Origin of the sequence: Haloarcula salina (genome assembly GCF_010119195.1) — an archaeon.
GTDB classification, from domain to species: domain Archaea; phylum Halobacteriota; class Halobacteria; order Halobacteriales; family Haloarculaceae; genus Haloarcula; species Haloarcula salina.
This window is the reverse complement of record NZ_WRXL01000003.1, coordinates 448168-503431: the sequence shown is the minus strand read 5'-3', so window position 1 is coordinate 503431 and position 55264 is coordinate 448168. Positions and strand designations below refer to the sequence as shown.

The following is a 55264-nucleotide window of genomic DNA, read 5'->3' as shown; positions in this document are numbered from 1 at the left end:
CTTCTCGGCGGGCGCGTCGAACGTCGCCAACGCCGTCGCGCCCCTCGTGGGCAACGGCTCGCTGGAGATGTACCCGGCCATCCTGCTGGGCGGGAGCGCCATCGGCCTCGGCGCGTTCACCATCGCCCGGCGGACGATGGACACCGTCGGCAACGACCTCACCGACCTCCCGCTCGTGGCCGCCATCGTCGTCGCGACGGTGGCCTCGACCATCGTGACCTTCCTCTCGGCGCTGGGCATCCCCGCCAGTTTCGTCATCATCGCCACGATGAGCATCGTCGGCCTCGGCTGGGGGCGGGCCACTCGAACGACGCGCCTCTCGGACACCGTTCAGGGCGAGACGCCCGCGGCCTCCGTGGGAGCGCTGGCCGCCGACGCCGAGGCCGCCGACGCGCCGACGGTCGGCGGCACCAAGGGGACGCCGAAGTCGGGCGAGACCGAGCCCATCGGCGAGGAGTCGAGCGACGACATCCCCGCCGCTTCGGACCTGTTCGAGCCCGGGACGACCGCCCGCGTCATCTTCCTCCAGAACGTCGTGCCTTCCATCGCCACCGTGGCGGCCTACCTCGTCTTCAGGTTCGTGCCCGGCGTCTGACTAAAAATAGCGGCAGTTTTCGTTTCGATTCCGGGACAGATCCGGCCGCCGTCTCTCATTATTTTGCACGACCTAAACCCGAAGGGCAAAGTCTAACAAGTCGGGGTTCGAACCGAGCAGGTGATGCCCACGGTAGAGTACCTTAACTACGAAGTAGTGGACGATAACGGCTGGGACATGTACGACGACGACGTCTTCGCAGAGGCGTCCGACCTCGACCTCGAAGACGAGGACCACGGGTCCCTCGAAGTCAACGAAGGCGAATACATCCTCGAAGCGGCCGAGGCGCAGGGCTACGACTGGCCCTTCTCGTGCCGCGCCGGGGCCTGTGCGAACTGCGCTGCCATCGTCCTCGAGGGCGACATCGACATGGACATGCAGCAGATCCTCAGCGACGAGGAGGTCGACGACAAGAACGTCCGACTGACCTGCATCGGCAGCCCGGACGCCGACGAAGTCAAGATCGTCTACAACGCCAAGCACCTCGACTACCTGCAGAACCGCGTCATATAACGCGGCTCTGCGGTTTCTGTGCCGTCCTGTTTCGCGATAGCGCGAGCGCCGTCGCGCCCGAGTCACCGGAAGCGTTAGGGGCACCGCTGTGTTGAGTACAGCCGTGCTCGGGTCGATACCGGACCTGCTCCGCCTGGTCGCCGTCCCGGTGTTCGGGTGGGCGGCCTACCGCGACGTGAAGACGCGCCGGGTCCCCAATCGGACCTGGACCCCGCTGGCCGCGCTGGCGGTCCTGCTTTTGCTGTGGGACGCCTACGCGGTGTGGACCGGCCCGCTCGCCGTCGGCCAGCGCCTGTTCTTCGTCCGCGTCGCGATCAGCCTCGGCTTCGTCGTCCCGCTGTCGTACGCGTTCTGGTACATCGGCGGCTTCGGCGGGGCCGACGCGAAGGCGTTCATGCTCGTCGCGGTCCTCTTTCCCGTCTATCCGGTGTACTACCTGCCGACCGTCGCGCTCCCGCTGCAACAGACCGCCATCGGCGTCTTCTCGCTGACGATTCTCTCGAACACCGTCCTCGCCGGCGTCGCCTATCCGGCGGCCGTCGCCCTGGGCAACCTCGCACGCGGCCGGCTCTCGCCCGCGATGGTCATCGGTCGGCCGGTCTCCGTCGAGGAAGTCACCGAGGAGTACGGTCGCCTGCTCGAATCGCCCGACGGGTTCGACCGGCGCGGCCTCGACCTGGACGCCCTGCGGATGTACCTGCGCTGGCGCGACTGCACGCTCGACGACATCCGGTCGGACCCGACGCGACACCGGCTACCGACCTCGCTTCCGCGGGTCCCGAACGACCCAGGCGACGGGTCGCTTGCGACCGACGGCGGCGAGCCGGCGGCCGACGACCCGCTCGCGGGCGACGGCGATTCCGTCGACGACCCCTGGGGTGCGGAGCGATTCCTCTCGGACATCGATCACTCCGCCTACGGCACCTCACCCGACCAGCTCCGCGACGGGCTCGAAGTCCTGACCGAGCGCGAGGAAGTGTGGGTGTCGCCGGGCATTCCGTTCCTCGTCCCGATGTTCGTCGGCCTCGTCGTCTCGCTCACCTACGGCGACGTGCTGTTCTCGCTGCTGCAGGCGATCGGGCTGGCCTGACGCGGAGTCCGGGCGAACGTTTCTCTCAACCGAGACCTTTTATATGAAAATAGACTTAGATATCCCCGTATCAATCATGGCAGGGGTTCCGGGGGAACGCACTCGTGTTGGGCAAGGACCGCAGCGGCGCGTGCGGGGTGTCGCCCGCTAGATGAGCGAGAACGGGACACGGCGTGCGTCCGTCGCAGTCGGCTCCGAGGCCGTTCCACGTCCGCCCTGTCGACCGCCGCTCGAACTCGTCGAGGCCGACGGCGAGTGGCTTGTCAGGGAGTACCGTCGCGATCAGGCCGACGCGGCGACCTTCGCCGCGTACGACCGCCGCATCGACGCGATGCGGGCGGGCCAGGGCCGGATGGACGACGACCGCCACCCCTGTCTCCTGCGATGGGACGCTCCCGACATCGTCGGCGACATCTACTGGAACGAACTGTTCGAGCGCCTCGCGGTCGAGCGGAGCCCGATGCTCGACGCGTGGGTGGTCGTCCCCGACGACGAGCCCGTCGTCTTCCACGCCGCGACCGAGCTCGAACGAGCGTACGAGGCCGGCAAGGCGGTCCTGCGCGAGTACGACTTCAAGCGCCTCGACGTCCGGGCCGAGGACGGGTCGACCGAGAAGACGGTCGAACACCGCTTTCTCCGCCACGGCATCGCGGAGTCGGGGGTCCGGTTCGACCGCGACCGGCTCCCGGCGAAAGCCGCGGATTCGACGACGGGAGCGGCCGACGAGACGGAGACGGACCCGCTCGACATCGGGCCGGCGACGCCGTCGAGCACGCTGATGGCCGCGATTCCGGACCTCACGCGGCTCGACGAACTCGACACCACCGGCTACGTCCACCGCTACCGCGGGACGTGGACCGACGGCGAGGACGCCCGCATCGCGCTGCTCGACCCGGACCGCAGCGGCGAGCGCGTCGCGGCCAAGCGGTTCGTGACGACCGTCGAGGACTGGCACGCGCTCGCCGACGAACCGGCCGTCGCGACCGTCTACGACGTGGGGGTCAGCCCGAGCCCGTGGGTGGCGTACCACGCGGGCGAAGGGTCAGCCGAGCGACTCGCCGAGAGCCTCTCGCTGGACTCCCGGTTGCGCCTCGTCGAGGACGCCGCGTCGGCCGTGGCCGCGGCGGCGCGACGCGACGTGTACGCCACGGCAATCACGCCCTCATCGATCCGGATCCGCTCGCGGGACGAGCCCGCCCGCGCGGCGCTCGCCGGGTGGGGTATCGAACGGGCCGTGCGGACCGCGTTCGACGACCGGCGGGTCACGCCCTACACCGCGCCGGAGCAACTCGACGGGGCCGTCGCGACGACGACGCCGGTCTATCAGCTCGGAGCCGTCGCGTACCGGCTGCTCTGCGGGCGCGAGCCGTTCCGCGGAGAGCGCGACCTGGCGGACGCGATTCGGAACGGCACGCCCAGACAGCCGAGCGCCGGCACGGACCTCACCAGGAGCGTCGACACGGTCCTCCGGCGCGCGCTGTCGACGGACCCGCAGCGCCGGTACGCGAGCGCCGGGGCGTTCGCCGACGCCCTCGCCGACGCGTTGCGATAGCGGGGCGCGGTGAGCAGAAGACCTATTTTTCGGACACGCCTCCGCCAGAGTATGACCGACGTGGACCTCGCGTTCGACGAGCAGGAGTACATCCCGGCCATCGCTCAGGACGCCGACACCGGCGACGTGCTCATGCTCGCCTACGTCACCGAGGAGGCGCTCGAACGGACCCGCGAGACGGGGGAGGCCCACTACTACTCGCGGAGCCGCGACGAACTCTGGCACAAGGGGGCCACGAGCGGGCACACGCAGGCCGTCGAGGAGGTCCGTGTCGACTGCGACGGCGACGCCCTCCTGTACGTCGTCGACCAGACGGGCGGGGCCTGCCACACCGGCTACGAGTCCTGCTTCCACCGCACGATCGACGGGGAGACCGTCGGCGAACGGGTGTTCGACCCGGACGACGTGTACTGATGGCCTCCGACACGGACAGCCGGCCGGGCGACGGCGCGCCCGACGCCGTCGAGACCCTGGAACGCGCCGCGGACGACTACGAGCGGGCGAAAGAACGCGTCGCGGAAGTCGGCGAGGACTCGCTGCGGGAGTGCCAGGAGGTCTATCGTGAGCTGACGGACCTGCTGGAGCGCTACGACGGCCGCGCGACCGGCGGCGGCGACTTCGAGGCGTTCATGGAATTTCAGGGCCGCGTCGGCACGCTGACCGACGACCTCCCCGAGGGCCTGCCCGAGCGAGATACCTTCGAGGCCGTCGACGACTTCCTCCAGCAGCGCCGCCTCACCGAGAGCGACTTCGAAGAGGCCCGCGAGATGCTGGCCCCGGTCGGCGACCTCGTCGGCCGGCTGGACGAGCGCGACGACGCCCGCGAGCGCTACAGAACCGCTCGCCGCGACGCCCGGCACAGGCGCGACGACCTCGACGACCGCATCGCGGAGCTCGAACGCCTCCTGCGGCTCGGCGAGGCCGACCTCGACGCGCCGGTCGAGCGCCTCCGCGATCCCATCGAGCGCTACGACGAAGCCGTCACCGAGGCGTTCAGGGACTTCCGGAGCGAGGCGCCGGCCAGGGAGGTGCTGGCGGTGATCGAGCGCGCCGGCGCCTACCCGCTGGTCGACTTCCGCTCGCCGCCGGACGACCTCCTCGAATACGTTCAGAATCACGACGCCGGAACGGAGCCGATCCCGAAACTGCTCGAGTACGCCGACTACTCGCCCTCGAAGCTGGACCACTACGTCGACGACGTGTCGGCGCTCCAGAGCGCCGTCGCCACAAGGCGGACGTACCTCCGCGGGCTGGACGCGGAACCGCTCCGGTTCGACTGGCCGCCGCCGACGGCCGAGGAACTGCCGTGGCGTTGTCGGGAGTGCCGAGCCGTCGTCGCCCGCTTCGCCGACGAGTCGGTCGTCGCCGCGCTCCGCGACGTGCGCGCGCTGGCGAGCCGTGACGACTACGAGCGCCTGCGCGAGAGCGCCGTCGCCCGGTCTGACCTCACCGAATCGGAGCGCGAGCGGCTCGCGAGCGGGGCCGTCGAAGAAGAACTGGCGGCCGCCCGGAAGCGGCTCGCGGCCGTCGAGGACGCGCTGGAGACTTACTCCTCGGTGTAGGCCTCGACGTCCCGCGTCGCCCGGTCGACCATCGTCTCGGCGAGTTCCCCGGCGCGCTCCAGCGTGCGCGCCTCGGCGTAGACGCGGACGACCGGCTCGGTGCCGGAGGGCCGGGCCAGCACCCAGCCGTCGCCGTAGTCGAGGCGGTAGCCGTCCGTCGTGTCGAGGTCGGCCGTCGCCTCGCGAGCGTGGGATTCGATGCCGTCGAGCATCGCTTCGCGCTCGCCCTCGGTCTCGTAGCGGAGGTTCCGCCTGACGTTGTGGTAGTCGTCGTAGGCCGCCGCGATGTCGCTCGCGGGTCGTTCGGCGACGAGTTCGAGGAACTTCGCGGCGGTGAACGCGCCGTCGCGGGCGATGCGGTAGTCCGGAAAGAGGATGCCGCCGTTGCCCTCGCCCGCGATGGCGACGTGGGCGCCCTCGTCCTGGAGATTCCGGATGCGGCTGACGATGTACGTCGAGCCGATGGGGGTCAGCGACAGCGACGCGCCGGCGTCCTCGACCACGTCGACGAGGCGCTGTGAGGCGTTGACAGCCGAGACCACGCTGTCGTCGGCCTCGAGTTTCGCGGCCGCGAGCGCAGCCAGCGCGGCGTCGCCCTCGACGTGGCTCCCGGTCTCGTCGACGAACATCGCCCGGTCGGCGTCGCCGTCGTGAGCGAACCCGAGGTCGGCGTCGGTCGAGCGTACGAGCGAGCGCAGGTCCGCGAGGTTCTCGGCGACGGGTTCGGGGTCCCGGCCGGGGAAGCGGCCGTCGGGCTGGGCGTTGACGGTGTGGACCTCGCAGCCGAGTTCGCGGAACAGTTCGGGGCTGGTCAGCGAGCCGGCCCCGTGGCCGGGATCGACGACCACGGTGAGGCCGGCGTCGGCGATGCGGTCGCGGTCGACCGCCGCGAGCAGTTGCTCGCGGTAGCGTCGCCGCGTGCTCTCGACCTCCGTGTCGGTCCCGACCGTCTCCCAGTCCGCGTACGCCGGGTCGTCCGCCCGCAACGCCGTCTCGATGCGGTCGAGCGTCGAGCGCGTCAGCTCGACGCCCCCGTGACCGATGAGTTTCACGCCGTTGTACGCCGGCGGATTGTGACTGGCGGTGATCATGACGCCCGGGACGCTCTCGCGCTCGCAGTAGGCCTGGAGCCCCGGCGTCGGCACGACGCCGAGGCGGTCGACGTCGAACCCGACGCCGGTCAGCCCCGCGGTCGCGGCGTTGGTGAACGTCCGCCCGGTGGTCCGGGTGTCTCGGGCGATAGCGACACGGTCGTGGTCCTCGCGCCAGACGGCCCCGGCGGCCTGTGCAACTCGCAGGACGTACCGAGGTGTCAGCTCGTGACCCGCGACACCGCGGACGCCGCTCGACCCGAACACTTGCATTCGAGCGAGTGTGTGAGGGCGAGGTGCTTAGGAATGTCGCCATCTGCTTCGTCAATCAGGGGCCGCCCGATTCCAACAGCCATTAGCCCCGTGCCCGTGCAGTACAGGTATGGCAAACGAGGAACTCATCGCGGCCCTCCGAGACGCGGAGGCCGTCAAATTCGGTGAATTCGAGCTCTCTCACGGCGGCACGTCGAGCTACTACGTCGACAAGTACGTCTTCGAGACGGACCCGACCTGCCTCCAGCGCATCGCCGAAGCGTTCGCCGAGCGCATCGCCGGATGGGACGAACAGCCCACGCTCGCCGGCGTCGCGCTCGGGGCCGTCCCGCTGGTCGCGGTCACCAGCGTCGAGACGGGTATCCCCTACGTCATCGCCCGCAAGCAGGCCAAGGAGTACGGCACGGGCAACCGCATCGAGGGCGACCTCGCCGCGGGCGAGGAGGTCGTCATCCTCGAAGACATCGCGACCACCGGCCAGAGCGCCGTCGACGCCGCCGAGGCGCTGCGCGAGGCCGGCGCGACCGTCGAGCGCGTCCTGGTCGTCGTCGACCGCGAGGAGGGCGCTCGCGAGAACCTCGCCGAGCACGGCCTCGAACTGGAGTCGCTGGTGACCGCCTCGGATCTGCTCGCCGACGCGCCCGAGGACGTGGACGCGTAGGGCGCTCGCCCGCGGTCCTGTGCGCGCCGGACACACCACCGATGTGTTCTTGGCGGTGGACCCGCTACGGGGTGACGCAATGGCCAACCTCGAACTCTACGAACTGGAGGGCTGTCCGTACTGCGCGAAGGTCAAGACCAAACTGGACGAACTCGGTCTGGACTACGAGTCCCACATGGTCCCGCGCTCGCACGACGAGCGGACCGAGGTGAAGGAGGTCTCCGGCCAGACCGGCGTGCCGGTGCTCGTCGACCCGGAACACGGTATCGACGGAATGGCCGAGTCCGACGACATCGTCGAGTACCTCGAAGAGACCTACGGGCAGTAACGGAGCCGCCGCTTTTCGGCTCGAAGCGTCGAACGAATCAGACAGCGCCGCTCAGGCCACTTCCTCGGGTTCCTCGCCGCGCTCCATGATGAGGTCGCGCAGGTCGATAGCGTCCTCGATGTTCTCCATCTCCTCCTTTTCGATGAGGGCGGTCCCCTCGACGGACTCCCGGCGGAGTTCGTCGACGACGTACACCGAGCGGGTGCGGGTCACCTCGCCGACAGACGACATGATGCGCGCTCGCTTCTCGGCGGTCTCGGTGAACGCGGAGTGGCCGGCGAGCACCTGCTCGCGGCTGCTCGCGTTCTCGTTGACGCTCTTGAACGGCGCGCGGTCGGTCGGGTGGACCTCGAAGCCGATCCGGGTGAACACGGTGACGATGGGCTCGTCCTCCGGGGCCACGTCGGGGTCGTCGGGCGTCGGCTCGTCGTCGCGGACCTCCTCCGCGCCGTCGAGGACGCTGACCGGCGAGGTCAGCGGCGCGTCGAACAGGTCTTCGAGCTCGGCGGCCACCTCGACGGAGGCGTCCATGCCGTCCTCGTACTTCGAGACCGTGCGCCGCGAGACGCCGAGTTCCTTGGCGAGACGGCCGAGCGACCAGTCGCGCTCCTCGCGGACGTCGGCGAGGATCTCGGAGTCGATGTTGACGTAGAGCCCGCCGGGGGCCGCGTAGATGAGCGGCGGGACCTCCTCGACGAACAGGTCCATCGCGGTGTCCGGCGACAGCACCGGGACGCCGTGACGGAAGTAGACGACGCCGGGCTTCAGTTCCTCGTCGCGCGTCCGGAGTCCGACCACGATCGGCGTGGCGTTCAGATACGTGCCGAGCCGCCGCATCTCGCCGCCGGTCTGGGCGTCGAAGGCGTCGATGTTCCCCAGTATCTTCAGGAGCAACACGTCCTTCCCGCGTCGGGCCGCGACGTCGAAGCTCTTCGGACGAATCGCACAGCGATCGCTGACGAGGAAGCCAGCGTCCTCGAGCATCGCCATGACGTTTCCGACCAGCGCCGACCGTGACATAGTCCTCTGTACCTCTATTGTGTTGGTAAGCCGTTCACCGGTTATATGCGTTGCGCCGCTCGTTGAACTGTCAGGCGCGGTTATACGGTGACTACGGTAACCGCGCGGGCGTTCGGCGAGCGGACGAAAGGGGTTTGACCGACTCGGGACTACGAGGAGCCGTGACGGTCGTTGGCCTCGACGATACCGACTCGCGCGAGCGGGGGATGTGTACGACCTACGTCGCCGCCCGGCTCGCCGAGTCGATACGGGACGCCGGCGGAGCGGTCGAGCGCCTGCTCCTCGTCCGCCTCAACCCGGCCGTCGAGCACAAGACCCGCGGCAACGCCGCGCTCGCGGTCCACACGGACCTCGACGCCGAGGCGGCGGTCGCACTGGTCGACGACGCGCTCGACGTGGCCGAGACCGGCGATCCGCGGACCAACCCCGGCGCGGTCGTCGCCGACTGCGACCCCGACGCGGTCCCGCCGCAGGTCGCGACGTTCGCCCGCGACGCCGTCCGCTCGATTCAGGATCCGATAGCGGCGACGACGCTCGCCGACGTGGTGGGCTTCGCCCGCCGGCAGCGCGGGAACGGTCGAGGGATGATCGGCGCGCTGGCGGCCGTCGGCGCGTGGGCGGCGTTCTCGGACTGGACGTGCGAGCACATCGCCTACCGCGAGCGCGAGCGGTGGGGGACCGAACGGGCGGTCGACGCCGAGAGCGTGCGAGCCGCCGCCGAGGAGCGCTACCCCGCGGTCTGGGACACGGTCGACAGCGCGTCCGGCTACCCGGTCTGCGTCCCGCGCACGCCGTGTCCGATCCTCTACGGCATCCGCGGCGACGACCCCGCGGCCTGTCGCGCCGTCTCCGACGCCATCGAGAGCGAACCGATAGCCCGGCGAGCCACGTTCGTCACCAATCAGGGGACCGACGTGCACCTACAGGACGTCGAAATCGGGACGGTCACGGACGACAGCGCCTACCGCGTCACCGGCGACGTGACCGAACCGCCGGAGACCCGGCGGGGCGGGCACGTGTTCTTCGCGCTCAGCGACGGCGCGGGGACCCTCGACTGCGCGGCGTTCGAACCGACGAAGGGCTTTCGCGACCGGGTCCGGGCGCTCAGAACCGGCGACCGGATCACCGTCTGCGGCGAGGTCAGCGACGGGACGCTCAAACTGGAGAAGTTCGCCGTCCGCGACCTGGTGACGACGGAACGCGTCACGCCGGACTGCCCCACGTGCGGCCGGTCGATGGAGTCGGCGGGCCGCGACCAGGGCTATCGCTGTCGGGACTGCGACACCAGCGCCGACGAGAAGGTCCCCCGACCGCTCGACCGCGGCCTCGAACGGGGCTGGTACGAGGTCCCGCCGGTCGCGCGGCGGCACATCTCGAAGCCGCTCGTCCGCGGCGGCTTCGACGCGCCCACCCACCCGTCGCGGTGAGGGCTCTGAACAGACCGGCCTTGAGGGCGAACCGCCGCCAGTGCCTTCGTGCGCGAATGGCGTCCCTGACCGAGGGCGGACCGTCGTCGGCACTGCCTTCCAGACGTGGCCCGATTCCGAGGTGTCAGCGCCCCGACCGGCGTCGGTAACGTCGGAGTACCAAGACTGAAAACGGCCGTTTAGGTGGCGGATAACAATCCTTCGGTCCGATATACACGGCTGGTATGAACGGCGAGAACCGCGAGACGAGGCGGCGGAACACGGTAGGCGACGAGGTCACAGAGGAGCTACTGACCGTCGAGCGCGAGCCGGCGGCCGGCGGTGGCGAGCGAGCCATACTCTACCCGTCGAACGAATCCGGCACCGAGGTCAGGTCGAAGTGGCTGGCCGTTCCGGCGGACGAACTGGTGTCACTCGAGGACGTTCAGTAGTCCTTTCCGGCAATAATCGACTGGTAACAATGAGTACTGATGCCGACAGCGGACGTATGGACTCGGACACTCGGTCAACGGACGACGTGACGACTACCCCCGACCCCGATGAGGGGGCCCTGCCTGCTGTCGTGCGCTCCCGCCCAGACGGTACCGACCGGTTCATCTGCTACGCGCCGGACGTCGACGCGACCGACGTCGAAAACCAGTGGCTTTCTGTCGACGCGGAGTTCCCCGTGTCGACCCTGTTGATGCGATAACGGCGTCGCGCGGCGCGACGCTCAGTACGTGTCGATGTTCGTCCCGACCGAGCAGACGTACTCGCCGGTCGCGACCTGGGGGAGGCGGCGAGCGCGCCAGAAGATCCCGTTGGAGTCGGCGGTGATCTCGGCTTTCGTCCGTCCGAACACGTCGGTCACCTCGAACAGCGTCTCCCCCCGCGAGACGCGGTCGCCGAGGTCGACCTGGAGGTCGACGAGGCCGCCGACGGGCGAGCCGTACTGCTCGAATCCCGTCGCTCGGGTCTGTGGTCGGGAGTCGTGCCGGCCGTCGAGGAAGTCGTAGTACGTGAGGACGTTGAACACGCCGTCGACGCCGCGCTGGATCGAGGACTCGTCCCAGCCGACGCAGCCGCCGAGCTCGGGGTCGATGGTCGGGACGCCCTCGTCGGGGGCCGCGCGGGCGAGCTGGCCGTCCGGCCCCTTCTGGTCCAGGATGTGACCGCAGCCGAACACCTTGGCGAGCTCCAGGCAGTCACTGTGGAGGCGGTGGCGGGAGCCACAGCGCACTCGCACCTCGTCGATCATTCGAGAGGTCGACCCCTGGTGGAGGTCGAGCACGAGGTCGGCGCTGATGGCGGCGTCGAAGGTGGCCGCGGCGATGCGCTCGCTCGACGTCCCCGAGTGGTCGCCGGGGTACGCCCGGTTCATCTTCGTGTCGTCGATCGGGTTGCGGTGTTCGGCGACCTGGAAGGCGTGGTAGTTGACGATGCCACAGACCAGAATCGTCCCGGACAGTTCGGCCGGGTCGAGTCGCGGGAGCACCCGCCGGACGACGCCGACGCCGTTCAGTTCGTCGCCGTCGCTCGCGGCCTGGATGTAGAGCGTCCGGCCGTCGTCGACGCCGTTGACGACGGCGACGGGGAGCCCGACGGCGGACCCGTCGCGGGTCTCACCGACCTCCAGCCGTCCCGTGTCGACCTCGCCGGGAGCGGCGCTCGCCGTACCGAGGGTAACCATTACCGACACGTTTGCGTTGGGAGCCTTTACTGGTTCGGATTCGCGCGGCGCCGGACCGACGGCGTCTTGGGGGCTCCCGCCGTATCGCCGGTCGTGTCAGAGTCCGAGCCACGGAGCGGAAAGGCGGCGATGGTCTCGGCCCTCGACGTCCCCCGGAACGCGGCGGTCGGGTTCGCGCTGTCGGCCCTGTTCACGGCGGCGGTGTTCGCCCTGTTCGTCCTGCCGGGGACGCGGCGACCGATGGCGCTGTACGTCGCGCTCGCGTTCGTCCTGATCGTCTCGCTCGGCGGGCTGGCGACGGCCCTCCTGACGGCCGTCTCGGCGGTCAAGCTCGCCAGGCGCTAGTTCCGCTCACCGTCGGTCGCCAGGTCCGCGAGCCGGTCGCCCCCGGTCCGCGTCCCCTTGGCGATGAGCACGTCGCCCGTTCGCAGCGGCGTCTCCGGTCCCGGCGAGACGACCCAGTCGCCGCCTTCCCGGCCGGTGCGCTCGCTCTCGCCGGCCGCCCGCCGGATGGCGATGATGCGCATCCCGGTCGCCGTCTTGACCGCCGCCTCGCCGATGGTCGTCCCCGCGAGGTCGCTGCCGGGGTGCACCGTCGTCCGGACGATGACCTCGTCGGACTCGCGGACGGCCTCGGCGACGACCGGGTGCGTCGAGAGCCCGCGCAGCACGCCCTCGCTCATCTCCAGGGCGGCGTCCGAGATGACCTCCGTCGAGCGGGCCAGGTGGACCAGCCCCCGCAGCGACACCGGGTCGTCGATGTCGGCCGCGGCCCGGAGCGTCCACGCCTCGAAGCGCGACTGGAGCGCGTCGACCTCGGCTTCGAGTTCGACGACTTCCTCTGCGACCTCCGCGCTGTCGAACAGCACCGCGCCGTAGGCCAGGTCGACCGCCAGTTCGCCCATGTCCTTCATCAGGACGATCGAGTCGACGGCCCGCTCGAGGTCGCGAATCCCGCCGGCCGGCGGCTCGGGCGGTTCGTACGCCTCGCCGGTGGCGTCGCGGTAGACCCCGGCGACGCCGTCCTCGGGGCCGCGAAAGAGGACCACGTCGTCGGCCTCGATGCGCGTCTCCCGGTCGGGGTTGAGCAGCCAGGCCCCCTGCCGCCGGATCGCCAGCGCCCGCACGCCGGTCTCTGTTTCGAGGTTCAGCCCGCCGAGCGTCTCGCCGGCCAGCCGCGACGACGGCTCGACGGTCGCCCGGACGAGCGTCTCGACGGCCTCGGGTAGCGCCGCCCGCATCGTGTCCGGGAGGCCGATGTCCTCGAGCACCACCTTCGCGATGTCGCCCGCAGCGTCGCTGATCTTCTCGGCGGCCCCGACCATCCCCAGGACCGGCGCGAGCGATTCGGCGTCTTCGGTCGACCGACAGGCCATCAGCAGGCTCATCCGGGCGCGGAGCTGGAGCACGTCCATCTTCTCTTCGAGTTCCAGCACCTCCGCGGCCACGTCGTCGCTCCCGAGCAGGACGGCCGAGTACGAGAGGTCGATGAGCAACTCGGCGGTGTCTTTCATCTCGGCCAGCAGCTCCTTGACGCTGACCGGCTCGTACTCGACCGTCCCCGTCGGATCCATACGCGCCGCTTCGATTGCGCCGAGGAAAAGCGTTCCTCACTGTGAGAGGCGGTAGCGGACCCCGCTCCGCCCGGATCTGCGCGCCAGAACCACAGCGACGGTGCCAGGTTGGGATAAAATTACTCTGTTATGGAGAAATTAGTGGCCAAATGTCCACTAAAACAGTCCTGACATTGTGGCACACACGCTTGGAAAGAAAATGCTTTTCCCGGCAGGTTGGGAACTGGTTGCGTATGTCCGACGACCTCAAGAAGGGACTCGAGGGTGTCCTCGTCGCCGAATCCGAACTTAGCGTCATCGACGGCGACAAGGGCGAACTCGTGTACCGGGGGTACACCATCGAGGACCTCGCGAAGGGTGCCAGCTACGAAGAGGTGCTGTACTTGCTCTGGCACGGCCAGTTGCCCGACAGCGACGAACTCTCCACGTTCAAGCAGGCGATGGTGGACGCCCGCGACGTGGACGAGGACGTGATCTCGACGGTTCGCCAGCTCGCCGAGGCCGACGAGGACCCGATGGCGGCGCTCCGCACGGCGGTGTCGATGCTGTCGGCGTTCGACCCGTCGCCCGAAGACGCCGAGCCGACCGACGAGGCGGTCAATCTGGAGACGGGACGGCGGATCACGGCCAAGATCCCGACCATCATCGCGGCGTTCACCCGCATCCGCGACGGCGAGGAGCCGGTCGAGCCCCGGGAGGACCTGGACCACGCGGCGAACTTCCTCTACATGCTCAACGGCGAGGAGCCCGACGACGTGCTGGCCGACGTGTTCGACCAGGCGCTCGTACTCCACGCAGACCACGGGCTCAACGCCTCGACGTTCTCGGCCATCGTGACGGCGTCGACGCTCTCCGACGTGCACAGCGCCGTCACCTCCGCCATCGGGACGCTGAAGGGACCGCTCCACGGCGGGGCCAACCAGGACGTGATGGAGATGCTGAAGGAGGTCGACGACGCGGAGATGGACCCCCTGGAGTGGGTCCAGACCGCCCTCGACGAGGGCCGTCGCGTCTCCGGGTTCGGCCACCGCGTCTACAACGTCAAGGACCCGCGCGCGAAGATCCTCGGCGAACGCTCGAAGGAGCTCGGCGAGGCCGCGGGCTCGCTCAAGTGGTACGAGATGTCGACCACCATCGAGGACTACCTCATGGAGGAGAAGGGGCTGGCCCCGAACGTCGACTTCTACTCCGCGTCGACGTACTACCAGATGGGCATCCCAATCGACATCTACACCCCCATCTTCGCGATGTCCCGGGTCGGCGGCTGGGTCGCCCACGTCTTCGAGTACATCGAGGACAATCGTCTGATCCGCCCGCGGGCCCGGTACGTCGGTGCGAAGCCCGAAGACACGACGTTCGTCCCGCTCGACGAGCGGTAAGCAACGGTCCCGAGTGCGAGTGCAGCGAGCACTCGGCCTTTTTCGCCCACGTTTTTCGAGGAGCCGTCCCCACAGCGAGCGACGCGAGCGAGGAACGGCGACGACGAAAAAGGTGGAGGGGGAGCGTCTGATCCGCCCGCGGGCCCGATACGTCGGTGCGAAGCCCGAAGACACGACGTTCGTCCCGCTCGACGTGCGGTAAGCAACGGTCCCGAGTGCGAGCGCAGCGAGCACTCGGGCTTTTTCGCCCGACAACGACTACTCGAACAGCGACTGGAACCGATTCACGCCGTCGTCGGTCCCGGCGATGACGAGCCTGTCGTTCGACTCGATCCGCACGTCCGGGCCGAGGTCGGTGAGGACAGTCCCATCGCGCTCGATGGCGATGACGGTACAGCCGGTCCGCGAGCGGATGTCCGCCTCGCCGAGGGTCGTGCCGCCGAGACCGTCCGCGGTGACGCGGATTATCTCGACCTGCTGGTCCATCGAGATGACGTCCTCGTCTTCGAGGATCGTGGAGGCGAGCATCCGACCGCTGACCGTCGACAGCGCGAGAACGTAGTCGGCCCCGGCGCGGTACATCTTCTTGACGTTCGCCGTCTCTTCGGCGCGCGCGATGATCTCGACGCCGGGGTTCAGATCGCGGATGACCAGCGTGGCGAACTCCGTGTCGGTGTCCTCGGAGAGTGCCAGGATCACCGTTCGGGCGTCCTCGATGCCGGCGGCGCGGAGGTCGTCCGGCTCCGTCGCGTCGCCGACCACGTCGACGCCGGGCTGGTCGGTCTTGTCGAGGACGGTATGAGGCACGCCAGCACTGCGCAGGTCCGCGGCGATGGTTTGACCGACCTCGCCGGACCCGATGATGACGGTTTCGCCCCGGCGAAAGCCGCGGACGCTCGACAGCGTCAGCTCTTTCAGTTGCTCCAGTTGGCGTTCGGTCCCCGAGACCAGCAGGACGGTGCTGCCGTCGAGTTCGGCGTCCGGGTCCGGCGGGCTGACGAACTGGCCGCGGAACCACGCGCCGATGACGTTGACGCCGGTCTCCTCGCGGATGCCGCTGTCGGCCAGCGTCGTCCCGACGAGGTCGCTCCCGCGGTGGACGGGAAGTTCGGCGATGTCGAAGTCCTGGCCGATTTCGATTGAGTCGCCGAGCGTCGTCGACACGCCGGTGGTGACCTTGCTCGCGAGGCTCTCGCCGAGCAGTCGGCGCGGCGAGAGGACGGCGTCGGCCCCGGCGAGGTCGTGGTAGCGCGCGCGGTCGGGCTCCTCGACGACGCTGACGGTCTGGACGGCCTCGTCGACTTCGCGAGCGGTGAGGATGATGCTCGTGTTCACCTGATCGGAGGCGTCGGCGACGAGCGCGCGGGCCGACGACAGGTGGGCCCGCTCTAGTCCCTCGACGGACTGCGGGTCGGCGTGGATGACGTGATACCCCTCCTCGTAGAGTTCGTTGGCTCGGGCGCGGTCCGACTCGACGACGACGTACGGCACGTCCCACGTCTCCAGTTCCGTGATGAGCGTCTCACCGCGGGGGGTGAACTGGCAGATGACGACGTGGTCGGCGATGTCCTCCTCGACAGACGTCGGGGCGTTCGTCGCCATCGCCTCCTCGAACAACGGAAAGAGGAGGACCGGGAGCGCGAGGAAGATGAGGACGACGCCGGTCACGTCCATCACGATGATGAGGAGCAACATCCCCGTGCTCTGCCAATCCCCGTCCGACCCGTATCCGGTCGTCGTGAACGTCTCGACGACGATCTGTAGCGACTTGAGGAACGACCGCGGCTCGTTCTCGAAGGCCGACATCCCGTAGTCGTATGCGAGAGCGTACCCGAGAATGATGCCAACGAGGGCGAGGACGTACAGAGAGGTCCGCCGCTGCCAGGTGTCCATCTACCCCAACCTTACGCACCGAACCCAAAACAGTTCTGACCGGCAGGCGGTCGCTCCGGCGTGGCGCGGCCGCCGGCTCGTCGCGCCCTCGGCCACGGGACGGTCCCCTCTCCGTCCGTCACTTTCACTTTCACTCTGCTACGACTGCCTTTAAGTCAATCGGGAACGACTCACCGATTGCAGTCACACGCTCCCCTTTCCGTGGTAGAGTACACCTCTGATAGTTACCACTCCGCGAGCGGTACGCCCGCGGCGACCGACGGCCGACAGTATAACACGACTCGGCGAATAGCCACAGCCATGCTCTCGTTCGAGGACGTCCTCGCCGCACAGGACCGGGTCTCCGAGACGGCCAGGCACACGCCGCTCGACTACTCGCACACCTTCTCCGCGATGACGGGCGCGGACCTCCACCTCAAGCACGAACTGTTCCAGCGGACCGGCTCGTTCAAGGTCCGCGGCGCGACGAACCGCATCGCGACGCTCTCGCCCGCGGAGCGCGAGGCGGGCGTCGTCACGGCGAGCGCCGGGAACCACGCCCAGGGCGTCGCGCTCGCCGCCACGCGCATCGGCGTCGACTCGAAGATCGTCATGCCCGAGCAGGCCCCCGTCTCGAAGGTGAAAGCGACGCGGAGCTACGGCGGCGAGGTCGTCCTCCACGGCCGCGACTACGACGCGGCCGCCGAGCGCGCCCACGAGATCGAGCGCGAGGAGGGCCGGACCTACGTCCACGCGTTCGACGACGAGCGGGTGATGGCCGGCCAGGGGACCATCGGCCTGGAGATCTACGAGGACCTCCCCAGCGTCGAGACCGTCGTCGTCCCCATCGGCGGCGGCGGCCTCATCAGCGGCATCGCGACCGCGCTGAAGGGCAAAGACGAGGACATCCGCGTCGTCGGCGTCCAGGCCGAGGGCGCGTCGAGCGTCGCCGAGTCACTGCAGAAGGGCCACCGGATCGAGCGCGACAGCGTCGAGACCATCGCCGACGGCATCGCGACACGGACCGTCGGCGAGAAGACCTTCGAGGTCATCCGCGAGCGCGTCGACGAGGTCGTCACCGTCTCGGACTCGGAGATCGCCGTCGCCCTGACGGCGCTGCTGGAGCGCTCGAAGACGCTCACCGAGGGCGCGGGGGCCGTCCCGCTGGCCGCCGTCACGGAGGAGAAGTTCGACTACGCCGAGGACGAGACCGTCGTCCCCGCGCTGTGTGGTGGGAACATCGACCTGAACATGCTGACCAACGTCATCATGCGCGGGCTGGCCGAGACCGGTCGCTACCTCCGGATCCGGACCGTGCTCAGAGACCACCCCGGCGCGCTCGAAGAGCTCGTGACGGTCCTCTCGCGCGAGCAGGTCAACATCTACGCCATCGAGCACGAGCGGACCAACCGCGACGTGGCGATGAACTCCGCCGAGGTCGAACTGGACCTGGAGACCCGCGGCCCGGACCACGTCGACCATCTCCTCTCGGCGCTCCGCGAGGCGGGCTACGAGGTCGACGTGCTGGTCTGAAGCCGGCGGCGCGCTGGGCGGCACCACCCCTGCATGTGAAAGGTGGTAGCTGTCCGATGGCAGCACACCCGATCACGAGAGGGGGAGGGTCCCGACGCCGGCGTTCCTCGTTCGCGCCGCTACAGTCCGTTCCGCGCCGGACGCGCTCGCAAGCACAACACGGGGGATGCCTGGCCTCGAACGGTGAATCATGTCACGAACGTCACAGCAGCCACAGACGCGTTCCGAACAGCCATCGTCGCGCCGCCGCGCCGTCGGGTGGTCGCAATGGTAGCCGCGCCCCTCGCCGCGCTCTCGGCGGCCGTCCCGCTCCAGGCCGGCGGTGGCGGCCTCCTGTACTACGCCATCGTCTTCTTCGTCCTCGCGCTGATCGCCGGGGTCGCCGGGTTCCGCGGGGTCGCCGGACTGAGCATCCGCGTGGCGAAGCTCCTCGTCCTGGTCTTTCTCGTCCTAGCCATCGTCACGCTCCTGCTCTGAATCCGGCGGTGTTTTGGCGGCGGCGGCCCCGCTCACGGGTATGGACCGACCCGCCAGGACAGCGAGCGACGACGCGCCAGCCGACCAGCACCGATGAAGCCCCGAACCAAATCGAGCCTGCTGTGGGGCGTCGTCGGCGGGCTGGCCTTTCTCGTGCTCGTCCAGGGCTACGAACTCCTCGCGGCGGAGCCGGTCTCGGTTCCGGCGAAGGTCGGCGTCGCGCTGGTCGTCGCCGCCGGGGCCGCGCTGGCCACCTACGCCACCCAGCCGCGCCTGTTCGGAAACGAAAGCCCTTAATCGGCCGCCCCCGGACTCACGTCTGCGAGCCAGGATGGCCGAACGGTAAGGCGCACGCCTGGAAAGCGTGTTCCCTTTCGGGATTCTGGGTTCAAATCCCAGTCCTGGCGTACTTTTGCCGCGAGCAACTTCGTGAGCGGCACATACTCGATGGCTGGGGTTTGAATCACGGCAGACCGAACACAGCGAGGTCTGGCATCGGGTTCAAATCCCAGTCCTGGCGTGGACGGCGCGAACGAAGTGAGGGCCGTCGAATGCGTGAACGGGGAGGCACGACCCGTGAACGCGTTTTACGACTGACGGTGAGTGAGGAGCGACGGCGGCGAGCGCGGTACGTCGCGGTTCAGTCGCCGGCGATCCACAGGACCGCGATGAGCGCCGTCGAGAGGGCGAGTAGCGCCGTGAGCCCCCAGAACACCGGCCGAAAGCCCGCCGTCTCCGAGAGGACTCCGACGACCGCCGGGGCGAGCGCACCGGCGATCATCAGCAGTGTGCGGACGACGCCGAGGCTGCCGCCGGCGACGGACGAGGGGATGACGGCCATCAGGTAGGCGCCCCGGACCGGGCGGTACCCGTGCATGCCGATGCCGAGCGTCGCGACCACCGCACCGATTGCCAGCGATCCGGCGTCGCCTGCGAGGACGATCAGCCCGGCCAACGCGGCAGAGGAGAGGCCGAGCGTGGCCGCGAGCACCGGGAGCGGACCGACCCGGTCGCTGACCTCGCCGGTGACGAGCTGGACGAGGCTGACGGCGAACAGGGCGCTGTAGAGCAGGCCCGCCGTGCCGGGCCCGAACCCGGCCTGCCGCGTGAGAAACAGCGGGAGGAAGGCGACGGTCCCGTTGAACACGAAGGAGAACAGCACCGCCACCGCGACGAACGCTGTGAAGCGCCACCGGCGAAACAGGGAGACGTACGACGACAGCGACACGTCGGCGTCCCCGTCCGTGCCGGCAGCGCCGGCGGCCGAGAGCCGCTCCGGGACCCGCGCGACGAAGGCGGCGGCCACGGCGACTGTCGCCAGGCCAGCGGCGAGGAACGTCGTCCGCCACCCGGAGCCGACGACGCCGGGTCTGGCCGCGAAGGCGAGCGCGACGGTGGGGGCCGCGACCCCCGCGAACGTACCGAACGTGTCGAACACCCCGAGGACGCGGCCGGTCTGAGCGGGGTAGGTCCGCGAGAGCAGTCGGACGCCGACCGTCTTCAGCGTCCCCGTCCCGGCCCCGATGGCCACCATCGCCCCGACGAGGACCACCAGCGGCCCGTCGACGGCGAGGACGAGCGCACCGAGCGCCGCGCCCGTCGCTCCGGCACCGATGACGACGACTGAGCTGAATCGGTCGGCGAGCCACCCGGACGGGAACTGCATCAGCGCGTAGACGAACAGGAGGGCGCTGAAGGCGGTCCCGAGCACCGCCGTCGACACGTCGTAGACGCCAGCCAACTGTTCGAACAGCGGCGGGAACGCGTACCGGACGAACTTCCCGAGGAACCAGAGCGCCGAGGTCAGCGCCAGCGCGTCGAACCGTCGGAGCCCCGAGAGCGACGGGAGTCGGACGGACGACTTCACGGGCGACACCCGCTGTCGGATCGGGGGTCGCTCGCCGCGGAGTTCTCGCGGCGTGCCGCCCTCCCGCGTCGACGCCCCTCTCGTCGGACCGGCACTCGGTCACGTCTCGCCGTCACACCGGGGCCGATACCGACCGGACGGTCATAACGGTTGTCTCTCTGGCGGCCGCGTCGATCCGGAGCGTCGAGTGGCCAGCCGGTGAGAGGGTCGCGGTCGCCGTCCCGATTGCGCGGTTCAGAGCCGGTCGCGGAGGTCCGCAACGACCGCCTCGGTGCCGGCGTCGCCGCCGAGGTCGGGCGTCCGCGGGGCCGACGCGTCCGCGAGTTGGTCCGCGACGGCGTTCCAGAGGGCCGCTGCGGCGTCGTCCTCGCCGAGGTCCTCGAACAGCATCGACCACGACAGGACCGCCGCGAGCGGGTTCGCCACGCCCTCGCCGACGATGTCGGGGGCGCTCCCGTGGACCGGTTCGAACATCGAGGGGTACGCCTCGCCCGGGTGGATGTTCCCCGACGGGGCGAGGCCCATGCTGCCAGTGACCTGCGCGCCGACGTCGGTCAGCACGTCGCCGAAGAGGTTCGACGCGACGAGCACGTCGAACTCGTCGGGCCGGCGGATCAGGTCCATCGCCGCCGCGTCGACCAGGATCCGCTCGACCGACACCTCGGGATACTCCTCGCCGACTTCGGCCACCACGTCGTCCCAGAACACCATGCTGTGGGCCTGGGCGTTCGACTTCGTGACGCTGGTGAGGGTGCCCGCGCGCTCCGTCGCCGCCTCGAAGGCCGCCCGGACGATGCGCTCGGTCCCGCGCCAGGTGAACAGCGCCGACTGGACCGCGGTCTCGTGGTCGAAGCCCGCGTGCTCGCGGCCGCCGATGTCGGCGTACTCGCCCTCGGTGTTCTCCCGGTAGACCACGAAGTCGATGTCCCCGCCCTCGTACCCGCGCAGCGGGCTCTCGATGCCGTCGAAGAGGACGTTCGGCCGCTTGCAGATGTACTGGTCGAACCCCTTGCGAATCGGCAACAGCAGTCCGTGGAGGGTCACGTGGTCGGGCACGTCGGGGTGGCCGACCGCGCCGAGGAACACGGCGTCGAACTCGGCCAATCGGTCGAGGCCGTCATCGGGCATCATCGCCCCGCGGTCGAGGTAGCGCTCCGTCCCCCAGTCGAACGCCGTCGTCTCGACGGAGAACCCGAACCGGTCGGCCACGGCCGCGACCGTCTCTTCCGACGCGCTGGTGACCGCCGGACCGATGCCGTCGCCTGGAATCACGGCGATAGAGTAGTCACTCACACCAGACTGGTTCTCTCGACCCACAGTTGAATATTGGTGCTAGAGCCGGGTCGGCCGGTGCTTCCGTGTCGGCGGTGAGCGAACCGGCGGTGAACGCGCCGACCGCGAATCTCGACGGGGACCCGCCGCCGAGGGGCGTCACCGACGCGAGAAGCGAGGCCCGTCCGTGCGCCTCAGAGCCAGCGGTAGAACTCCAGCGTGTACCCCTCGGGGTCCTCGACGAAGGCCGCGTAGGCCCCGGCGGCGTCGATTTCGGTCGGTTCGAGCACCGGGGCCGCGCCGGCGTCGATGGCCGTCTCGAAGGTGTCGTCCACGTCGTCGACGGTGAAGGCGACGTGGTCCACATCCGCGCGCGAGGGAGCGATTGGCGTGGTCCGGTCGGGGTCGTGGCGCAGTTGCAGGTCGGCCTCGCCGTCGCTGTCGCGGCCGAGATAGACGTTCGTCACGCCGTCGAGCGTGAAGCGGTGGGTCTCCTCGAAGCCGAGGTCGCCGTAGAAGTCCATCGCGCGGTCGAGGTCGGAAACGCAGATCGCGACGTGTGCGAGATCCATACGGCGGCCTTCCGCCGGGGGCGAAATGAGTGTGCCGGTCGCGGCCGCTACAGCAGGTCGCCGCGGGCGACGGGCACGACGCCGCCGCCCACCTCTACCGTCACCGCGTCGCCGGTCGCGTCGGCGGCGAGGTGCAGCAGCGACGGTCGCCCCATCTCGTAGCCCTGCTCGACGCGGGCGTCGACGGTGGGGCTGCCGAACACCTCGTGGCGGGCGAGGTAGGCGGCCAGACAGCCGTTCGAGGAGCCGGTCGCGGGGTCCTCGGCCACGTCGTAAAACGGCGCGAACACCCGCACGGCGAGGTCGTCGTCGGCCTCGCGCGGGTCCCGACAGACGGCGAGGACGTTCTTCGCCTCCCGGTCGCCGGTGACGGCGTCGTAGGCCGCCCGATCGAGGTCGATAGCCGTCAGCGCGGCACGGTCGGCCACCGGGACCACGATGGTCGGCAGCCCCGTCGAGACCACCTGGACCGGCCAGTCCACGTCGAGGTCATCGACCGAGAGCCCGAGCACCTCGGCGAGACGGGCGTGTTCCAGTTCCTCGCCGAATTCGGGCGGTCGCTGGGTCATCCACAGCGTCTCGCGGCCGTCGCGCCGGCGGACCTCGACGGGGACCTCGCCCACGTCGAGGGCGAGCGTCACCGACTCCGGGCGGCCGTCGGCCAAGTGCTCGCGGATCACCTGCGCTGTTCCGAGCGTGGGGTGGCCGGCGAAGGGAATCTCCGCGGCCGGCGTGAAGATGCGGACCGGCCACGCGCCCTCGGTCGGGTCGCCGGTGACGAACGTCGTCTCGGAGTAGTCCATCTCGGCGGCGATGGCCTGCATCTCCTCGCCGTCGAGGTCGCCGGCGTCGGTCACCACGGCGAGCTGGTTCCCGGCGTAGCGCCGCCTGGCGAACACGTCGACGATGTGGAACGGGTGGGACATACTGGTGGGCTGGACGGCGACGCAAAAGAGCGCTGGGGAGCAGTGGGTACTGCTACCGCACGACAGATTGCCGGGCGCCGTCAGGCGCTCCCGACGGAGTCCGCGTCGGCGTGGACGTACCCCAGCGCGGCGAGCGGCAGTCCGAAGACAGTCGTCGTCACGGTGTCGATGACGGCCGTGGAGACGAACAGGAACGCGGACCCCGTCATCGCGGCGTCGACGGCGGCGCCGACGGCGACGGCCGCGACGACGAGCACGCCGGCGGTGAGGAGTTCGGTGTCCGAGGACCGGCGTCGGAGCGCCACGCCGACGCCGAGCAGCAACGCCAGCGCGACGGCCGACGGGACCGCCATGAGCGCGCTCAGGAGGAGTCGCTCGGCGTCCCCGGGCGACGCACCGGCTGCGGTGACCTGCCAGGCGGCTGCTCCGGCGCCGCTGGCGACCGCGACCAGCGCGACCACGACGGCCACCGAGCGAGCGGTGAGCGCCCGGCGTCGCCCGCGTGCGACTTGCACCCCGTAGACGCCCAGTCCGGCGCCGAGGTAGCCGCCGGCGAGCCACATCAGCGTCGAGCCGACCATCAGCCACGCCATGCCGAGGAGGAACCGGACGACGACGGCCAGCTCGTTCGTCGGCTCGACGACGTAGTACGTACCGTCTTTCTCCACGACCGACGGAACGCCGCCGGACGAGACGGGCGCCGACGCGTTGGCGGTCGAGATGGTGCCGTTCCCGCGGTCGACCACGCGCTGGACTGCCGGCCGGACGGACTCGTAGTCGACTGCGATGTCGCTCACGAACGCGTCCGCACTGCGCGGTTCCAGTCGGAGGGTCGCCGTCTCGTCGCGCTCGGTGACGTTCAGGTGGTAGTACCGGCCGCGGTAGACGGCGTGGTCGTTCTCGTTGGTGAGGCTGGCGAGTTCGCTGTCGTTCGTTGGGAACGTGACCGACTCGCCGCTCGCGGCCCGCCGGATGACGCGCCGCGTTCGGTTCGTATCGTCGTAGTACGACAGGTTCGTCACGTCGTCCGAGCGGTGCGCCAGGACGTTCGCTTCGGTCTCGGGGTCGAACGCCGTCGCCTGATACCGACAGTCGTCCTGCTGTGGCGTCCCGACGAAGAGCGGGACCGTGCCACAGAGCAGGCCGATGGCGAGGACCACGAGGAGGGTCTTGGAGGGATGGAGGGCCGTTGCCATCGGTCGGTTTTGACACACCACCGGGAGAAAAGTGTTTACCATCCGACTGTTTTCGGCGAGGCCGAAACGGCATCGGGACTCGCACACGGAATCGGCCCGAACAACTCACAGACTCGTCTCGAACTGGTCGGGCAGTGAGCGCGTGGCTATTTGCCGGTGCGCCCCGATCGGTCCGCATGGACACTGTCGCGGTCGTCTGTTTCGACGGGTTCGACGAACTGGACGCCGTCGGTCCCTACGAGGTGTTCGAGAACGCGGCGCGCTTCGGCGCGTCGTGGGACGTGACGCTCCGCTCGGTCCGGGACGCCGAACGCGTCACCGCGAGCCACGGTCTCCGGGTCGAACCGGACGGTCCGCTGGCCGGGACGAGTCCTGACCTCCTCGTCGTGGCCGGCGGGGGCTGGAACGCGCGGAGCGACGCGGGAGCGTGGGCGGAGGCAGAGCGCGGCGACCTGCCCGACGCGATCGCGGCGGCCCGCGAGCGCGGCGCGACAGTCGCCGGGGTCTGTACCGGCGGGATGCTGCTGGCGCGGGCCGGCGTCCTCGACGGCCGGCCGGCGGTGACACACGGCGGCGCGCTCGACGACCTGCGGGAGACCGGTGCAGAGGTGGTCGACGAGCGCGTCGTCGACGACGGCGGCGTGCTGACCTGCGGCGGCGTCACGGCCGGCCTGGACCTCGCGCTCTACCTCGTCGAGCGCGAGTGGGGTCCGGACGTGGCGGCGGCCGTCTCCGCGGAGATGGAGTACGAACGCCGCGGCGACGTGTTCGGCGGCGCGCGGAGTCGGTAACTCAGGCGTACGTCCGGGCCTCGTCGAGCATGTCCTGCACGTCGACGGCCTCGCCGGTCTCGCTGCTCTCGATGGCCGCGAAGACGATGGCCATCGACTCCAGCACGCTGTCGACGCTCGTCGCCATCGGGTCGCCACCTTCGACCCAGTCGACGAACTGCTCGATGAGCCAGGCGTTCTTCCAGTGGGGGCGCTCGGCGAGCGGGACCGCCTCGCCGTCGCCCCGGCCGAGGCCCTCGAAGTTTCCGACCGGGTAGTCGTCGGCGTGGAACCGCTCGACATCGCGGCGGTCGAGGACGACGGTCTGGTCGTCGCACTCGGCGCGGAACTGCTCGTGGCCCCAGCCGTTGAGCGTCGTCGCGTTGGCGTAGCTGCCCTCGTACTGGGCGCGCGTCCCGTCGGCGAAGTGGAGGGTCACGAGGCCGGCGCAGTCGCCGTCGTAGTCGGCCCCCTCCGGCGTCCACGTCTCGGCGTACACCCGCTCGCAGGGTGCGTCGGCCAGTGACGCGAGGATGTCGAGGTGGTGGATCGCGCCGTCGAGCAAGAGCATGTCGTCCATCTCGTAGACGTAGTCGGCGTAGAAGCCACGGTTGCGAACGTTGCCGGTGTATCGGCCCGTCAGGTAGTCGACTGCGCCCGCCTCGGCAACGGCCCGCCGGAACGTCGTCTTGTCGCGGTCGAAGCGGTGGCTCATCGTCACGCCCATCTTCTTGCCGGCGTCGCTGACTTTCTCGGCGATGCGGACCGATCCCTCCAGCGTGTCGGCGACCGGCTTCTCCGAGATGATGTGAAGGTCGTGGTCGAGGGCCATCTCGACGACCGGTTCGTGGGTGGCCGGCGGCGTCACGACCGAGCAGATGTCGGCCGAGCGCTCGCCGAGCGCCGTTTCGAGGTCGGTGTAACACTGCTCCGGTTCGAGTCCGAGGTACGTCTCGGCGCGTTCGAGTCGTTCGGGGTCGGTGTCGACCGCGGCGACGACCTCGATGCGGCCGTCGTCGACGTTCGGCGGGATGGCATCGGTCGCCCAGGTGGAGCCCTGTCCCCCCAGGCCGACGTGGACCAGTCGCTGTGTCATACCCGTGCTATTGTGCGAGAGAACATATGCTGCACTATTTCATCGCTATTCGCCAGCGTCGGCGAACTGGACGTGTCGCTCCATCCCGTCCTCGGCGACGACCACCTCGCCGTCGAAGGTCTCGCGGGCCTCCGCGGCCAGCTGGTCGGCCCCGCCTGCGTACCGCGTGGAGATGTGGGTCAGCGCCAGCGTCCGGACGCCGGCCTGACGGGCGATGTCGGCTGCCTCCCGAGCGGTCGAGTGGGCCGTCGCCTTGGCCCGCTCCATGCGGTCCGCGGCGAACGTGGCGTCGTGGACGAGCAGGTCGGCGTCCTCGCTGGCCTCGACGACGCTCTCGGTCGGGAGCGTATCGCCCGTGTAGACGAACGTCCGGCCGGGACGCGGCGGCCCGACCACGGCCTCGGGCGGGATGGTCTCGCCCTCGTGTTCGACCGCCTCGCCGCGGTGGAGCTTCGAGTACTTCGGCCCCGGCGGGATGCCGAACTCCTCTTCGGCCTTCTCGCGGTCGAACTTCCCCTTGCGGTCGTCCTCTTCGAGGACGTAGCCGACGCAGGCACAGCGGTGTTCGGTCTCGATGGCCCGGACCTCGTACTCCGGGCGGTCGAGGACGACGTCGCCGGCCGACACCTCGTTGACGCGGACCGGATACGACGGCGTCGTGCCGTTGGCCTGAATCAGTTGCTCGATGTTGCCGCGGGTCCCCGCCGGCGTGTGGATGGCGACGGCGCGGTCGCGCTCGTTGAAGTCCCACGTCTGGAGCAGGCCCGGAATCCCGAGGACGTGGTCGCCGTGGAGGTGCGTGACGAACAGGTGGTCGACGGCGAAGCCGGTGCCGTAGCGCATCATCTGGCGCTGGGTCCCCTCGCCGCAGTCGAAGAGGAGGTAGTCCCCGTCCCGGTTACAGAAGATGCTGCTGGTGTTGCGCTGGGTCGTCGGCACGGCCCCACTCGTCCCCAGAAACGTCACGCGCATAGCGTCGAATGCTGGGCCGCCGACGGGTAAACACGTGTCGAAAGCCGACGTGTCGGGAGAGGACGTGACACACCGCCCCGCCGTCCCCACCGCGAACGCGAATCCGGCCGTCGAGGCACCACACCCGCCACGTCGACGACCGTTCGAATCGACCGAGTCCGCTGAATGTCCGTTCTTAATGACCATCCAAACGCTTCACGCCCGGAGTAAGGTCGGGCAACGCTCGTGGCCACGTCCTTCCAATCTCGAATTATGGCTTAGCAACTCGTTATTCGCCCGTGAACGGTCGTTTCGGTTTATACCGCCGTGCGCCTTCTCCTCGTCCGCACTGCCTCCGACTACTGCCACACCACAGCTACACTATCCATGATACGCACCCACACGCTTGCCGTATTCGTCGCGCTGCTCGTCGCCGGCGGCCTCGCCGCCCAGGCCGGGGCCGTCCCGGGCGCGACAGCGCAACAGGAATCGCCGACGACACAGACGACAGGCGTCAGCGTCGACTCGCTGACAGCGCCGAACAGCACCGCACCGAACTCCACCGTGACCGTCGCCGCGACGGTGACGAACAACGGTGACGAGGCCGTGACCGAGCCCGTCGAGTTCCGCCTCGGCGGCGCGGTCGTCGAACGCACCGTCGTCTCGCTCGACGCCAACGAGAGCGCGTCCGTCACGTTCGAGGCCAACACGACCGGCCTCGACACGGGCGAGTACCGCCACGGCGTCTTCACCAGCGAAGACGGCCAGATCGCGGAGATCACCGTCTCCGAGTCGTTCACCCTCGACAGTCTGGACGCCCCGTCGAACGTCACGGCCGGTGACAACGTCACCGTCAACGCCACCGTCACCAACCCCAACGACTTCCAGACGACCCAGCCGGTCGAGTTCCGCCTCGACGGCGACCGACTCGCCACCCAGTCGGTGAACCTCTCGGCCAACGAGTCGACCACCGTCACGTTCACCGTCTCCACTGAAGACGTCGACCCCGACACGTACGTCCACAGCGTCTTCACGCGTGATGACGGCGACTTCGCCGAACTCACCGTCGAAGAGGCCCCCGAGGAACCAACGGAGACCCCAACCGAGGAGCCGACCGAGAACGAAACTGAGGAGCCAACTGAGAACGAAACTGAGGAGCCGACCGAGAACGAAACCGAGGAGCCGACCGAGAACGAAACCGAGGAGCCGACCGAGAACGAAACCGAGGAGCCGACCGAGAACGAAACTGAAGAGCCGACCGAGAACGAAACCGAGGCTCCCATCGGCAACGAAACTGAAGAGCCGACCGAGAACGAAACCGAGGCTCCCATCGGCAACGAGACCGAGGAACCGACCGAAGACGAGACCGCTGAACCAATCGGCAACGAGACCGAGGAACCGACCGAAGACGAGACCGCCGAGCCCGTCGAGGAAACCGAAGAACCCACCGAGAGCGGGACTGAGGAAGGCACCGAACAGGCGACGACCGAAGGCTAACTGAGCCTGTCACCTGTTACCCGTTCACATTTTTAACGGTGGCCGTCGTACCGTGGTCCATGAAGTTCCTGATCGTCGGCTACGGCCGAGTCGGTATCCGGACCGCGCGGATCCTCCAGAGCGAGGGCCACGAGGTCACGATCGTCGACAACGACCCCGCCAAGGTGGAACGAGCGAGAGAGGCCGGCTTCACGACCATCCAGGGCGACGGCAACGAGGAGAGCGTCCTCGAGGAAGCCGGCGTCGCGTCGGTGGACGCCATCGGCGGACTGACCGGCGACCTGAACACGAACTTCACCGCCTGCATGATCGGCAAGGAGCACGGCTGTCGGACCGTCCTGCGCATCGACGCCGACTACCGCGAGGAGATCTACGAGAAGTACGCCGCCGACGTGGACGAGATCATCTACCCCGAGCGACTGGGCGCGGCCGGTGCGAAGACGGCGTTACTCGGCGGCGACTTCAACGTCCTCGCGGACCTGACCGAACAGCTCTCCGTCGCGAGCATCCGCGTTCCCGACGGGTCGCCGTTCGTCGGCAAGCGCGTCGTCGAGGTGGAACTGCCCGGCGACGCCCACATCTACGCCCACGGCAGCGGCCACGAACCGATGACGATCCCGCTGCCACAGACCACGATCGAACCGGGCGACAGCCTCGCGGTCATGGCCGACCCCGGCGGTCTCGACGACGTGCGGGCGACGCTCCGCGGCGACGCGCCGGCCTGAGTCGCGGAGACGGCACTCGGGGAGAGAGTATCGAAAGGGAGGATCGCGGTGTCCGGGCGCGCGTGAGGGGAGGATAGGATGGCGGTCAGTGTCACCGACACACACTGAGGCCGTCGAAGCGCGCCCGTATCGGTTCGGAGGGAATCGGTACGCATAAACACCCGTCAGACGGGCGGACGACGGGCGACAGACGGCGCGGCTTTTTCACCGGCGCGACCCTGTCTCCCGGTATGACCTGGGCGACCCTCTTCGAGCGCGCGACGGAGTACCAGACGACGGTCGAGACCGTCCGCGAGACGCTGGCCGAACACCGGGCCGAGGACGGCGATGCCTGAGACCTCGCCCGCTCGCGTCGTCGCCGACGCGGACGTGCTCGCCGCGGATCTGCTGTGTGGCCCCGACGGCGACGCCCGGGCGGCCATCGATCACGTCCGCCGGCACTCGTGGGTCACGCTGGTCGCGAGCGAGGCGCTGCTCGACGACGCGACCGCCGTCGTCCGCGACCTCGCCGACGCGGCCCTGGCGGCCGACTGGCGGGCGCGCCTCGACGCCGAGTGCGAACTGGTCGACCACCCCGACGGCGACCACCCCGCGCTGGCCGCCGCCTATCGGGGCGGCGCGGCGCATCTGCTCTCCTACGACGACCGACTGCGGAGCGCGAAGACCGCCGCGTCGCTCAGTCGGCACACGTCGTTGAGCGTCAGACCGCCGGACGCCTTCGCCCGTCTGTTCGATGCGGAATCGCTGTACGCCGTCGTAGAAAGCGGTCCCTACCCCGGCCCGGATCGGGACCCGAGAGCCTAGTCGTCGGCCGGCACGGTGGTCGACTCGTCGACCGGGCCCGACGTGCCGACCGCTTCCTCGGCGACCTCGAACTCGTCGAGCACGTCCTGTAGGTCGTCGGTCCGTGACGCCATCGCCTGCACCTCGTCGGTCACCTCGGTGATGGTCGCGGTCTGTTCCTCGGTCGCGGCGGCGACGGACTCGGACTCCTCGCTGGTCTGTTCGCTCACCGACGCCACCTCGTCGACCATGTCGACGACCTCCTGCGTGGTGTCGGACTGCTCCGCGGTCGCGGCCGAGATCTCCTGAATCGAGTCGTTGACCTCCCCGAGCACGTCGACGATGTCCTCGAAGTCCCGCAGCGCCGACTCGATGGTCTCGACGCTGTCGGTCACCTGCTGGTTCGTCGCCTCCACGTCGGTCACCGTCTCGGTCGCCTCCGTCTGGACCGCCTCGATGCGGTTCGACACGTCGGTCGCGGCGTCGTGGGTCTCCTCGGCGAGCGTCTTCACCTCGTCGGCGACGACGGCGAACCCGTCGCCCTCGCCGTCGGCGCGAGCGGCCTCGATGGAGGCGTTCAGCGCGAGCATGTTGGTCTGCTCGGCGATGTCGGTGATGACATCCACGATCTCGTCGATCTCGCCGATCTGGTCGCCCAGGCTCTCGACGGACGCGGCGATGTCGCCGATCCGGGTCTCCATCTCGTCGAGTTCGTCGATGGCCGCCTCGGCGTCGGCGCGCCCCTCCCGTCCCCGCTGGGTCGCCTTGTCGGCGGTGTCGGCGGCGTTCTCGGCGGTCGCGGCGATCTCCTCGACCGTCGCCGACAGCGTGTTCATCTCGGAGGCCACGTCGGCGTGGCGGTCCGACTGCTGGCTCGCACCGGCCGAAATCTCCTGGACCGAGCGAGCGATCTCGTCGCTGGCGCGGTCGATCTCTCTGACGCTCCGGGTGACGTGATCGCTCGTGTCGTCGACCTCGTCGGCGAACGCGGTGACGGTCCCGACGGTGTCCCCGAGCGTCGTCACGAGGTCGTTGTAGTTCTCGACGACGGCCGCGAACTGCTCGTCGTCGACGGCCGCGAACTCCTCGTCGATGGTCGCCGTCAGGTCGCCGTCCTTGGCTCGTTCGGCGGCCTCGCCGAAGGCGACGACGAGGTCGTTGAGGGCCTGCGACCGGCGTTCGAGGTCGCTCGTCATCGCCTTGAGTTCGGTGGTGTAGTCGTCCATGCTCGCCGCCATCCGCTCCAAGGACCGGCCGAAGGTGCCCGGCACGTCCTCGTCGAGGACGTCGGCGTCGAACTCCTGTCTGGAGAGCGCGTCGGCCTGCTCGGAGACCGTTTCGAGGTACGCGTGCATCGAGCGGAACGACGCCAGCAGACTCGCGACCTCGTCGTCGCGGTCGCTCTCGGGCAGGTCGCCGTCGAGCTCGCCGGCGGCGATGTGGTCCGCGCTCTCGGCCATCGCGACGACCGGTTCGACGAGGTCCTCACGCGTGATGAACACGGTATTCGCGAACGCGACCACCGCCCCAGCAAGCAGCGCCGCGGTCAGGAGGAGTTGGAGGGTCCCACTCGTGACGACCGAGACGAGCGCCAGCGCGACGGACGCCGCGAACTGTAGGCCGACGGCGGCGAGCACCTTCCGCTCGATAGACTCGGAGACGCCGGCGATGGCGAGCGTCTTCCGTATGAACTGTTTGTAGCGTTCGACCGGGTCTGTAGGCATACCGAACGCTTTCGACGTACGGCTTATAAACACTCCCGCGGATTATCGGAAATTGAAAAAGTTATACCCGAACAATAGGGGAGAACATCGTCCTTCGTACCCGAATGGCAGACCGGTATCAGGTCTGACGTTACCGGTCGCCGTTGACCCAGTTCGCGACGCGCCGGACGACACCGCGGGGCAGAACGCGGCCGAGGAGGTCGATCGCCCGCATCGCCCGTCGCGGCACGACGACCGCCTCACCCGCGGCCAGGCCGTCGTAGGCCGCCGCCGCGACCGCCTCGGGCGTGTTCGACGTGAGCGCTCCCACCGCGGAGTCGCCCATCCCCGCGCGGGCCTGGAACTCGGTGTCGACCGGGCCGGGACAGACCACCGTCACGTCGACCGGCGTCTCCCGAAGCTCCGCTGCCAGCGCCTCGCTGAAGCTGTTGACGTACGCCTTGCTCGCGTAGTAGCCCGCCAGCCACGGGCCGGGCTGGAACCCGGCGACCGACCCCACGTTCAGGACCGCCCCGCCGTCGGCGAAGTCGTCGAGGAACAGCCGCGTCAGTTCGACTGGGAGGACGACGTTCAGCCGCAGCTGGGTGCGCTCGGCGTCGAGGTCGCTCTCGGCGAACGGGCCGTAGGTCCCCACGCCGACGTTGTTGACGAGCACGCCCACGTCCAGGCCGCGGTCGTGGACCGCGTCGTAGAGGTCGTCTGCGGCCGACGCCCGATCCAGGTCCATCGCGAGCGGCGTGGCCGCGACGCCTTCGGCTTCGAGGGCGTCGGCGAGGGTCGCCAGCCGCTCCTCGCGCCGGGCGACCAGCACGAGGTCGTGCCCGTGCGCGGCGAACTCCCGGGCCAGCGCCGCGCCGATGCCGCCCGACGCGCCGGTGATCAGGGCGGTGTCGCCGCGGCGGATCGCGTCGTTAGCGCTCACCGTACCACGCCCCGACCGTCGTCGGCGCGGGCTTCAGCGTCGTCGCTTCGCGCCTCCGCTGAAACTTCCGAGGGACGGACCGCCATCCCTCGACGGACGGTTCGCTAGCGCTCACCGTACCACTCGGCGAACTTCGACAGCGCCCGTCCGCGGTGGGACACCGCGTTCTTCTCCTCGGTGCTCATCTCGGCGAACGTGGTTCCGTCGTGCTCGAAGACCGGGTCGAAGCCGAAGCCGCCCTCGCCCCGCGGCGAGACGATTTCACCGGGGACGCGGCCCTCGAACAGCTTCACCGGGAGCGTCTCGCCGCTCGCGTCACCCTCGCGGACCTGCTCGTCGGTCGTGGCCGCGCCGCGGTCGTCGGCCGCGAGGTCCTGTCCCCGGCGCTCCGCCCGATCCACCGGGTCCGGCGTGGCGGCGAAGTCCTCGCCGTCGCAGTACGCGATGACCGTCTTGAACGCCGCCGCGCGGTCGCCTTCGGGTTCGGTCATGCGCCAGACGCGCTCGACGCCGACCGTGTCCTCGACGTACGACGAGTACGGCCCGGGGAAGCCGTCGAAGGCGTCGATGAACAGTCCCGCGTCGTCGACGATGACCGGCCCCTCTGCCGCGCGGTAGGCCGCCCGCGCGCCCTCGGCGGCCACCGTCCCCAGGTCGTCGGCCTGGACCTCCGGGTAGTCGAAGTCGAACTGCCGGACCTCGTCGTCGAGATACGCCGTCGCCTCCCGGACCTTCCCGGGGTTGGTCGTGACGAAATTGAGCATACCGGCACACCGCGTCCGGCGACAAAAGAGCCGTCGAAAGCGGTCCCGCTCAGTCGACGACGACTTCGACCGGTTCGTCCTCGGACTCGGAGTCGAACTCCGCCTCGCCGCCGCCGCGTTCGAGGTACAGCATCACGCCGGCGACCGCGAGAACGACCCACGAGCGCCAGTTCGCCAGGTTCAGCGTGTAGCCGATTCCGAAGGGCTTCTCGACCAGCATGTCCTCGCCCGGCTTCCAGTACGACGAGACGAGGCGCTTGAGGCTCGGTCGCTCGAAGTTGTACGGCACGCCGAACAGCGTTCCCGACTGCGGTTTGTCAGCCATACGGCACTCTACTCGGGCCGACGTTAAACCATTTGTCCACCCCGACCTTTTTGCTCCGGGGGGAGTCTGCAGACGACCGCTCACGGCAAGAAGTGGGCGAAACAGGCCGGGAGCGCCGCGTCGCTTCGGGGAAATCGGCGGCTTCGCCGCGAATGCGTCAGACCCACGTCGCCAGCCGTACTCCCAACCGAAGCCGCACCGCAGCTACTGATACCGCCCGCGCCCCTCGATGTCGTCGAGGCTCGCGAACACCGCGTCGGCGTGCTCGCTCTCGGCCCGGTAGGCGTCCTCGGCGGCCGACAGCAGCGTCTCGGGGTCGTCGGCGGTCCCGGCGAGGGACTGGGCCAGCACGTGGATGTCCATCGCGTGGTCCTCGGCCTCCCGCGTGTAGTAGCCCAGGCCGAAGTCGATGAGGACGGTGCGGTCCGGGCGGTCGCCGCGGGCCCCGACCCGGACGTTCCGCGTCGTCGGGTCGCCGTGGACGAACCCGGCGTCGTGGATGCGGGCGAGCCAGCGTCCCACGTCCGCGACACGCGACGCGGACAGCCCCTCGCGCAGGTCGGCCCCGCCGACGCGCTGGAAGACGATGCGGGCCTCCTGCGGGTCCACGTCGCGGATCAGCGGCGTCGGGACGCCGTTTCGGCGCGCCTCGCTGGTGAGGCGGGCCTCCTGTCTGGTGCGTTCGGTGCGGAGGCGCTCGTCGAGGGCGGGGTGGCGATAGCTCCGCGGGACGCGCTCCTTGACCACGCGGTCGCCCTCGAAGCGGACCGTCGCCTCCGCGCCCTGGACCTCGGTCTCGGCCGCGCGGCGGCGGTCGACGGATTCCTCGGGGCCGCGCCAGGTGACGGCCACCTCGTCGGGCCGGAAGTTCGAGTCGATACCCGAGTCCGCGATCGGAACGGTGTCGCCCGCGGCGTACATCGTCGCCCCGAGCATCGCGATCATCCCGGCGTTGTCCCGAAGGAAGCGGTCCTCGGGCGCGAAGAAGTCGGCCCCGCGCTGGTCGCACATCTCGGCGAGCATCCCCTGCAATCGGTCGTTCTGGCCGACGCCGCCGCCGAGCACCAGTTCGTCGGCCCCCGTCAGCGACAGCGCCCGCTCGGAGACTTCCGTGAGCATCGCGAAGATGGTCTCCTCCATGCCGCGACAGACGTCCTCGACTGGGACCCCATCGTCGACGGCCTGCTTCGCGGCGCTCATGATGCCCGAGAAGGAGAAGTCCATCCCCTTGACGACGTACGGGAGTTCGTGATACTCGCCCTCGCGGGCGCGGCGCTCGACCTTCGGGCCGCCGGGGTGGGACCACCCGACGTGGCGGGTGAACTTGTCGATGGCGTTGCCGACCCCGGTGTCCATCGTCTCGCCGAGCACGCGGTAGCGGCCGTTCCGGTAGCCGAGCACGTGGGCGTTCGCGCCGGAGGCGTTGAGACACACCGGCGAGTCGAAGCCCGAGCGGTGGCGGCCCACTTCTAGATGGGCCACCATGTGGTTCACGCCGACGAGCGGCACGTCGAAGCGCTGGGCGACGGCGCGGGCGGCCGTGCCGACGATGCGCAGACAGGGTCCGAGCCCCGGGCCGCGAGCGAAGGCGACGGCGTCGATCGGGACGCCGTTCTCGCCGGCCGCGGCCGCTCGCTCGCGGGCGTGGGCGATGGCCGTCTCGACGACGGTCGGAATCGCCTCGCCCATGTGTTCTGCGGCCTCGCGCGGGTGGATGCCGCCGCTCTCGGGCGCGTAAGCGTCGGTCTCGATGAAAACGTGGTCGTCGTCGGTCGCCCGGGCGGGGTCAGGCGTCTCGAACACCGCAGCGCTGGCTGCCCAGGCGGTTCCCTCGATACCCAGAACGCGCATCGGGCGGCCTTACTTCCACTCGGTGTAGCCGCACTTGCCGCAGTGCTGGCGGTCCTCGTGCTCGGCGAGGACGGTGTCGCCACACCGGGGGCAGGTCTCGCGGGCCAGCTCGCCGTCGTCGTAGTACTCGTTGTGGGGCATCTATGCCTCCTCCGCCTCTTCCTCGCCGTCGGCGACGATCTTGTTGCGCTCGAGCATGTGGTCCTGCTCGACGTCGCGGGCGGCCTCGGGGGAGTCGTAGACCTTGGCGTAGCCGATGGTCTTTCGCATGCCGAACTTCGTGTCGAGCTTGTGGATGACGACCTCCTCGGCGTCCTTGTTCAGCGTCGCGGCGAGCGAGTCGCGCACGGAGAGACGGGAGGGCGTGGCTTCGTCGTGGACGACCTCGAAGCGGACGTCCGTTCGGTGCAACATGGGATTTTCGTCTTCCTCGATGATGTCGATATCCATGGTTCGTTGTCCGTATCTACCCGTCGAAGCGCGTAAAAGGATTTCGAAGCCCGGGACGCCCGCTCGACGGCTACACGCCCGCTGTTCCGAGCACCGCCGGTTTCCTGTCGATCGAACCGGTCCGCGTATCACCGTTGAAAAACGGAGGCGGGACACTAATTACCACGGGAGCGTAGGGGGGATCATCAACCATGGCGGAACCGAACATTTCCCGGGTTTCGACTGGCATCGAGGGACTCGACGAGGTGCTCCAGGGCGGGCTCCCCGCCGATCGGAGCTACCTGGTTCGGGGAGCCCCAGGGACGGGGAAGACGATTCTCGGGTTTCACTTCCTGACAGCCGGGGTCGACGCAGGCGAGACGGTCCTGTTCATCAACCTCGAAGAGCCGACCGGAGACATCCGACAGAACGCGGCGTCGCTCGGCTTCGACCTCGCCGACGTCTCGTTCCTCGACCTCTCGCCGACCTCGGAGTTCTTCGCGGAGGACAAGTCCTACAGCATCTTCGAGTCCGAGTCGGTCGAGCAGGACCCGATCCGGGACCGGATCAGGGAGCGAGTCGCGGAGGTGGATCCGGACCGCGTGTTCCTCGATCCGGTGACGCAGTTCCGGTATCTCGCCTCCGACGACTACCAGTTCCGCAAGGAGGTCATCTCCTTCATGCGGTATCTCAAGGAGAGCGACGCGACCGTGCTGTTCACCTCCCAGCAGTCCGAATCGACGCCCGACGACGACCTGCAGTTCCTCGCCGACGGCATCGTCGAACTCGGTCGCCCGGACGACAAGCGGACGCTCTCGGTACCGAAGCTCCGGGGGTCGGACCGCCTGAGCGGGACCCACTCGGTCCGCATCGAGGCGGGCGGGCTCTCGGTGTATCCGCGCCTGGTTCCGGGCGATCACACAGCCGCCTTCGAGACCGAGCAGCTCCGGTCCGGCGTCGATTCGATCGACCAACTGCTCGGCGGCGGAATCGAGCGGGGGACAATCAGCGTTATCAGCGGCCCGACCGGGGTCGGCAAGACGACGACCGGGACGCTGTTCCTCCAAGAGGCAGCAAAACGCGGAGAGAACGCGGCCATCTACCACTTCGAAGAGACGGCCCGGACGTTCCGCCATCGGTGTGAGAGCATCGGCATCTCCGTCTCGGACCTCGAAGCGGACGGCTCGCTGGTCGTCGAGGAAATCGAGGCCCTGGATCGCTCGCCGGAGGCGTTCGCCGACACCGTTCGGACGGCCGTCGAACGGAACGACGTCGGCGTCGTCATGCTCGACGGGATCGAGGGGTACAAGCTCTCGATACAGGGACGCGAAGACGAGCTCACCGGAAAACTCCACGCACTGGGTCGCTACCTGAAGAACATGGGCGTGACGGTCATCATGATCGACGAAGTCGACTACGTCACGGGGCCGTTCCAGGCGACGGAGGCGGGCATCAGCTACCTCGCGGACAACGTCGTCTTCCTGCGTCACGTCGAGAGCCACGGCGAGCTCCGGAAGGTCATCGGCGTGTTGAAAAAACGGGTCGGGACGTTCGAAGAGACGCTCCGTGAGTTCGACATGACTACCGACGGAATCCAGGTCGGGCCGCCGCTCACCGAGGACGAAGGAATATTACAGGGGAACCCGGTCGTCCGGGCCGAGCAGGACGCTGATGAGTGACGACCAGGGCGACCAGGAATCCGGCGAGCCGCTGTTCGAGCAGTCGCAACGTCACGTCCAGGTACTCTTCGATCACGAGCGAAACGGTGACCTCCTGGAGGCGTGGCTCGGCGAGACGTACACCGTCGAGACGCCGACCGAGCCGTCCCTGAAACCGCACGTCGACCTCTGTCTCGTCGACGCCGCCGCCTTCGCCCGTCACAGGGAGGCCTTCGACGAGTGGAAGCGGCGGAGCTCGCCAGTGTTCGCCCCGGTGTTGCTCGTCAGCGAGGAGCGCGTCAACGAGCGGTTCGACCCGGCGGACTGGCAGACCATCGACGGCCTGTACATCATCGACGACGTGGTCTCCGTGCCGGTCGAGAAACCGGTGCTCCACCGGCGCATGGAGAACCTCCTCGAACGGCGGACGCTCTCGCAGACGCTCGATAGCCGGTACCGGCACAGCGAGGGGCGGTTCTCGTCGCTGTTCGCGACGCTCCCCGACCCGGCGTTCGTCGCCGATGCCGACGGGACGCTGGTGGTCGTCAACGACGCGTTCCGCGCGGTGGCGGACATCGCCTCCGACGACGCCGAGGGGGCGGAGGTCGCGTCGGTGGACTGTTTCGCCGCCGACGCCGCCCGCGCCGTCGAGAACTGCATCGACGCGGCCATCGCGGAGCGCCCCCCAGCGGAGACCGAGGCGAGACTCACGACCCCCGACGGACAGACGCGGTACGTCTCGCTCAACGCCGATGCGGTCGCGGTCGACGGCGAACAGGTCGTCACCGTCGTCCTGCGCGACGTGTCCGAGCGCAAGCGGGTCGAGGCCGAACTTCGCGAGAGCGAACAGCGGTTCCGCCGGATCGCAGAGAATCTCGACGAGATGATCTGGATGCTCGACGAGGACGGCGACCTCCTGTACGTCAGTAGCGGCTACGAGAACCTCACCGGACGCTCCTCCGACGACCTCGCCGCCGAGACGGACCCGCTGGCGACCGCACTCGATCACGTCCACCGGGCCGACGCCGAGCGCGTGTCCGGCGAGTTCGACGCGATGCTGCACGAGGTCGCTGCGGGCGCTGCGGACGACGCGTATCACTTCGAGTACCGTCTCCGCCACGCCGACGGGACGACCCGGTGGGCGGAAGCCAGCGCCTACCCCGTCCCCGCCCCCCACGACGCGTCCACCCGCATCGTGGGAATCGTCGACGACATCACGGCCCGGAAGCGCCGCGAGCGCGAACTCGAACGGCAGAATGCTCGCCTCGAAGAGTTCGCCGGTATCGTCAGTCACGACCTCAGAAACCCGCTCCAGGTCATCGACGCTCGCCTCGACCTTCTCGACGTGCCCCAGGAACAGCACGGCTACGTCGAGGCCATCGAGCGGGCCACCGGCCGGATGGAGCGACTCATCGAGGACCTGCTGACGCTCGCCCGCGAGGGCGAAACCGTCTCGGAACGCAGACCCACCGAACTCGACGCCGTCGCCCGGCGAGCCTGGCGGACCGTCAACGCGCCCGAGTCCTCGCTCCGCGTCGAGGACGACGGCGTCGTCGAGGCCGACGCGAGCCGGCTCCAACAGCTGTTCGAGAACCTCTTTCGCAACAGCGTCGAGCACGGTGGCCCGGCCGAGGATCTGACCGTCCGCGTCGGGACGCTCGGCGACGGCTTCTACGTCGAGGACACGGGCCCCGGAATCCCGGCCGACCAGCAAGACAGAGTGTTCGAACGCGGTTACTCGACGCAGGACAACGGGACCGGGTTCGGACTGAACATCGTCGACGACATCGCGGCCGCCCACGGCTGGTCGATCATCGCGACGGATACGGACGAGGACGGCGCTCGCTTCGAGGTCACCGGCGTCTCGATCATCTAGGCCCCAGCTGGGCCAGCAGGTGCGAGAGGTGAATCCGCTCGTTGGCCGCGTCGACCAGCGCCATGTCCGTCTCGCCGGCGAGCCGGTGGACCTCGGCCAGTCGGTCGCCGGAGTACCGCGAGCGGGCCACCGCGAGCAGGTCGTCCAGCACGTCGGACGCGCCGTAGCCCTCGTCGACGAGCAGGTCGTCGAGCGTCGAGCGCGCGTCGGTAAAACGCCCCTCCTCGGCCGCCTCGACCATCTGCTCGACCTGGTCGTCGGCCTCGACGGCGTTCAGCGTCTCGAAGGCGGCGTCCATCGTGATCTCGCCTTCCTCCTCAGCGGTCGTCTGCGCGGCCAGAACCGCCGTCCGGAGATCGCCCTCCGCGTACCCGGCGACGTACTCCAGGCCGTCGTCGTCGTGGTCGACCCCCTCCGCGGCGACGATGTCGCGCAGGACGGACACCGTCTCCTCGTGGGTCGGCGCGCGCACCACCACCGGGAAGCACCGCGAGCGAATCGGCGGGATCAGCGCGGAGGGCTGGCGCGTCGCGATGACGAACTGCGTCGCCTCGTAGTACTGCTCCATCACCCGGCGCAGCGCCTGCTGGAAGTCCTCGCGCATCCCCTCGGCGTTGTCGAGCAGGATGGTCTTGTAGCTCCCCGACATCGGCGCGTAGCTGGCCGACTCCTTCAGGACGTGGTTGATGAGGTCGGCCTTCGAGGACTCGCGGCGGCGCTTGCTGTCGATGAACGACGAGAAGCGCGGGTCGTTCGAGACCTCCTTTTTCGTCATGTCGAACACGTCGGCGACGTTGAGTTCGGTGAAGTCCGCGTCGGGGTTCGCGTGGACCTCGCGGGCGAACGCGCGGACCGCCGCCGTCTTGCCGGCCCCTTTCGGCCCGTGGACCAGGAGGTTCATCGGCTCCTGGACGGCCCCTTCGAGGTGCTCGCGGGCCTTCGGCTGGCGAATCTCCGACAGCTCCGGGGCGTGGGTCTCCGTCCACAGCGGCGCGTCCATCTGTTGGCCCTCGGTAGGCCCGGCCCCGACAAGTATCCCGCGGTCCGCGGGTCGCCGGTCGAGTTCAAAACACTGCGGAGGGAGCTCACGAACTGCTCGCAGTAGAATGCGCCGTCCGGGAATTGAACCCGGGCTAGAGCCTTGGGAAGGCTCTGTCCTACCACTGGACCAACGGCGCGCGTGTCGAGGACAGCGATTGCGGGTGAATCGCTCTCCGCCGACGAACACTTCGACAGTGCGGCGAGTCACACGGCGCTCGTCACCGGCACACGACGGACACGTCGTATCAGGACGTGGTCGGTCGTGGCACTTGAACGTAGCGTTTCGACTGGACGAGCGTTCGGAAATATCGCGCCGATGGATGGCTATTAGTTCCGGCCGACCGACCATCGGATATGGCGACAGCCGAATCCGTCGTGCGGGCGGACGACCCGCTCGACCTGACGTTCTCCGAGGCCGAACTCGAGGCTCACCGCGAGCACATCACGGACTTCATCGCGGGACAGCTCGACGCCGCGGGCGTCGAGACGGCGGTCATCGGGCTCTCCGGCGGCATCGACAGCACGCTCACCTCCCACCTGGCCGTCGAGGCGCTCGGCGAGGACGCCGTCCACGGGCTGGTCATGCCGAGCGAGGTCAACCGCGAGGACAACATGAGCGACGCCGAGCGGGTGGCCGACGACCTGCTCGGCATCGAGTACGACGTGATCGAGATCAATCCGCTGGTCGACGCGTTCCTCGACGCCTACCCCGAGGCCGAGGGCGACCAGCTCGCGGTCGGGAACCTCCGCGTGCGCTGTCGAGCGGTGCTGAACTACCTCGTGGGCAACCACGAGGGGGCCCTGGTGCTGGGGACCGGCAACCGCAGCGAGGCGGCGGTGGGGTACTACACGAAATACGGCGACGGTGCGGTCGACTGCCACCCCATCGCGACGCTGTACAAGCAGCAGGTCCGACAGCTCGCGTCTCACATCGGTGTCCCCGATGACCTCGCCGAGAAGACCGCCAGCGCGGAGATGTGGTCGGGCCAGACCGACGCCGACGAGATGGGGATGGACTACGACACGCTCGACTCCGTCCTGGCGCTGCACATCGACGGCGGGATGCCGGCGGCCGCGACGGCGGACCACATCGGCGTCTCGCAAGAGGTCGTCGACACCGTCCGCGAGATGCACGACTCGAGTGCGCACAAGCGCGCGATGCCGCCGGGCCCGAGCCCGCTGTACTGAGTTTTTCCCCGCTATCGCCGAGTTACCGGACCGGGTTCTCCGGGCCGCGACCGAGGTACTCCGAGAGGAAGGCGTGGACCGTCTGCGCGTCGTAGTCGTCCACGTACAGCCGGTGTCGCCAGGCGGTCAGGACGAACGACGCCTCGGGCTCGTCGCTGGGGTTCGGCGCGACGACCACGCTCCGCCAGGTCCCGGTGTGGGCGCTCGCGAACTCCCGCAGGCTCGCCCTCGATTCGTTCGAGAGCGCCGCCGGGTCGTAGTAGACGACGACCGCGCCGTGTTCGAGCGTGTGGACGAGCGCGCCCAGCGGCGGCGTCTCCTCGTAGAAGCCAGCGTCGACGGTCGACCCGTAGTGCGGGCCAGACAGCGGGGGCATCTGCTCGTAGTCTATCGTCGACCCCTGCTGGACGTGCTGAGTCCCCCGATTCGGGAACGACTCCACTGCTTCGAGACGGGCGGCGTCGCCGGACTCGGCCAGCGGTTCGGCCTCGATGCCGTCGACCGTGACGCCCTCGTCGGCCCCGCCACCGCTCAGCTGGGTCACGTACACGCCGAGGCCGAGCGCGAAGACGACCACGACGCCGAGCACGATGGGGCCGAGCGGCAGCCCGTCGCCGTCGTCGCTCCCGACGCGATTGTCCACCCGTCGGCGGTCGATCGCGCCCAGGTCTCCGTCGTGGGCGTCGGCGAGGTGGTCGAGATACGCGTCCTCGCCGTCGAACGATTCTCCGCAGTACTCACAGTCGACCATTGCCCGTCGCTATGCGAGCGGTCGTCTTGTACCCTTTCCTCCGATTACAGGTCCGCGTTGGCGATCAGGTCGGCGAAGGCCGCGCGCTCGCGCACCTCCTGTGTCTCCCGGTCGGCGTCGTCGCGCATCCGGGCTTTCAGCGCCCGGAGCGCCCGCTCGTCGACGGCGGCGAGTTCGTCCGCCACCGCCCGCGGGTCGTCCGTGACGCGCGAGACCAGCCCCATCCGGAGGGCGTCCCCGGCGTCGAGCGTCCGCCCCGAGAGCGCGATATCCAGCGCCTCGCCTGCGCCGACGATAGCGGGTAACCGCGCCGTGCCGCCCCACGCCCCGAACAGGCCGAGTTTGACGCCCGTCTCGGCCAGGGTCGCGTCCGGGGTCGCCACCCGGATGTCGCAGGCCAGCGCCAGTTCGACGCCGCCGCCCCGCGCCGCGCCGTCGATGCCGGCGACGACCGCGCCGTCGTAGGTCTCCAGCGTGCGTGCGACGCGCTGTCCCAGCGCCGCGAACGCTTCCGCGCCGTCGGCGTCCAGGTCCCGGACCACGTCCAGGTCCGCGCCGGCGCAGAACGCCTCGCCCGCCCCGTGGAGGTACAGCACCGGAGCCGTCGCGTCATCGACCGCGGCCTCGAGGTCGCGCAGGGCAGCCCGCGTCAGCGCGTTCCGCTGGTCGGGGCGGTCGAGCGTCAGGACACAGACGCCGTCGTCGGTCGTCGTCCGAACCATGCCGGCTGTGACTCGGCCGTTTCCAAAGGTCTTTGCCCTTGCCGCCGCTAGGTCGCGGTAATGGAGGAAGTGGCGGCGGTTCGCCGAGCAGCGTTGGCGGCAGTCGACGACGTCGAGCCCGACCGGCTCCGAGCGCGCATCGACGCGCGCCTCGACGAGGCGTCGCTCGCGCCCGGCGTCCTGACCCTCGTCAGCGCCGGTGCGACCCGCGATCCGCCGGTCGACCTCGCCGACGGCGTGGCCGACCGAGCCGCCGGCGTCCAGCTCATCTACGAGGGGCTCTCGCTCACCCGTCAGCTCGCCCGCGACGACCCCTGGGACGGGGGCGACAGCGAGGCGGCGGACCTCGACATCCTCATCGCGGACATCCTCGTCTCGCGAGGCTTCTACCTGCTCGCCCGGACCGACGCCGCGGACGCCGCCGTCTCCGTCGTCCGCTCGTTCGGCCGCGACCAGACCGTCCAGCGCACCACCGGCGACGAGGCCCTCGACGGCGCGCTGGAGACGGACATCCTCGAACTCGCCGTCGTCGCCGGTGTCACCGCCGCGGGCATCCGCCCCACCGCGCCGCTCCGGGAGTACGCGACCGGGCTGGCCGCCGACGGCCTCCCCCCGAACGCCGACCTGCTCGCCGAGGAGGTCGCCGACGCCCTCCGGGCCCGCGCGGGCGCCGAACAGCCCGCCGGCGACGGGACCGAGGCCGCGGCCGACCACTGAGAGCGACCGGCATACCGGCCCCGAATCGAAACGCCTAAAGACAATTGCCGGATACACACTGATGCGCGCCTGGGTAGCTTAGCGGTAAAGCGCGTCCTTGGTAAGGACGAGACCCCGGATTCAAATTCCGGCCTAGGCTTTCTGCGACGAACGGACGTGAGGAGCGAAAGCACCACGCGGAATTTGAATCCCTGTCAGTCGCAGTCCGCGCAGTCGAGCACCGCGAGACGAGCAGAACCGTCTGACTCCGGATTCAAATTCCGGCCTAGGCTCTTCTCGGAAGCAAACTGCGAGCGGCGCGTCTCGTCGCGCCGCGTCCCGTTGTGACGTGTGAGACAGAACCGGGATTTGAATCCCTGGAAGACGAGCGACGCGAGTCTTCCTCTGGTTCAAATTCCGGCCTAGGCTTCTCACGCGAACTATCTGCGCGGAGTTCCACCTCCGCGCGACTCCCGTGAGCGTGTGAAACGACGGATTATCGCTCGGGTTCCTCGGCCAGCGCTCTGTCCCGCAGTTCCCGGCACTTCTCGCCTTTGACGGTCAGTTCCGGGACGGCGGTCGGTTCGCCGTCGCTGATGGCGACGAAGGTGGCGTAGGCGCTGGTGGTCTGTTCGGTCTCGCCGGTCCGGGGGTCCTCGCGAGAGACTTCGATGCGGACGCGGACGCTCGTCCGGCCGGTGGCGTAGGCGTAGGACTCGACGAGGGCGGTGTCGCCGATGGGGATCGGGCGCTCGAAGTCGACGCGGGACATCTGGGCGGTCACGCATGTCTCGCGGGCGGCCCGCATGGCGGACATCGCGCCGATCTCGTCCATCCACTTCATGACGATGCCCCCGTGGGCGCTCTGGTAGTTGTTGGCGTGGGTCGGCTGGACGCGTTCGCGGTTGACGATGTGGGTGTCGGCGATGGCTGGCACGGCGCGTCATACAGACGGGGGTGTAAAAACGATAGTGTCGGCGTCAATCGAGGCCGCCACCGCTCGACGCCGGATAGGTTTTAGGGCGGCCGCCCGCAGGGGCGGGTAATGACACAGTTCGGAACGAGCGGGATCCGCGGGCCCGTCGGCGAGACGGTCACGGCCGACCTCGCGCTGTCGGTCGGTCGCGCGCTCGGTATCGACAGCGAGCGCGTCGTCGTCGGGCGGGACCCCCGCGAGAGCGGCGAGTACCTGCAGGCGGCGCTCGCGGCCGGCCTGCGCGAGAGCGGTGCGGACGTGGTCGACCTCGGCGTGGCGGCGACGCCGACCGTCGGTCGCGCCGTGGCCTGGGAGGACGCCGACGCCGGCGTCTCGGTGACGGCGAGCCACAATCCGCCAGCGGACAACGGCATCAAGCTCTGGCAGCCCAGCGGGCAGGCCTTCGACGCGGACCGCCGGGCGACCATCGAGGAGCGACTGGGCGACGGGGCGTTCGACCCGGCGGACTGGGATGCGAGCGGGGCCATCGATTCGTGGGACGCTGGCCAGCGCCACGTCGACGCGCTGGTCGCCGAGGTCGGCGCGTCGGGCCTCGACAGCCGCGTGGTCGTCGACCTCGGCAACGGAGCGGGCCGAGTCAGCGTCGAGGCGCTCGGCGAGCTGGGCTGTGCCGTCGAGACGCTGAACGGCCAGCCCGACGGGGCGTTCCCGGGACGGCCCTCGGAGCCGAAAGCGTCGAACTGCGGGTCGTTGTCGACGCTGGTCGCCGAGTCGGACGCGGACCTCGGCATCGCACACGACGGCGACGCCGACCGGATGCGCGCGGTGGCGGCCGACGGGACCTTCCTCTCGGGGGACGAACTGCTCGCCGTCTTCGCCCGCGCCGCGGCGTCGGCCGGCGAGCGCGTCGCCGTCCCGGTCGACACGAGCCTCGCCGTCGCTGACCACCTCGCCGAGATCGACGTGAGCGTCGAGTACACGCCCGTCGGGGACGTGTACGTCGCCGAGGCCGCACGCGCCGAGGGGGTCGCCTTCGGCGGCGAGCCGAGCGGCGCGTGGATCTGGCCCGACCGGACGCTCTGTCCCGACGGGCCGCTCGCAGCCTGCACCGTCGCCGCGCTGGACGCCGAGCGACCGCTCGGTGAGCGTGCCGCCGACGTGCCGACCTACCCCATCCGCCGAGACAGCGTCGAGACCGACGAGAAGCGGACGGTGATGGAGCGGATCCGCGAGCGGGTGACCGCCGAGTACGACGACGTGACGACGCTTGACGGCGTCCGCGTCGACCTCGGCGACGCGTGGTTCCTCCTGCGGGCCAGCGGGACCCAACCGCTCGTCCGGCTCACGGCGGAAGCCAGGGACGCGGGTCGCGCCGACGACGCGTTCGAGGAAGCGCGGACCGTCGTCGACGACGCCCGTCGCTAGCGGACGCTGGTACAGAAGCGAGGAGGTGAGAATCCCCCGCAACCGAAGCGGTCACAGGGCGGCGATTCCTGACCCGATTGGACGCGCTATCCGCGTCGTGTGGACCGCGCCTCACGGACGTCTGCCCCGTCGCGAATCTTGTCTTCGCACTGCGGACAGACCCTGGGCTTTTCGACCCCGTTCGGCGTGAACACACGCGCGTAGTCAGCCGTGACAAAATTACCGCAGTTCTGGCATTCCGGCATACACGCCTGTATGGGGGTCAGACCCTCTTAATGGTTGTTGGTCTGGCAAGATGACAGGTCTCCAAGGACTGGGCCGTCTATCCGGTGAAATCGGCGTTTCCTTCGTCACGGACAGACGGGTTCGAGTCGTTCGGCTGTCACGAACTGTCGGGTCCCGTTTACTCGCCGTCGAACGAACTCTCGATAGAGCCGTCCTCCGAGAGTTCGATGACGCCGTCGAAGAGGTCGCGGAACGCCGCGACGGTGTCCTCGTCGTGGACCTCGTCGGCGAGGTGGAACATCCCGACGGCGTCGTACTCGTCGAGCAGTTCGAGGATGTCCTCGACGGCCGCCAGCGCGCCCTCCTCGTCGGCGTAGTAGATGAGTTCGGTCAGCGAGTCGAAACTCACGCGCAGTTTGCCGTCGTGCTCGTGCAGGAACGACTCCGTTTCGTCGACGATGCCGCTCAGGTCGTCGGGCGCGGAGACGTACCGGACGTTCTCCGAACGGCGGCGGGTGTACCCGCGCTCGACCGAGAGCGTGTCGAGGATGTCGGCCTTCGACTCGTCGACCTCGTAGTAGTCCAGTTTCTGCGTGACTTCCCTGGCGGTCGTTCGGGTCGAGATGACGAGCATCGCGTCCGTGTCGGTCGAGAGGAAGTCGGTGTCCAGTCGGTCCGTCTCGCCGGTGCTCGGATGGAGGAGGAGAATGCCCGTCCCGCCCGGTATCGTCTCCGGCGCGTTGTCGATAGCCAGCGTGTACTCCATGTGGTCTCCAAGGGGACTCGGGGCCAATTAAGTATACGGGTATCAGCGGGTCAGAACACGCTGTCGGCGGTCGCGGCGCCCACGACGCTGAAGATCGCGCCGACGGCGACCGCCTTCAGCGTCGTCAGCGTGACCGCCATCCGCGTCGGATTCGGGAGTATGCCGCCCTTGACGAGGAAGGTATCGGGGGCGGTCAGCGCGACAGCCAGGATCCCCACGGACCCGAACGCGACGAGCATCAGCGAGACGAAGCGAATCGGGATTCCGGCGACCTCCGCTTCGCGCTCCACGTCGCGCCCGGCATCGGCCTTGTACAGCGCCCCGTAGCCGATGGCGAAGACGATGGCGACGACCGCGACGGCGTGATACCACCGCATGCTCGCCGCCAGGACCCACACCTCCTCGGTCACGACGAACGGCCCGGCGAGGAGGAACCCCCCGACGACCTGCTGGGCGGTGTCCGCGATGCGGTATCGGCGTCGACCCATACAGGGTCGCCGCTCGCTCGACAGGAAAAACCCCCGGTGTGAGACGACCGGACCCGACCGCGCTCGCGATTGGCTGGCCCGACGCGCGGGTCGCGCCACGGTGTCAGTACCGTTTCTACTGGAGAAAAATTCCGCAGCTGTCTGTCGGTCTCCACGCGAAACAATCGGGTTGCGGAGCCGGCCACGGACGAGAAATCGCGACGCCTGCTGGTAACCGGAGTCGGAGACAAAAGTGTTCCGCCTCGTCGCGGGAGTGCTCGTGGCCGGACTCAGGTGGTCCGGAACGCCCTGTCACCGGCGTCGCCGAGGCCGGGGACGATGAAGCCGTCCTCGTCGAGTTCGTCGTCGATAGCGACGCTGATGATGTCGGCGTCGGCGTCGGCCTCCGAGACGCGGACGATGCCCTCGGGCGCGGAGACGGCGGCGAGGACGAGCAGGTTCTCCGGTTCGGTCTTCTCCGTGGCGATGTACTCCAGCACCGTCGACATCGTCGAGCCGGTCGCGAGCATGGGGTCGGCGACGATGACCGTGTCGTCCTCGGTGATCTCGGGGAGCTTGACGTACTCGACGGAGATGGGGAACTCCCCGTCCTCGTTCATGCCGGCCTCCTCGTCGCGGCTGGCGGAGATGACGCCCTGTCTGGCGCGCGGGAACGCCTTCAACAGGCCCTCGACGAACGGCGTCGCCGCCCGGAGGACGTTGACGATGACCACGTCGTCGAGACCTTTGACGCGCTCGCCCATCGTCGTCGTCAGCGGGGTCTGGACCTCGGTGTACTCGGTCTCCATCCGGCCGTCGATGATCTCGTAGCCGCAGATGCGGCCGAGGCGGACCAGTCCCTTGCGGAACGCGACCTGCTCGGTCTCGACGTCCCGGATTCGTGTCAGTTCGTCCTTCGCCAGCGCGTGCGTGACGACGGACGCGTCGCCGCGCTGTTCGATTGGCATATCCGGGCCGTCGACCCCCGTCGGTATAAATAGTTCTCAATCATTCGGCGCGTCGCGGTCTCGTTCCGGAAATCGTCGGGCGACTCGACGGTCCCCGCGACACGGCGACGGCGAGCCGTCTCAGGCCGGTTCCGGGGTCCCCCGCTGTTCGACTTCCGCTCGGCTCCGCCGTCGGTTGCGCGCCATGAGCGCGGCGAACAGCACCAGGCCGACGCCGCGGAGCGCGAGGTCGATGACGAGCGTCATCTCGCCGCCGCCGAGTCCGAGCAGTCCCATGAGGTCGTAGACGGTCAACACCGCCAGCCCCGGGGCCATCAGGAGCAGCGAGCTGACCGCGAACGCGGCGCGCTCGGCCATGGTGACCCTGGCGTAGGCGTGCCCGATGACCGTTGCAGCCAGCGCGACGACGCCGAGGAAGACCCCGGCGATGGGCAAGATGACCTCCGGGACGATGAAGCCGATGTCGCCCAGATCCGCGAGCTGGAGGACGCGGTGCTGTTCGTCCTGTTCGAGTTCCTGCCAGTTCGCCTTCCGCCGGATCAGCATGATGCCCGGCGCGAGGACGAACGCTATCGGGACGATGGCTTTGTTCAGTGACAGCGAGAACGCCTCGATACCGGTCTGGAACGGGTCCGACTTCGCCACCCCGGCGGCGGCGTAGGCGGCGACGGCCACCGGCGGGGTGATGTCGGCGATGACGCCGAAGTAGAGGATGTAGAGGTGGGCGGTCAGCTGCGGGACGCCGAAGTCGACGAGCGCCGGCGCGAGCAGGGAGACGAGGATGATGTAGGTGACCGTCGTCGGCATCCCCATCCCGAGCAGGATGGAGGAAAAGGCCGTGACGACCAGCAGGAGGACGAGCGAGCCGCCCGCCACGGCCTCGATGAGCGCGACGAGGTTCGGCCCGAGGCCGGAGACGCTGATGACGCCGGGGATGATGCCGGCCGCGGCGACGGCGACGACGACGGGGACCGCCGTCCGCGCGCCGCCCTCCATCGACTTGCCGAGGAAGACGCCGAGGCGGTACAGCCCGTTGTCGGCGAGGCGCGGCCGGTTCATCGCCTCGGCGGTCGACTCCGCGGCGTCGTCCACCGCGTTGTCGAACTCCAGTAGCGCGGCGTCGAGCCGCGGCTTCGTCGCGAGCGTGAGCACGCCGGCGAGGATGGCGACGGTCCCGACTTGCCCGACGGTCGCCGAGAAGGCCGCGCCGAGGGACTGCCCGCCGGGACCCCCGCCGGCCAGCGCGGTCAGGATGCCCGTGCCTGCGAGGAACTGCGAGAGCAGCGTCAGCGCGAAGAGGCCGCCGAATATCGCGGCGAGGCGGCCGCGCGTCTCCTCGCTGTAGGCCGCGACGAGCGTGATGAGCGCCCCGATGGCGATGAGCGTGAACCACGCGGAGCGGGCCACCGACAGCCGCTCGATGATGAGGTAGTACAGCAACAGGCCGATGGGGACGAGGTAGAACCACCCGTTGGTGAGGTGCGACCGCAAGTCGACCAGTTCCGAGCGGTCGAGGCCGCCGATCCCCTTCCGGACCGCCTCGAAGTGGACCATCACCCAGACGCCGAAGAAGAAGACGATGGCCGGAACGGTGGCGGCGACGATCACGTCGGCGAACGGCGTCACCGTGTACTGGACGATGAGGAACGCCGCGGCCCCCATCACGGGCGGAAGGATCTGTCCGCCGGAGGACGCCGACGCCTCGACGCCGCCCGCGAACTCCGGACGGTAGCCCGAGCGCTTCATCAGCGGGATGGTGAACGCGCCGGTCGTCACCGTGTTCGCGATGGACGACCCGGAGATGGTCCCCATGAAGCCGCTGGCGAGGATGCTCGCCTTCGCCGGGCCGCCCTTTCGCGTCCCGGTCGCCGAGTACGCGAGGTCGATGAACCACTGGCCCGCGCCGGACATCTCCAGGAACGCGCCGAAGAGGATGAAGATGTAGATGAACTGCACCGAGACGGTGATCGGGATGCCGAAGACGCCGTTCTCCGTGTTGTACCAGAGGTTCTGGACGATCGAGCCCCAGCCGAGCTCCGGGATGGAGAGGACGCCGACGTAGGCCGCGTTCTGCGGGATGAGCACGCCGAAGCGCGCGTAGACGACGAACGCGGCGACGATGACCATCAGGTAGAGGCTGATCGCCCGACGGGTGGCCTCGAGGACAAGCAGGACGCCGAGGACGCCGAGGACGAACGCGTAGGAGGTGTCGGCGAGCGGGCCGAGCAGGCCGGCAATCGGTTCGAGGAAGGTGAACACCTCCTGAATCGGCCGGCCGCGTTCGAGCCCCAGGGCCCGCATGCGCTGGATCTCCTGGAAGTCGGTGATGAAGTACGCCGCCGCCAGCACCATCAGGAACGAGAACAGCACGTCGACCGGCGTGATGCGGTCGAGGTCGGGGTCGACGAACAGGAACGAGAGGACCGATCCGACCGCCCGGACAGCGGTTGTGACCGGATGGGACGCGCCGAACTGCGATTCGGTCCGAGCCGCCAGCGCGCGACAGCCCCGCGAGATCGGCCCGTCGCCGGTCGTCGGTGGGTACAGCAGAAACGCCAGTATCAGGCCGAAGGCGACGTGAATGGCGTTGATCTGGAGGAGCTGCAGCGACGCCAGCGTCACTCGCCCGACGCCGGGCACGTCGATCGAGAGGATGAAGCCCTTCGCCGCGAGCCACATCTGGAACAGCGAGAAGGCGATGCCGATGACGGCGACGGCGACGACGCTCACCCCCCGAAGCGATCGCTTGCGCTCGAGTTCCTGGAGCACTTCTTCGACTTCCTCGTCCGATACAGTCTCGGCCGCTCCGTCGTCGGGTGTCGTGTCGTCGGTCATGTGTCGAATTGGTCCGTTGCCGCCTCGAACGCCGAGCGACGGGTCACGTGGATCGTGACCGAGCGCTCATTGGTCCGTGCTACCAAGTCGTATGTTTCCCCGTTGACGTGAAGCTTGTGACCGGCGATCTCGCCCGGAGCGACGGTGATCCGCGTGTAATTGCCGGGCGGATCGAAGACGTACACGCCGTCCTCGCGGGTGACGTTCGCGCGGCTGGGCAGTCCCCAGCCGAAGGACTCGAACTCCATGCGGGTCATCTCCAGGTGGTCGCCGCGGACGGTGTACTCGTCGTAGACGCGGGTCTTCTCGACGCTGTGGGTGTACTCCAGCGCGACGACGGTCCCGTCCTCGACCGGGACCTGCAGGTACACCTCGCCGGTCTCGGCGTCCTCGACGACCAGCGTGCGGCCGCCGGGCAGCGCCGCCGCTGCCGACCCGATGAGCAGCAGTGCAACGAGCGCCGTGATAGCTACGTATCGTCGTCTCATCTCGTCTCGTCTGCGAGCCGCCAGCCTGCGGTCGACCGCGATTCGTCAGGGGGCGGGGCCTACATGTCGAAGTAGGCAGCCGCACCGGGATGGAGCTCGATGGACATCCCGTCCTGCGCGGAGTCGGCGCTGATGAAGTCCGTCTTGATCGTCAGGTCGTCGACGTTGTCGAAGATGGCCGCGGTGACCGTCTCGACGGTGGATTCGGGCTGTTCGGCGTTGGTCGCGATCATGGCCTGGACGGCGACCGTCTCGACGGCCTGGTCGACGCCGGTGTAGGTCCCGGACGGGATGGTGTCGTCGGCGAACCACGAGGCCGCGTCCTTGACCGCCTCGCGGTTGTCGCCCTGAATCGGGACGATGACGAGGTCGTTGGTGTTCGCGAGGTCCTCGATGGCCCCGACCGGCCAGCCGCCGACGACGAAGGCGGCGTCGATGTCGCCGTTTCGGAGCTGGTCGGCGGCCTGCGAGAAGGAGGCGTTCTGCTCCGTGTAGTCGGTGATGCCGACGGCGTCGAGGATCTGGTTCGCGTTGACCTGCGTCCCGCTCCCGAGGTCGCCGGTGTTGATGATCGCCCCGGAGAGGTCAGAGAGCGAGGTGATACCGGTGTCCCCGAGCGTGACGACGGTGATCGTCTCGGGGTACAGCGTCGCCACGCCGCGCAGGTTCTCGATGGCGTTGCCCTGGAAGGCGTCGATGCCGGTCCCGTTCTTCGCGAAGTACGCCACGTCGTTCTGGATGAGCGCGAAGTCGGCGTCGCCGCTGGCGAGGTTGCCGACGTTCTCGACGCTCGCGCCGGTCGACTGGACGTTCAGCGTGAAGTCGGTGTTGGCCTCGACGACCGACTTGAACTCGTTCGAGAGCGGGAAGTACGTCCCGCCGGTCCCGCCCGCGTGCCACGAGAGTCGCGTGTCCGTGCTCCCGCCGTCGCCGCCCTCCGTCTCGGTCATTCCCCCGCCGTCTTCCGTCTCGGTCATCCCGCCGTCGCCGCCGTCCCCGCCCTCTGTCTCGGTTGTGCCACCGTCGCCGCCGCCGTCACCGCCGTCGCCGCTACACCCGGCCAGTGCGGCAGCTCCGGTGATTCCGACTGTCTTGAGGAACCGTCGACGCGAAGAGTTGTCAGCCATACGTACTGCTACGTAGAACGGCATGTTGAAAAGTGTTATCTAGAATACAACGTTTGCTTTACCATTCTATCGAGATCTATATCATCGGACAGTCGGGAGACAGCGATTCAGTGCTCGTTATTCTCACGCATAGAATGTATCAAATTTACCCAATCATTCCCACGAGGGAAACGGCGGCATCGGGCCGGGCGCGGCTGACTGTACGAGAGGGAAAACGGCCGGTGCGTGGTCAGACTACGCCGGCGCCTCGATGCCCAGTTCGTCGAGGAGCGTCCGTGCGGCCTCGGCCGAGGACGGCGGACCGCGCGCCGTGATCAGGTCACCGTCGACGGTGACGCTCGTGTCGTCGTCGAGTTCGGCGTCCCAGTCCGCGCCGGCGGCTTTCACCTCGTCTTCCACCCAGTACGGGAGCTTCCGGCCGTCGGGGAGCAGGTCGTTCTCGTCGACGATGCCCTCCTCCCAGGCGTTCGGGAAGCCGGTGACCGAGCGACCCTCGACGAGGAACTCGCCGTCGCTGTCGCGGGTAAAGGCCAGAATTCCGACGGTGTGACAGACGACGAGGGCCGTGCCGTCGTCGCCGGCGACGCTCTCGCGCAGCAGTTCGCGGGCGTGGGTGTCCTGCGTGATGTCCCACTCCGCGCCGTGGCCGCCGGGGAACACGACGGCGTCGTAGTCGGCGGCGTCGGCCGCGGCCAGGGGAATCGGGTCGTTCAAGCGCTCGTCGGTCTCGTGGACCTCCCGAACGTGCTCGGCCAGGTCCGCGTCGACCTCGTCGGGATCGACCGAGCGCTCGTCCAGCACCGGCGGCTCTCCGGTCGGTGTCGCCACCGTGATATCCACGCCGGCCTCGGACAGCGTGGTCAGCGGCTCGATACACTCCTCGCCCCAGTAGCCGTGCTCGCTCACGACGAACAGTGCAGATGACATCGACCGATACTTGGTGGTCGCGACTGATAAGTGGCCGCTCGCCGCCGATGCGGAAACGCTTAACCGCTCTGAGCAGTAACGAGGAGAGTATAATGGACAGCCACCTGTCGGGGCCGCGGCTGTCGCATACGCACTTATTGTACCATGGCTGATATCGAAGAGAGCGTTTCAGGCTTCAAGACGCGCGGTGGCTGGGTTGACGTCGTCGAACACGGCGAGCGCATCACCCGGGCGCTGAAAGACATCGACGAGGAGGCGACGGTGGACCTCGACTCGCTGGAGGAGTTCGACGAGTGGCGGCCCAAGAGCCACGAGCGACTCGACGAGGACGTCAACGAGAAGACCGCCGAGCAGGCCAGCGTCGACGAGGGCAAGGGCGAACAGGCGGGCAAGGACCCCGACGAGGACCTCCAGACCGCCGGCGAGAAGCTGAGCGAGTCCTACGAGAACCTTGACGAGCCCGACGAGGCGATGGAGCGCTGGAGCGAGTCCGTCGACTACGTCGCCCGCGCGGCCGACTCGGCCAGTCGGAAGGCCCTGCGGAAGGTCGAGGACGCGGTCTACCGCAACGTGATGACACAGATCGCGCCGTACTACTTCGACAACGACCTCGTCAGCGCGAACCTCCAGCGGACCGGCGACGAGGAGCGCCCCGAGTACGTCTTCGAGGTCAACGTCAACGACGACGACCTGAAGATGCGCGTCTCGAACAAGCTCGCCGACTACGAGCAGTCCGTCGACCGCTGGCACGTCGACACCGAAAAGGTCACCGAGGCCGTCGAAGCCGTGGAAGGTGTGGATGTGACAGAACCGGGGGAGGAGACCGATGCGAAGACGAACTAAGCTCGCCTCTGTGCGAGCGCCATCGGCTTCCAGCATCG

57 protein-coding genes and 3 tRNA genes (1 of these 60 cut by a window edge) are annotated in these 55264 nt (G+C 68.9%); 28 read left to right on the top strand and 32 right to left on the bottom strand.

The window, feature by feature from the left end; genetic code table 11:
* The 6 genes from GM656_RS10950 to GM656_RS10925 form a co-directional block, all read left to right on the top strand.
* Window positions 1-595 carry the end of an inorganic phosphate transporter gene (locus GM656_RS10950; protein ID WP_162413695.1) on the top strand. 614 nt of this gene lie to the left of the window's left edge, so the window shows 595 of its 1209 coding nt (coding positions 615-1209); the start codon falls outside the window, past its left edge; its stop codon occupies window positions 593-595.
* A gap of 123 nt (window positions 596-718) precedes the next feature.
* On the top strand, window positions 719-1108 hold the full coding sequence (gene fer1, locus GM656_RS10945) for a ferredoxin Fer1 (protein WP_162413694.1): 390 nt from the start codon (window positions 719-721) through the stop codon (window positions 1106-1108).
* Between the two features lie 103 nt (window positions 1109-1211).
* Window positions 1212-2198, top strand: coding sequence for an A24 family peptidase (locus tag GM656_RS10940; RefSeq protein WP_162413693.1), 987 nt, complete (start codon window positions 1212-1214; stop codon window positions 2196-2198).
* Window positions 2199-2349: 151 nt separating this feature from the next.
* Window positions 2350-3750, top strand: a complete 1401-nt coding sequence (locus GM656_RS10935; RefSeq protein ID WP_162413692.1) for a protein kinase family protein — start codon at window positions 2350-2352, stop codon at window positions 3748-3750.
* A 51-nt stretch (window positions 3751-3801) separates the two neighbouring features.
* Window positions 3802-4164 carry a phosphoribosyl-AMP cyclohydrolase gene (gene hisI, locus GM656_RS10930; RefSeq protein ID WP_162413691.1) on the top strand — a complete coding sequence of 121 codons (363 nt, stop codon included), beginning with the start codon at window positions 3802-3804 and terminating at the stop codon, window positions 4162-4164.
* Window positions 4161-5312 (top strand): DUF7118 family protein, encoded by a 1152-nt coding sequence (locus GM656_RS10925; RefSeq protein ID WP_162413804.1) that lies wholly within the window; start codon window positions 4161-4163, stop codon window positions 5310-5312. The genes hisI and GM656_RS10925 overlap by 4 nt, the downstream gene beginning before the upstream one ends.
* Here the strand turns inward: GM656_RS10925 and glmM (GM656_RS10920) are convergent.
* Window positions 5297-6676, bottom strand: a complete 1380-nt coding sequence (gene glmM, locus GM656_RS10920; RefSeq protein ID WP_162413690.1) for a phosphoglucosamine mutase — start codon at window positions 6674-6676, stop codon at window positions 5297-5299. The genes GM656_RS10925 and glmM (GM656_RS10920) overlap by 16 nt on opposite strands.
* A gap of 109 nt (window positions 6677-6785) precedes the next feature.
* Here glmM (GM656_RS10920) and pyrE point away from each other — a divergent pair, with 109 nt between their 5' ends.
* Window positions 6786-7337 (top strand): orotate phosphoribosyltransferase, encoded by a 552-nt coding sequence (pyrE, locus tag GM656_RS10915; protein WP_162413689.1) that lies wholly within the window; start codon window positions 6786-6788, stop codon window positions 7335-7337.
* Window positions 7338-7416: 79 nt separating this feature from the next.
* A complete protein-coding gene (locus GM656_RS10910) occupies window positions 7417-7665 on the top strand; it encodes a glutathione S-transferase N-terminal domain-containing protein (protein WP_162413688.1) in 249 nt (82 codons plus the stop codon).
* Window positions 7666-7716: 51 nt separating this feature from the next.
* Here GM656_RS10910 and GM656_RS10905 read toward each other — a convergent pair whose 3' ends face one another.
* On the bottom strand, window positions 7717-8685 hold the full coding sequence (locus GM656_RS10905; protein ID WP_162413687.1) for a transcriptional regulator: 969 nt from the start codon (window positions 8683-8685) through the stop codon (window positions 7717-7719).
* A gap of 161 nt (window positions 8686-8846) precedes the next feature.
* On the opposite strand from GM656_RS10905, the gene GM656_RS10900 reads away from it, so the two are divergent.
* From GM656_RS10900 to GM656_RS10890, 3 genes are all read left to right on the top strand, one after another.
* The gene (locus GM656_RS10900) at window positions 8847-10112 is read left to right on the top strand and encodes a tRNA(Ile)(2)-agmatinylcytidine synthase (RefSeq protein WP_162413686.1); all 1266 of its coding nucleotides are present in this window, start codon (window positions 8847-8849) and stop codon (window positions 10110-10112) included.
* A 224-nt stretch (window positions 10113-10336) separates the two neighbouring features.
* Window positions 10337-10543, top strand: coding sequence for a hypothetical protein (locus tag GM656_RS10895; RefSeq protein WP_162413685.1), 207 nt, complete (start codon window positions 10337-10339; stop codon window positions 10541-10543).
* A 56-nt stretch (window positions 10544-10599) separates the two neighbouring features.
* Window positions 10600-10803 (top strand): hypothetical protein, encoded by a 204-nt coding sequence (locus GM656_RS10890; protein WP_162413684.1) that lies wholly within the window; start codon window positions 10600-10602, stop codon window positions 10801-10803.
* A gap of 21 nt (window positions 10804-10824) precedes the next feature.
* Here GM656_RS10890 and GM656_RS10885 read toward each other — a convergent pair whose 3' ends face one another.
* A complete protein-coding gene (locus GM656_RS10885) occupies window positions 10825-11781 on the bottom strand; it encodes a succinylglutamate desuccinylase/aspartoacylase family protein (RefSeq protein ID WP_162413683.1) in 957 nt (318 codons plus the stop codon).
* Window positions 11782-11874: 93 nt separating this feature from the next.
* On the opposite strand from GM656_RS10885, the gene GM656_RS10880 reads away from it, so the two are divergent.
* Window positions 11875-12126: a DUF7536 family protein gene (locus tag GM656_RS10880; protein ID WP_241692749.1), complete on the top strand. Its 252-nt coding sequence runs from the start codon at window positions 11875-11877 to the stop codon at window positions 12124-12126.
* Here GM656_RS10880 and GM656_RS10875 read toward each other — a convergent pair.
* Window positions 12123-13355, bottom strand: coding sequence for a potassium channel family protein (locus tag GM656_RS10875; RefSeq protein WP_162413682.1), 1233 nt, complete (start codon window positions 13353-13355; stop codon window positions 12123-12125). The genes GM656_RS10880 and GM656_RS10875 overlap by 4 nt on opposite strands.
* 233 nt (window positions 13356-13588) lie before the next feature.
* Here GM656_RS10875 and citZ point away from each other — a divergent pair, with 233 nt between their 5' ends.
* On the top strand, window positions 13589-14734 hold the full coding sequence (citZ, locus tag GM656_RS10870; protein ID WP_162413681.1) for a citrate synthase: 1146 nt from the start codon (window positions 13589-13591) through the stop codon (window positions 14732-14734).
* 258 nt (window positions 14735-14992) lie between these two features.
* On the opposite strand, the gene GM656_RS10865 is transcribed toward citZ, so the two are convergent.
* On the bottom strand, window positions 14993-16627 hold the full coding sequence (locus GM656_RS10865) for a potassium channel family protein (protein WP_162413680.1): 1635 nt from the start codon (window positions 16625-16627) through the stop codon (window positions 14993-14995).
* A 300-nt stretch (window positions 16628-16927) separates the two neighbouring features.
* Between GM656_RS10865 and ilvA the strand changes: the two genes are divergently transcribed.
* The 4 genes from ilvA to GM656_RS10845 all read left to right on the top strand — a co-directional run bounded on the left by ilvA (window position 16928) and on the right by GM656_RS10845 (window position 19023).
* Window positions 16928-18139, top strand: a complete 1212-nt coding sequence (ilvA, locus tag GM656_RS10860; protein ID WP_162413679.1) for a threonine ammonia-lyase — start codon at window positions 16928-16930, stop codon at window positions 18137-18139.
* 267 nt (window positions 18140-18406) lie between these two features.
* On the top strand, window positions 18407-18616 hold the full coding sequence (locus tag GM656_RS10855) for a DUF1328 family protein (protein ID WP_162413678.1): 210 nt from the start codon (window positions 18407-18409) through the stop codon (window positions 18614-18616).
* A gap of 93 nt (window positions 18617-18709) precedes the next feature.
* Window positions 18710-18913 (top strand): hypothetical protein, encoded by a 204-nt coding sequence (locus GM656_RS10850; protein ID WP_162413677.1) that lies wholly within the window; start codon window positions 18710-18712, stop codon window positions 18911-18913.
* Between the two features lie 28 nt (window positions 18914-18941).
* Window positions 18942-19023: transfer RNA gene (locus GM656_RS10845), tRNA-Ser, on the top strand.
* Between the two features lie 233 nt (window positions 19024-19256).
* On the opposite strand, the gene GM656_RS10840 is transcribed toward GM656_RS10845, so the two are convergent.
* The 5 genes from GM656_RS10840 to GM656_RS10820 all read right to left on the bottom strand — a co-directional run bounded on the left by GM656_RS10840 (window position 19257) and on the right by GM656_RS10820 (window position 24449).
* On the bottom strand, window positions 19257-20483 hold the full coding sequence (locus GM656_RS10840) for an MFS transporter (RefSeq protein WP_162413676.1): 1227 nt from the start codon (window positions 20481-20483) through the stop codon (window positions 19257-19259).
* A gap of 234 nt (window positions 20484-20717) precedes the next feature.
* The gene (locus GM656_RS10835; protein ID WP_162413675.1) at window positions 20718-21776 is read right to left on the bottom strand and encodes an isocitrate/isopropylmalate dehydrogenase family protein; all 1059 of its coding nucleotides are present in this window, start codon (window positions 21774-21776) and stop codon (window positions 20718-20720) included.
* Window positions 21777-21949: 173 nt separating this feature from the next.
* The gene (locus GM656_RS10830) at window positions 21950-22327 is read right to left on the bottom strand and encodes a VOC family protein (RefSeq protein ID WP_162413674.1); all 378 of its coding nucleotides are present in this window, start codon (window positions 22325-22327) and stop codon (window positions 21950-21952) included.
* A 47-nt stretch (window positions 22328-22374) separates the two neighbouring features.
* On the bottom strand, window positions 22375-23253 hold the full coding sequence (locus GM656_RS10825) for a PhzF family phenazine biosynthesis protein (RefSeq protein ID WP_162413673.1): 879 nt from the start codon (window positions 23251-23253) through the stop codon (window positions 22375-22377).
* An 80-nt stretch (window positions 23254-23333) separates the two neighbouring features.
* Window positions 23334-24449, bottom strand: a complete 1116-nt coding sequence (locus GM656_RS10820) for a hypothetical protein (protein ID WP_162413672.1) — start codon at window positions 24447-24449, stop codon at window positions 23334-23336.
* Window positions 24450-24625: 176 nt separating this feature from the next.
* Here GM656_RS10820 and GM656_RS10815 point away from each other — a divergent pair, with 176 nt between their 5' ends.
* Window positions 24626-25240: a DJ-1/PfpI family protein gene (locus GM656_RS10815; protein WP_162413671.1), complete on the top strand. Its 615-nt coding sequence runs from the start codon at window positions 24626-24628 to the stop codon at window positions 25238-25240.
* Window position 25241: 1 nt separating this feature from the next.
* On the opposite strand, the gene GM656_RS10810 is transcribed toward GM656_RS10815, so the two are convergent.
* On the bottom strand, window positions 25242-26315 hold the full coding sequence (locus tag GM656_RS10810) for a Gfo/Idh/MocA family protein (RefSeq protein ID WP_162413670.1): 1074 nt from the start codon (window positions 26313-26315) through the stop codon (window positions 25242-25244).
* A gap of 45 nt (window positions 26316-26360) precedes the next feature.
* Window positions 26361-27287 (bottom strand): ribonuclease Z, encoded by a 927-nt coding sequence (gene rnz, locus GM656_RS10805; RefSeq protein WP_162413669.1) that lies wholly within the window; start codon window positions 27285-27287, stop codon window positions 26361-26363.
* A gap of 366 nt (window positions 27288-27653) precedes the next feature.
* On the opposite strand from rnz, the gene GM656_RS10800 reads away from it, so the two are divergent.
* From GM656_RS10800 to GM656_RS10790, 3 genes are all read left to right on the top strand, one after another.
* A complete protein-coding gene (locus GM656_RS10800; RefSeq protein ID WP_162413668.1) occupies window positions 27654-28763 on the top strand; it encodes a hypothetical protein in 1110 nt (369 codons plus the stop codon).
* A 59-nt stretch (window positions 28764-28822) separates the two neighbouring features.
* Window positions 28823-29488 (top strand): potassium channel family protein, encoded by a 666-nt coding sequence (locus tag GM656_RS10795; protein WP_162413667.1) that lies wholly within the window; start codon window positions 28823-28825, stop codon window positions 29486-29488.
* Window positions 29489-29815: 327 nt separating this feature from the next.
* Complete coding sequence (locus tag GM656_RS10790; protein ID WP_162413666.1) at window positions 29816-30292, top strand: DUF7384 family protein; 477 nt, start codon at window positions 29816-29818, stop codon at window positions 30290-30292.
* On the opposite strand, the gene GM656_RS10785 is transcribed toward GM656_RS10790, so the two are convergent.
* The 7 genes from GM656_RS10785 to GM656_RS10755 all read right to left on the bottom strand — a co-directional run bounded on the left by GM656_RS10785 (window position 30289) and on the right by GM656_RS10755 (window position 36307).
* The gene (locus GM656_RS10785; RefSeq protein WP_162413665.1) at window positions 30289-31995 is read right to left on the bottom strand and encodes a methyl-accepting chemotaxis protein; all 1707 of its coding nucleotides are present in this window, start codon (window positions 31993-31995) and stop codon (window positions 30289-30291) included. The genes GM656_RS10790 and GM656_RS10785 overlap by 4 nt on opposite strands.
* Before the next feature lie 130 nt (window positions 31996-32125).
* Window positions 32126-32917 carry an SDR family NAD(P)-dependent oxidoreductase gene (locus GM656_RS10780; protein WP_162413664.1) on the bottom strand — a complete coding sequence of 264 codons (792 nt, stop codon included), beginning with the start codon at window positions 32915-32917 and terminating at the stop codon, window positions 32126-32128.
* Between the two features lie 104 nt (window positions 32918-33021).
* A complete protein-coding gene (locus GM656_RS10775; protein WP_162413663.1) occupies window positions 33022-33681 on the bottom strand; it encodes a non-canonical purine NTP pyrophosphatase in 660 nt (219 codons plus the stop codon).
* A 49-nt stretch (window positions 33682-33730) separates the two neighbouring features.
* The gene (locus GM656_RS10770; protein WP_162413662.1) at window positions 33731-34006 is read right to left on the bottom strand and encodes a DUF5808 domain-containing protein; all 276 of its coding nucleotides are present in this window, start codon (window positions 34004-34006) and stop codon (window positions 33731-33733) included.
* 204 nt (window positions 34007-34210) lie between these two features.
* Complete coding sequence (locus GM656_RS10765; protein WP_162413661.1) at window positions 34211-35857, bottom strand: bifunctional N(6)-L-threonylcarbamoyladenine synthase/serine/threonine protein kinase; 1647 nt, start codon at window positions 35855-35857, stop codon at window positions 34211-34213.
* A 9-nt stretch (window positions 35858-35866) separates the two neighbouring features.
* Entirely contained in the window at window positions 35867-35998 is a 132-nt protein-coding gene (locus GM656_RS10760; RefSeq protein ID WP_162413660.1) for a 30S ribosomal protein S27ae, read from the bottom strand.
* On the bottom strand, window positions 35999-36307 hold the full coding sequence (locus GM656_RS10755; protein WP_162413659.1) for a 30S ribosomal protein S24e: 309 nt from the start codon (window positions 36305-36307) through the stop codon (window positions 35999-36001). It lies immediately after the preceding gene.
* 191 nt (window positions 36308-36498) lie between these two features.
* On the opposite strand from GM656_RS10755, the gene GM656_RS10750 reads away from it, so the two are divergent.
* Complete coding sequence (locus GM656_RS10750) at window positions 36499-37965, top strand: ATPase domain-containing protein (protein WP_162413658.1); 1467 nt, start codon at window positions 36499-36501, stop codon at window positions 37963-37965.
* Window positions 37958-39820: a PAS domain-containing sensor histidine kinase gene (locus GM656_RS10745; RefSeq protein ID WP_162413657.1), complete on the top strand. Its 1863-nt coding sequence runs from the start codon at window positions 37958-37960 to the stop codon at window positions 39818-39820. Before GM656_RS10750 ends, GM656_RS10745 begins: the two co-directional genes overlap by 8 nt.
* Here the strand turns inward: GM656_RS10745 and GM656_RS10740 are convergent.
* Window positions 39813-40820, bottom strand: a complete 1008-nt coding sequence (locus tag GM656_RS10740) for an AAA family ATPase (protein ID WP_162413656.1) — start codon at window positions 40818-40820, stop codon at window positions 39813-39815. The genes GM656_RS10745 and GM656_RS10740 overlap by 8 nt on opposite strands.
* A 107-nt stretch (window positions 40821-40927) precedes the next feature.
* Window positions 40928-40998, bottom strand: a tRNA-Gly gene (locus GM656_RS10735).
* Window positions 40999-41215: 217 nt separating this feature from the next.
* On the opposite strand from GM656_RS10735, the gene GM656_RS10730 reads away from it, so the two are divergent.
* The gene (locus GM656_RS10730; RefSeq protein WP_162413655.1) at window positions 41216-42049 is read left to right on the top strand and encodes an NAD+ synthase; all 834 of its coding nucleotides are present in this window, start codon (window positions 41216-41218) and stop codon (window positions 42047-42049) included.
* A 22-nt stretch (window positions 42050-42071) separates the two neighbouring features.
* Here the strand turns inward: GM656_RS10730 and GM656_RS10725 are convergent, their stop codons facing one another.
* Window positions 42072-42800, bottom strand: a complete 729-nt coding sequence (locus GM656_RS10725) for a DUF3105 domain-containing protein (RefSeq protein ID WP_162413654.1) — start codon at window positions 42798-42800, stop codon at window positions 42072-42074.
* 44 nt (window positions 42801-42844) lie between these two features.
* Window positions 42845-43522 carry an enoyl-CoA hydratase/isomerase family protein gene (locus tag GM656_RS10720; RefSeq protein ID WP_162413653.1) on the bottom strand — a complete coding sequence of 226 codons (678 nt, stop codon included), beginning with the start codon at window positions 43520-43522 and terminating at the stop codon, window positions 42845-42847.
* Between the two features lie 60 nt (window positions 43523-43582).
* Here GM656_RS10720 and GM656_RS10715 point away from each other — a divergent pair, with 60 nt between their 5' ends.
* Window positions 43583-44239: a DUF7114 family protein gene (locus GM656_RS10715; protein ID WP_162413652.1), complete on the top strand. Its 657-nt coding sequence runs from the start codon at window positions 43583-43585 to the stop codon at window positions 44237-44239.
* A 67-nt stretch (window positions 44240-44306) separates the two neighbouring features.
* Window positions 44307-44378, top strand: a tRNA-Thr gene (locus tag GM656_RS10710).
* 336 nt (window positions 44379-44714) lie between these two features.
* On the opposite strand, the gene GM656_RS10705 is transcribed toward GM656_RS10710, so the two are convergent.
* Window positions 44715-45155 carry an acyl-CoA thioesterase gene (locus GM656_RS10705; protein WP_162413651.1) on the bottom strand — a complete coding sequence of 147 codons (441 nt, stop codon included), beginning with the start codon at window positions 45153-45155 and terminating at the stop codon, window positions 44715-44717.
* 108 nt (window positions 45156-45263) lie between these two features.
* Here GM656_RS10705 and glmM (GM656_RS10700) point away from each other — a divergent pair, with 108 nt between their 5' ends.
* Complete coding sequence (gene glmM, locus GM656_RS10700; protein ID WP_162413650.1) at window positions 45264-46580, top strand: phosphoglucosamine mutase; 1317 nt, start codon at window positions 45264-45266, stop codon at window positions 46578-46580.
* Between the two features lie 86 nt (window positions 46581-46666).
* Here the strand turns inward: glmM (GM656_RS10700) and GM656_RS19665 are convergent, their stop codons facing one another.
* From GM656_RS19665 to GM656_RS10665, 8 genes are all read right to left on the bottom strand, one after another.
* Window positions 46667-46825 carry a DUF7563 family protein gene (locus GM656_RS19665; protein ID WP_044952319.1) on the bottom strand — a complete coding sequence of 53 codons (159 nt, stop codon included), beginning with the start codon at window positions 46823-46825 and terminating at the stop codon, window positions 46667-46669.
* A gap of 158 nt (window positions 46826-46983) precedes the next feature.
* Complete coding sequence (locus GM656_RS10695) at window positions 46984-47571, bottom strand: DUF7090 family protein (protein WP_162413649.1); 588 nt, start codon at window positions 47569-47571, stop codon at window positions 46984-46986.
* A gap of 50 nt (window positions 47572-47621) precedes the next feature.
* Window positions 47622-48059 carry a DUF2391 family protein gene (locus GM656_RS10690; RefSeq protein ID WP_162413648.1) on the bottom strand — a complete coding sequence of 146 codons (438 nt, stop codon included), beginning with the start codon at window positions 48057-48059 and terminating at the stop codon, window positions 47622-47624.
* 269 nt (window positions 48060-48328) lie between these two features.
* On the bottom strand, window positions 48329-49006 hold the full coding sequence (gene upp / locus GM656_RS10685) for a uracil phosphoribosyltransferase (RefSeq protein ID WP_162413647.1): 678 nt from the start codon (window positions 49004-49006) through the stop codon (window positions 48329-48331).
* A 120-nt stretch (window positions 49007-49126) separates the two neighbouring features.
* The gene (locus tag GM656_RS10680; protein WP_162413646.1) at window positions 49127-51841 is read right to left on the bottom strand and encodes a TRAP transporter permease; all 2715 of its coding nucleotides are present in this window, start codon (window positions 51839-51841) and stop codon (window positions 49127-49129) included.
* Window positions 51838-52329 (bottom strand): DUF1850 domain-containing protein, encoded by a 492-nt coding sequence (locus GM656_RS10675; protein ID WP_162413645.1) that lies wholly within the window; start codon window positions 52327-52329, stop codon window positions 51838-51840. The genes GM656_RS10680 and GM656_RS10675 overlap by 4 nt, the downstream gene beginning before the upstream one ends.
* Window positions 52330-52388: 59 nt before the next feature.
* Window positions 52389-53456: a TAXI family TRAP transporter solute-binding subunit gene (locus GM656_RS10670; RefSeq protein ID WP_162413644.1), complete on the bottom strand. Its 1068-nt coding sequence runs from the start codon at window positions 53454-53456 to the stop codon at window positions 52389-52391.
* 234 nt (window positions 53457-53690) lie between these two features.
* On the bottom strand, window positions 53691-54383 hold the full coding sequence (locus GM656_RS10665; protein ID WP_162413643.1) for a DJ-1/PfpI family protein: 693 nt from the start codon (window positions 54381-54383) through the stop codon (window positions 53691-53693).
* Between the two features lie 144 nt (window positions 54384-54527).
* Between GM656_RS10665 and GM656_RS10660 the strand changes: the two genes are divergently transcribed.
* Window positions 54528-55226 carry a DUF5828 family protein gene (locus GM656_RS10660; RefSeq protein ID WP_162413642.1) on the top strand — a complete coding sequence of 233 codons (699 nt, stop codon included), beginning with the start codon at window positions 54528-54530 and terminating at the stop codon, window positions 55224-55226.
* Window positions 55227-55264: the final 38 nt, after the last annotated feature.

Coding starts and splice junctions, on each gene's coding strand:
- GM656_RS10910 (WP_162413688.1), top strand. CDS start 7,417: ATGGCCAACCTCGAACTCTACGAACTGGAGGGCTGTCCGTACTGCGCG.
- GM656_RS10825 (WP_162413673.1), bottom strand. CDS start 23,253: ATGTCCCACCCGTTCCACATCGTCGACGTGTTCGCCAGGCGGCGCTAC.
- rnz (WP_162413669.1), bottom strand. CDS start 27,287: ATGCGCGTGACGTTTCTGGGGACGAGTGGGGCCGTGCCGACGACCCAG.
- GM656_RS19665 (WP_044952319.1), bottom strand. CDS start 46,825: ATGCCGGAATGCCAGAACTGCGGTAATTTTGTCACGGCTGACTACGCG.
- GM656_RS10800 (WP_162413668.1), top strand. CDS start 27,654: ATGATACGCACCCACACGCTTGCCGTATTCGTCGCGCTGCTCGTCGCC.
- GM656_RS10690 (WP_162413648.1), bottom strand. CDS start 48,059: ATGGGTCGACGCCGATACCGCATCGCGGACACCGCCCAGCAGGTCGTC.
- GM656_RS10885 (WP_162413683.1), bottom strand. CDS start 11,781: ATGGTTACCCTCGGTACGGCGAGCGCCGCTCCCGGCGAGGTCGACACG.
- GM656_RS10695 (WP_162413649.1), bottom strand. CDS start 47,571: ATGGAGTACACGCTGGCTATCGACAACGCGCCGGAGACGATACCGGGC.
- fer1 (WP_162413694.1), top strand. CDS start 719: ATGCCCACGGTAGAGTACCTTAACTACGAAGTAGTGGACGATAACGGC.
- GM656_RS10785 (WP_162413665.1), bottom strand. CDS start 31,995: ATGCCTACAGACCCGGTCGAACGCTACAAACAGTTCATACGGAAGACG.
- GM656_RS10680 (WP_162413646.1), bottom strand. CDS start 51,841: ATGACCGACGACACGACACCCGACGACGGAGCGGCCGAGACTGTATCG.
- citZ (WP_162413681.1), top strand. CDS start 13,589: ATGTCCGACGACCTCAAGAAGGGACTCGAGGGTGTCCTCGTCGCCGAA.
- GM656_RS10670 (WP_162413644.1), bottom strand. CDS start 53,456: ATGGCTGACAACTCTTCGCGTCGACGGTTCCTCAAGACAGTCGGAATC.
- GM656_RS10725 (WP_162413654.1), bottom strand. CDS start 42,800: ATGGTCGACTGTGAGTACTGCGGAGAATCGTTCGACGGCGAGGACGCG.
- GM656_RS10715 (WP_162413652.1), top strand. CDS start 43,583: ATGGAGGAAGTGGCGGCGGTTCGCCGAGCAGCGTTGGCGGCAGTCGAC.
- glmM (WP_162413650.1), top strand. CDS start 45,264: ATGACACAGTTCGGAACGAGCGGGATCCGCGGGCCCGTCGGCGAGACG.
- upp (WP_162413647.1), bottom strand. CDS start 49,006: ATGCCAATCGAACAGCGCGGCGACGCGTCCGTCGTCACGCACGCGCTG.
- hisI (WP_162413691.1), top strand. CDS start 3,802: ATGACCGACGTGGACCTCGCGTTCGACGAGCAGGAGTACATCCCGGCC.
- GM656_RS10765 (WP_162413661.1), bottom strand. CDS start 35,857: ATGCGCGTTCTGGGTATCGAGGGAACCGCCTGGGCAGCCAGCGCTGCG.
- GM656_RS10675 (WP_162413645.1), bottom strand. CDS start 52,329: ATGAGACGACGATACGTAGCTATCACGGCGCTCGTTGCACTGCTGCTC.
- GM656_RS10830 (WP_162413674.1), bottom strand. CDS start 22,327: ATGGATCTCGCACACGTCGCGATCTGCGTTTCCGACCTCGACCGCGCG.
- glmM (WP_162413690.1), bottom strand. CDS start 6,676: ATGCAAGTGTTCGGGTCGAGCGGCGTCCGCGGTGTCGCGGGTCACGAG.
- GM656_RS10740 (WP_162413656.1), bottom strand. CDS start 40,820: ATGGACGCGCCGCTGTGGACGGAGACCCACGCCCCGGAGCTGTCGGAG.
- GM656_RS10730 (WP_162413655.1), top strand. CDS start 41,216: ATGGCGACAGCCGAATCCGTCGTGCGGGCGGACGACCCGCTCGACCTG.
- GM656_RS10905 (WP_162413687.1), bottom strand. CDS start 8,685: ATGTCACGGTCGGCGCTGGTCGGAAACGTCATGGCGATGCTCGAGGAC.
- ilvA (WP_162413679.1), top strand. CDS start 16,928: ATGCTCTCGTTCGAGGACGTCCTCGCCGCACAGGACCGGGTCTCCGAG.
- GM656_RS10745 (WP_162413657.1), top strand. CDS start 37,958: ATGAGTGACGACCAGGGCGACCAGGAATCCGGCGAGCCGCTGTTCGAG.
- GM656_RS10750 (WP_162413658.1), top strand. CDS start 36,499: ATGGCGGAACCGAACATTTCCCGGGTTTCGACTGGCATCGAGGGACTC.
- GM656_RS10875 (WP_162413682.1), bottom strand. CDS start 13,355: ATGGATCCGACGGGGACGGTCGAGTACGAGCCGGTCAGCGTCAAGGAG.
- GM656_RS10795 (WP_162413667.1), top strand. CDS start 28,823: ATGAAGTTCCTGATCGTCGGCTACGGCCGAGTCGGTATCCGGACCGCG.
- GM656_RS10890 (WP_162413684.1), top strand. CDS start 10,600: ATGGACTCGGACACTCGGTCAACGGACGACGTGACGACTACCCCCGAC.
- GM656_RS10850 (WP_162413677.1), top strand. CDS start 18,710: ATGAAGCCCCGAACCAAATCGAGCCTGCTGTGGGGCGTCGTCGGCGGG.
- GM656_RS10775 (WP_162413663.1), bottom strand. CDS start 33,681: ATGCTCAATTTCGTCACGACCAACCCCGGGAAGGTCCGGGAGGCGACG.
- GM656_RS10815 (WP_162413671.1), top strand. CDS start 24,626: ATGGACACTGTCGCGGTCGTCTGTTTCGACGGGTTCGACGAACTGGAC.
- GM656_RS10895 (WP_162413685.1), top strand. CDS start 10,337: ATGAACGGCGAGAACCGCGAGACGAGGCGGCGGAACACGGTAGGCGAC.
- GM656_RS10810 (WP_162413670.1), bottom strand. CDS start 26,315: ATGACACAGCGACTGGTCCACGTCGGCCTGGGGGGACAGGGCTCCACC.
- GM656_RS10790 (WP_162413666.1), top strand. CDS start 29,816: ATGCCTGAGACCTCGCCCGCTCGCGTCGTCGCCGACGCGGACGTGCTC.
- GM656_RS10665 (WP_162413643.1), bottom strand. CDS start 54,383: ATGTCATCTGCACTGTTCGTCGTGAGCGAGCACGGCTACTGGGGCGAG.
- GM656_RS10935 (WP_162413692.1), top strand. CDS start 2,350: ATGAGCGAGAACGGGACACGGCGTGCGTCCGTCGCAGTCGGCTCCGAG.
- GM656_RS10865 (WP_162413680.1), bottom strand. CDS start 16,627: ATGGACACCTGGCAGCGGCGGACCTCTCTGTACGTCCTCGCCCTCGTT.
- GM656_RS10855 (WP_162413678.1), top strand. CDS start 18,407: ATGGTAGCCGCGCCCCTCGCCGCGCTCTCGGCGGCCGTCCCGCTCCAG.
- GM656_RS10720 (WP_162413653.1), bottom strand. CDS start 43,522: ATGGTTCGGACGACGACCGACGACGGCGTCTGTGTCCTGACGCTCGAC.
- GM656_RS10755 (WP_162413659.1), bottom strand. CDS start 36,307: ATGGATATCGACATCATCGAGGAAGACGAAAATCCCATGTTGCACCGA.
- GM656_RS10770 (WP_162413662.1), bottom strand. CDS start 34,006: ATGGCTGACAAACCGCAGTCGGGAACGCTGTTCGGCGTGCCGTACAAC.
- GM656_RS10760 (WP_162413660.1), bottom strand. CDS start 35,998: ATGCCCCACAACGAGTACTACGACGACGGCGAGCTGGCCCGCGAGACC.
- GM656_RS10660 (WP_162413642.1), top strand. CDS start 54,528: ATGGCTGATATCGAAGAGAGCGTTTCAGGCTTCAAGACGCGCGGTGGC.
- pyrE (WP_162413689.1), top strand. CDS start 6,786: ATGGCAAACGAGGAACTCATCGCGGCCCTCCGAGACGCGGAGGCCGTC.
- GM656_RS10820 (WP_162413672.1), bottom strand. CDS start 24,449: ATGGCAACGGCCCTCCATCCCTCCAAGACCCTCCTCGTGGTCCTCGCC.